This is a genomic window from Collinsella aerofaciens (assembly GCF_015548375.1).
Classification (GTDB): domain Bacteria; phylum Actinomycetota; class Coriobacteriia; order Coriobacteriales; family Coriobacteriaceae; genus Collinsella; species Collinsella aerofaciens_AB.
Genome location: NZ_JADMWW010000012.1, coordinates 1 through 57671 on the forward strand (window position 1 = coordinate 1; position 57671 = coordinate 57671).

The following is a 57671-nucleotide window of genomic DNA, read 5'->3' on the forward strand; positions in this document are numbered from 1 at the left end:
TCCCGGGGCCGGCCGGTCCGGCCCTCAGGGTATCGGGTTCCCACATTCATCCGCACATGTGCGGATGAATGTGGGAAATGTTCGGATGAAGTTGATAATCAAGGTTTGTTCGGTAAGCGGTTTTGATTGACAGAAGTTTTCATGTTGTGGTATATGACTCGGGTATCATGAGCACGTTATCAATGTATGTACGATGCGCCATGGGCGCGGGGAATAGTTGGGAAGCAGGTTAGCGTGGAAGGCATGGATCAGCAGACAAGGAATGGTCGTTCGGCGAGCGCGGCAGAGGTTGCGGCGCTCGCTGGCGTGAGCCGCCAGACTGTGTCTCGCGTGGTCAACGGTATGCCCAGCGTGACGGAAAAGACGCGCAAGCGTGTGCTGGCCGCCATGGAAGAGCTGGGCTTTCGTCCCAATTTTGCTGGAGCGGCGTTGCGCGGCGGGTCGTATCGTTCTATTGGCCTGTGCATGTACAACATCACACGTGTCGGTAACCTGGCGACGCTCGAGGGTATCATGCAAGCGGCGCGCGAGCACGATTTTGCCGTCACTATGATCGAGATGGGCGGCGACAAGCCCTATGCACTTGCCGATGCCTCGCGCCGCATGGTCGAGCGACCCGTCGACGGCATGATTCTCAACATGAACCGCATGGCTCCCGATTTTGAGGAGTTTGTTCCCCAGCCGGGAGTGCGAACGGTCATCCTGTCCATGTATGCGCATCCGCGCTGCACGACGATCGACTCCGACCAGTATGGTTCGTGCGAGCTGTTGACCAATTATCTGCTGGAACATGGTCACTCGAATATGCGGTTTGTGGCGGGTCCGGAAAACTCGATTTCCTCGCGTTTTCGTGAGGCCGGTTGGCGCGATACGCTGGGTCGTGCTCATGTCGATGCCGCTCCGATGCTGCGTGGCGATTGGAGTGCGGACAGTGGGTACGCCATGGGCGAGCGGATTGCGGCCGAGGTGCTTGCCGGCGGGTCGCAGGCGCCGACTGCCGTGCTTGCGGCAAATGACCAGATGGCGCTGGGCGTTATCGCCGCGCTCGAGAACGCGGGCCTGTCCGTGCCCGACGACGTGAGCGTGGTTGGTATCGACGACGCACTCGAGGGACTTGTTCCTCACAATCGGCTGACGACGCTGCGATTTGATTTGCGCGGTGTCGGTAAGCTTGCGTTTGAGGCGGCGATTGGAGAGAGCTCGTCTATCGAGGCGATTCATGTGCCGAGTACGCTGGTCGAACGCTCGACTGTTAGGGACATACGGGGTTAGGTCCTACTCCGTTTGTCTCGATTTGTAACAGGTAGACGGTCAAAAGCGGGCTACGTGTTACAGATTTAGATTCTTCGGAAAGAGCAATCCTGTTCGTCTCAATCTGTAACAGCTTGGACCCAAAAACTCGGCTAGATGTTACAGATTGAGACAAGCGGCCCCCGAACCGCCCAAAAAAGGCCGGGGGCGGCGCGCCGTGTGACGTGCCACCCCCGGCTGAGAAATGGGGGACAGGTTATGTGGGCGGTGCAACTCCGCCAACCGCTCGTCGCAAGCCGCTAGTCCAGACGACGGGTCTGCGCTACGTGCTTGTACCAGTAGGCGCTTGCCTTGGGCGTGCGCTTCTGGGTTTCAAAGTCAACGTAGAAGAAGCCGTAACGCTTGTTGTAGCCATTGGTCCAGGAGAACTGATCCTGCAGGCTCCACAGGAAGTAGCCGCCCACGTTGACGCCCACCTCCATGGCTTTGAGTAGCCAGCGCAGGTGCTGCTCGATGTAGTCGATGCGCGGCTGGTCGTCCACAAAACCGTCCTTGTAGGGGTCCTTGTAGCCCATGCCGTTCTCGGTGATGAAGATCTGCTTGTAGTTGGGGTAGCGCTGCTTAATGTAGACGAGCAGATCGAACAGGCCCTCGGGATAGATGATCCAGTCCCAGTCGGTGGTGGGGATGCCGGGCTTGTTCACATGCTCGCCAATGCCCTTGACGCGCCAGCGGCCGGTGCCTTTCTCGCCCGTACCGTTGTGGTGCAGGTCGTTCTCGCCGTCGTAGGCCTTCAAGAAGCGGCACTGATAGTTGTTAACGCCCAGGTAGTCGTTGTAGAGCGCTGCCTCGCGCATAATCTCGAGGTCCTCGTCCAAGATCTCGATGGTGCCGCCCGAGACGGCAGCCAGGCGGTTGGCGCACTCGAGGGTGTCGGGCGCGTAGTCGCCGCGGAAGGTGGCGTCGAGCAAGAACTGGTTTTGCAGCACGTGCTCGTTGTTGGCGGCTTTGATGTCGGCGGGGTCGTTCTCGTTGAGCGGATACTTAAACTCCAGCGACTGAATGACGCCGATCTTGCCCTTAAAACCGCCGTTGTGGAAGGCCAGCACTGCCTTGGCGTGGGCGAGCATCATGTTGTGCTCGCACTGGAAGGCCTCGGCAAGATGCGCCTTGACGCCACCGGGGAAGGTGCCCTCGATGTAGGTGTTGGAGGCATCGGCCCAGATCTCGTTAAAGGTGAACCAATAGGTCACCTGGTCGGCGTACTCCTTAAAGCAGAAGGTGGCAAAGTCCACAAAGGCGTCGATGGTCTCACGGTTGAGGAAGTCGCCCTTCTCAAAGAGGGGCAGCGGCGTGTCGAAGTGATGCAGCGTGACAAAGGGCTCAACGTGGTGCTTGTGGCACTCGGCGAAGAGATCGTGGTAGAACTGCACGCCTTGCGCGTTGATCTCGCCGATGCCGTTGGGGAAGATGCGGCTCCAAGCGATGGAGAGGCGAATGCCGTTGATACCGAACTCCTCGCACAGCTTCAAGTCGACGGGGTACTGGTTGTAGAAGTCCGAAGCGGGATCGGGGGAAAAGCGCCCCTGGGCCTCCAGGAAGTCGTCCCAGGCAACCTTGCCCTTACCGTGAGTGCGGGTCTCGCCCTCTACCTGGTAGGCAGCAGTGGCGCCGCCAAAGACAAAGTCCTCGGGAAACTGCGCGGGCGGGTTGGTGACGCTAGCAGGGTTAACGGACATGATGAAATATCCAATCGTCTAAATCGAAGGGCCAGCCGGCTGTTGATGGTCGGCTGGCCCTGAGCGTTACTTACTTCGAAAGCTGCTCGGAGACGAAGGCGAGAGATTTGTCGCCGTTCTGGGAGAGCTCGATGTACTGCTTGCCGCGGCAGGCGACGCACTTGTTGCCCACGCGTTCGCAGTCCTTCTGCAGGTCGGCCAGGTAGCTGGCGGCCTGCGGTGCCAGGACGACCAGGTCAAAGTCGGGGAGCATGTCGACATGGTTGCCATATGCCTCGGCAGCGGTCTCAAGATTGATGCCGCGCTCCTTGGCAGCCTTGGCCAGTGCGTTGGCGAGCAGGCCCGAGGTACCGCCGCCCTGGCAGAGCACGAGCACGCGCTTGCCGTTGAGGTCGCTGGCGGTCGTTGCCTCGGCAGCGGGTGCTGCGGAAGCGGCGGGGGCGGCGTCGGCCTTCACGGCCTCGGCAGCAGCGCCGGCGGCAACGCTCTTGGCATCAGCCTTGCCCTGGAAGGCATCGTTGAGCTTGGCGGCCTTCTCGGCGTTCTTGGCGGCGAGCTCCTCCTGGGAGATCTCGGCCTCCTCGGCGCACTTCTGGGCGTCATAGGCACGGAAGAACGGGTAGTACAGAACGAAGTCGACGACCAGGATAAGGGCGAGCATCACAAAGGCGAGCGGCTGGAAGCCCAGGCCCATGATGGTACCGATGGGGCCGGGGACGGTCCAAGGCAGGGTGTACATAAAGCCGTTCATGCCCAAGAAGTCGATAAAGATCTTGAGGATCCAGATGTTGGCGATCGGGGCAAAGACAAACGGGACAAAGAAGACGGGGTTGAGCACGATGGGCGCGGCGAACAGCAGCGGCTCGTTGACGGCAAAGCAGACCGGGACGATGGCGGCCTTACCGACGGCGCGCATCTCCTGAGACTTTGCCAGGAAGCAGAACATAAAGACCAGGACGAGCGTGGCGCCGGTGCCACCCATGCAGACGACGAAGTACTGGGCACCCTGGGTCAGGACAGCGGAAGCGTGCTGGCCGGCCTGGAACGCAGCCAGGTTGTCGGTCATGTTGGCAACGAGGGCGGCGGCGATGGCGGGCTCGACGATCGAGGGGCCGTGGACGCCGACGAACCAGAAGAGACTCATGGCGCCGTAGATCACAGCGAGGCCGATGTAGCCGTCGGCAGCGGTGAACAGGGGCTGGAACACCTGGATGACGCCCTGGGCAAAGCAGAAGCCAAAAGCAGCGCGGAAGACGATGTCAAAGACCCAAAAGACGGTAATGCAGACGGAGAAGGGGATGATGTCCTTAAAGGTCTGCGAGATGTTGGGCGGAACTTGCTCGGGCATCTTGACGGTGATGTTGCGCTTAATGAAGAACTTGTAGATGATGCCGGTCACAAACGCAGCGATAAAGGCGGTCAGCAGGCCCTTGGAACCAAGGTAGGTGGTGTTGAAGCCGCTGGCGGCGTCCGTGGCGATCGTGTCGCTCGAAAGGAGCAAGAAGCCGATGATGGCCGCGCACATGCACGAGATGAAGTTGATCTGGTTGTTCTTGGGCAGGTCGCGGTTCTGCGCGTCGGCGAAGTGCTTGGCCGTGGTGGCGGCGCAGGCGATAGCCAGGATGCCCATGGAGTAGTTGTAGCACTTCCACAGGGCGTTGTTGATGTCATCGGGCCAGTAGAAACCCCAGATGTTGGGGACCGAGGCTACCAGGCAGAAGATGGACGAGAAGATGATGATGGGGATGACGGAGATAAAGCCGTCGCGAATCGCCTTGAGGTACTTGTTGCGGGCGATCGCGTTGAAAAAGGGCTGGCCCTTTTCGATGATGGCGATAAGTTGCTCCATGCAATGCTCCTAAGAGTCGGTGGGTTAGCAACGATGGTAGCTTTTGGCGTTCGGTTGCCAAAATGTTGACGTTGCCATTTTGCGACACAAAAAAAGACGCGAACCGGTGGTTCCTGTGCCTGCGAACCGTCGATTCCTTATGCGTAAACGTTTGAGCCGCCCGGTGGCTCTGTGTTTGCGCAATGGCAACGTTAACATTTGGGAGCCAAAAGCCGTTTGGGGAAGCAAAAATGTCGGTGAACGGTAGGTTTTGGGTGGTGAGCGTATGGTGGGGGAGGCGTTGGATATACTTGAAGGCGTTAAAAATGACTGCGTAGGGTGCCACCAATGGCATCGTCGACATAGAAAGATCGACCTATGGCCGCTGTTAAAAAATCGGTTTCCGTTAAGGATGTGGCGCGTCTCGCGGGCGTCTCGGAGCAGACAGTCTCGCGTACGGTGCACGATTCGCCCAGCGTGCGCCCCGAGACCAAGGAGCGCGTGCGTGCCGCCATGCGCGAGCTGGGGTATCGCCCCAATTTTGCCGGTCGATCGCTGCGCCGCGGTAAGTTTAAGACCGTCGGCGTCGCCATGTTCAACATTACCGGCACCGGCAACCTCGACCGTATGGAGGGCTTTGCCGCCGCCGCCGACAAACACGGCTACGCCATCACCCTCACTAAAGTAGATGGACACCCCTATACCCTCGAGAGCGCATCGTCGCGTATGAGCGCACTGCCGGTGGACGGTATGGTCGTGATCATGAACCGCATGCCGGCGGACTTTGGCACCTTTGAGCCGCTGCCCGGTATGCAGACGGTGCTCGTTACCATGCTAGAGCACCCGCTGTGCTCGACGGTCGATAACGACCAGTTCGATTGTTCGCGCCAGGTGGTCGAGTACTTGCTGGAGCAGGGGCACAAGACCGTGCACTTTATCTCGTGTCCCGAGCGCTCGCTTTCGGGCATGCGGCGCGAGGAGGGCTGGCGTGAGACATTGCGTGCGCATGGTATTGAGCCGCCGCGACTCGTCCGTGGCGATTGGACGGCACAGAGCGGATATGCCGCCGGCCAGGTGCTTGCGGATGATCCGACCTGCACGGCCATTTATGCCTCCAACGATGCCATGGCCTACGGCTGCATTCGCGGACTCGAGTCGCGCGGAAAGCGCGTGCCCGAGGATGTAAGCGTGGTGGGTGTTGACGACAGCCTGGGCGATATCGTGCCCGATCGGCATCTGACCACGGTGCGCTTTGATAACAAGCGCGTTGGCATGTGGGCGGTCGACAAGATTGCCGGCGCCGAGGACGTCGCACCGGGCGTGGAGCACATGCTGATCCCCGGCGTGCTTGTCGAGGGCGATACGGTGCGCGATTTGCGCTAGGGTGCGGACCTGTTTGAGCTGCTGTCCATTGTGTTCAATATTGTTCGAACTAGTTTAAAAACCGTTCACGGGCGAAAAGCAACCGTTCATAGCTCGAAATTGCGTTTTGCGTTGTTCTCTTTTGTTTGAATGTTAATGTTTCTGTCATACACAACGCAGCGCGTATGCCCGGACGCGATGCTCTCCATTGGTTCATATGTGAAAGGAACGCAATATGGCAACCAAAGAAGAAATCTCGATGGTTGGATTCGAGATCGTCGCATACGCGGGTGACGCCCAGACCGATCTGCTTGCAGCGCTCGATGCTGCTCGCGAGGGTGATTTTGAGAAGGCCGAACAGCTGCACAAGGATGCGAGCGATGCACTCATTGGCGCCCACGACACGCAGACCAAGCTGCTTTCGCAGGAGGCCGGCGGCGGCGAGATGGAGATGACCTTCATCATGGCCCACGCTCAGGACACCCTCATGACCACCATGATCCTGGAGAAGCAGGCCCGCTTTACCATCGATGCCTACAAGCGCATTGCCGAGCTCGAGGCCAAGCTCGCCTAACGAACTCTCACAACCAAGTCCCCTTCCAAAAGCCCTGCCCCACGGCAGGGTTTTTTCTGTTCTCCTCCAAGTTGCGGTGAAATAGGGACTGAATAGGGGCTAGCAGGCATAAAACAGTCCCTATTTCACCGCAACTTATTGGGTGCTGTTGGACATTTTGCTTCGTGGGTATACTTCCATCCGCAATACAGGCCGGAATGAGGAGGTATCCAAATGCCGGACAACGGATCGATTCAAAAGAGAGACGCGGGCGAGATGACTCACGGGCGCCCCGTCCAAATTACCGAGCATACGACGGTGGCCGAACTGCAGCCCAGCCTGTCCGATGTCGTGTGCGCAAATAAAAAACTGCAGATTGGCTTCATCGTTGCGCTCGTGGTACTGGCGCTACTGTCGGGCTTTGTAGCTCGTCCGCATTTTGCCGATACCAAGACTTGGGACTCCACCATCGAGGTCATCGATCAAAAGAAGGGCAACGTGTTGGCGCTCACGACCTCGTGCGTCGCCCTATCTGCGGGCATCACTGCGCTGCCGGGCGATACGGGAACGCCGGTCGCCGAACAACTCGCACAGCTTTCGGGAAACTTGGGCATCGTACTTGCCGTGCTCTATCTCGAGAAATACCTGCTAACCATTTTGTGGTCGGTTGGTCTGGGTATCCTGATTCCGTTTGCGCTGGTGCTCTTTGCAGCGTCGCTTGGCATTCACGGGCGCTGGAGCACGAGCGCCGTCCTGCGCCGCGTGGCGACTCGCGTGCTGGTGGTCGCCATGATCGGCATGGCGTTGGTGCCCGCGAGCGTGTGGGTGTCGCAAAAGGTCGACGAGACGTACCAGGTGAGTATCGAGCAGGCCGAGCAAAAGGCGACAAGCGCGGCTGATGCGAGCTCGTCAAAGAGTGAAAAGAAATCCAAAGTCAAAACGGACAAAAACGTGCTTGAGCAGCTGACCGAAGGCGCCTCGAGTCTACTGACTTCGGTGACCGATAGCGCCAAGTCGATGACCGACGAGGTTGTGCAGCAGGTGACCGATCTGATCGAAGGCGTCATCGTGATGATTGTGACCTCGTGCGTGATTCCGCTGCTGGTGCTTGCTGCATTCCTGTGGCTTGGGCACGTACTGCTGGGGATCGATATCTCCGGCCCGACGAACTATCTGACGGGTCGCTTTTTGAGTGCTCCGTCCAAGCACGCCAAGAAGAGTGGACAGACTGAGTAGCCGCAGAGCTCTCGTGGCGCATATATAAGTCAGCTGAATAGGCGGTCGAGGCGCATCTCGGCCGCCTTTTGTGTGCTTGGTTCATGGCGATCCGAAACTAACTACGCCCAAACGGTTGACTATCATCCGCGAACGGTAATTGTTCAAAAAAGAACAAAGATAAACAAATAGTTGTTGCAGTTGCTGTTCGAATGTGTTCAAATAAACATGAACAGTGAAGAACCGCACATTCAGATGCCCGGACCTGAACGCGATTCAACACTTCCAAACAGAAACTACGCACCTGCGTATCTCTCAAGGAGGATGTCATGAGGGTTGTAATCGCTTCCGATGCCGACGGTATGTCGATGAAGGAGTCCATCAAGGAGATGCTCATCGCCGACGGTCACGAGGTCGTCGACTATTCCGAGACCCCTGCCGCGGACTTTGTCGATTCCGCGACCGCCGTTGCCAAGGACCTGCTGGAGCACAAGGATTCCCAGGGCTTCGCCTTCGATAAGTACGGCGTCGGCTCCTATATGGCTGCCGTCAAGATCAAGGGCATGGTCGTCGCTAACATTTCCGACGAGCGCTCCGCCTACATGACCCGCGAGCACAACGGCTCGCGCATGGTCACCATGGGCCCGGGCGTTGTGGGCACCGAGGTCGCCAAGAAGATCGCCCGCGAGTTCCTGCGTGCACAGTACGCCGGCGGCCGTCACCAGATCCGTGTCGACATGCTCAACAAGATGGCCTAACGAGAGCCACCGAGAACTCGAACTTCTACCTCAACTTGTGAATTCAGACGAAAGGACGTTCTGATGAAGAAGACCATCGCAATCGGTTGCGACCATATCGTTACGGACGAGAAGATCTATCTGGCCGACCGCCTGGAGCAGGCTGGCTACAAGGTGCTCGACTGCGGCACCTACAGTCACACCCGTACGCACTATCCCATCTACGGTAAGGCCGTGGGCGAGGCTGTTGCCAGCGGCAAGGCCGACTTTGGCGTGGCCCTGTGCGGTACCGGCATCGGCATCACCAACGCCGTCAACAAGGTTCCCGGCGCCCGCTGCGCCCTGGTCCGCGACATGACCTCTGCCCTGTATGCCCGTCGCGAGCTCAATGCCAACATCGTGGGCTTTGGCGGCAAGATCACCGGCGAGTTCCTGATGGCCGATATCATGCTTGCCTTCCTGGAGGAGCCCTACGAGAAGACCCCCGAGCACGATGCCCTGATCGCCAAGATCGATGCCTGCAATAAGGCCGACGCCGAGGCTCAGGCTGACCCGCACTTCTTTGACGAGTTCCTGGAGAAGTGGGACCGCGGCGAATACCACGACTAAGGAGGTTACGCGGTTTTACCAAACCGCGTAACGGGTCGACGCTGCGCGCCGCCCAGGCACCCCATCTCGCCGCTCAAACCGTCGCTCGCGTACATGAAGTACGCGTCGCTCCTCTTTCGCGGCGACCTGGGGCACCTGAGCGCCGCTCGCTGACGTTTGAGTGACCTGTGAGATCTCCCCTGTTGTTGCGAAGCTTTCTGGTTCAGTAAGCTGCTCCGATAACACGTTTGCCTGCTGAGCTTGTGTGCTTCGTTTTGGCGGTACCCGGCATTCTGCAGCTTTTCAATTGACGGCTCGCGTTTCTGTGAGGGGGCGCGAGCCGGTTTTCTATCAGCCCATTGACTCGGCGGGCTGGCATAAGAAAGGGAAGGCTCCTATGGAGTTTGTTCTTGATAACGGTTCTATCCGCGTGGCGCTGAGCACCGCGGGCGGATCGTTTACTTCTATTGCGGCTCATGGCCGTGAGTATCTATGGCAGGGCGACCCGGCGGTGTGGTCGGGTCAGGCGCCCATTTGCTTCCCTATCTGCGGAGGTCTTCGTGACGGTCGCGCAATGACCATGGGCGGCCGCGAGGTCAAGCTTGCCCGTCACGGCTTTGCTCGCAAACAGGAGTGGAAGCTCGAGGAGCGGGGCGACAACATGGTCGCGCTGAGCCTAAGCTCTGCCGACCATGCCGAGTTGCTCGAGCAGTACCCGTATCCGTTTAAGATCGTTGCTCGTTACACGATCGATGCGGAGAAGGTGGCCGTGTCGTACGAGGTGACCAATGAGGGCACCGAGGACATGCCGTTCTTTGTGGGCGGTCACCCTGGCTTTAAGTGCCCGCTTGACGAAGGCGAGTCCTATGACGACTACGAGCTCCGTTTTGAGCAGCGCGAGGCCGCCGAGCTCTGTACTGCCGTTCCCTCGACGGGCCTGATTGATGTTGAGCATCGCAGCAAGAACCCGATGGCTGGCCATGACCTGCCGCTGACCCACGAACTCTTCGACTTCGCGGAGACCATCTTTGATGTGCTCGAGAGCCACGTGGTTACGCTGACCAAGAAAACCGAGGACAAGGGCGTGCGCCTGACGTTCCCCGATATGCCGTACCTGATTGTGTGGAGCAAGCCCGAGGGCGACTTTGTGGCTGTTGAACCGTGGGGTGGTCTGTCCACCTGCTCCGACGAGGACGATATTCTGGAGCACAAGCGTGGCTGCCTGGTTGCCAAGCCGGGGGAGACCGTCACCCGCGGCTTTGAGATCGAGATCCTTTAACGAGCTATCGTATGTTTGGGGCCGCGCGTGTCGTGCCCCGGAAGCAGGAGTTCAATATGATTCTGACCGTTACCATGAACCCGTCGATTGATACGCGCTATCAGCTCGACAAGTTGATCATCGACGACGTGAACCGTGTGACGCCCGAAAAGACCGCTGGCGGCAAGGGCCTCAACGTGAGCCGTGTGCTGCTGCAGCTGGGCGACGACGTGCTCGCGACCGGTCTGCTCGGCGGCCACATGGGCGCCTATATGGCCGAGCTTATGGATGCTGATGGCGTCAAGAACGACTTTGTGCCCATTGCCGGCGAGACGCGCATCTGCCTGAATATTCTGCACGAGGGTAATCAGACCGAGCTGTTAGAGAGCGGCCCGCAGATTGCCCCGGCCGAGCTCGAGGCCTTTACGGCCAAGTTCGCCGAGCTTGCAGCGAAGGCGGACGTTGTGACGCTTTCGGGCTCGCTGCCGCGTGGCGTCGATGCCGGCTACTATGCCGAGCTCGTCAAGATCGCCGAGGAGGCGGGCGCCAAGGTGTTGCTCGACACCTCGGGTGCATCGCTGGAGGCCGCGCTGGAGTCCGACGCTAAGCCTGAGCTCGTAAAGCCCAACCTGACCGAGATTAACGGCCTGCTGGGTACGTCCTTTACGACCGATGATGTCGATGCCCTACGCGAGGCGCTTGCCGCCGATGGCCGCTTTGCCGGTATCCCCTGGGTTGTCGTTTCGATGGGCGCTGCCGGTTCGGTGGGCTTCCATGAGGGTCGCGCGTTCCGCGCCAAGACGCCCGCGATTGCGGCTGTGAACGCGACGGGTTCCGGCGACTCGACCATCGCCGGCTTTGCGCATGCTATTGCTGCCAGCGCCGACGATATCACCGTACTTAAGACTGCCAATACCTGCGGCAAGCTCAACGCCATGGATCCCAAGACCGGTCACCTGGTCATGGATCGCTGGGACGAGGTCTACAACAGTGTTGTCGTGACTGAACTGTAGGGTTACGCGGTTTTACCAAACCGCGTAACGGGCCGACGCTGCGCGGGCCGCATTTGGACAATCTGACGTTCAACTTCAAGGGCGCGACCGGAAGGTCAGCGCCCTTTCGTTTCACGTCACCTTGTCTCAAATGCGGCCCGCTCGCTGCCGTTGCCAAAACATCGGCGTTGCCTTGCTTCGGGAATGCGGCAGATAGAGACGTTCCTTTTTGCCGGCAGTTTGGGACACTCCTTACGGGGCACCCCCTCCACAGCGCCTATGCCAGCTTGTCGATTTGCCCAATCTCCCAGAGCGGAATATTGACGAGCGTGCCTTCGTCTCTATATGCCGCTAACGATGTTCTCACGCAGCGCTCGAGCTTGAACTTCTCGCAGGCAATCCTCAGGCTCTTTGCTTTGAGATTCTCTGCCGCCTTGACCTCGAGCGGAAGCACGGTCCCCGCATGGTCGACGGCAAAGTCAGTCTCTGCATTGCCGGAGGAGGATGACCAATACGCGGGAGTATTGCCTTGGAGCAAAAGCTCCTGTGCGACGTATTGCTCGGTCAGCGAGCCTTTGAACTCCGTAAAAACAGCGGGCCCGTTCAGAACAATGGCTGGCGTGAGGCCGGAGAGTGCTCCGAGGATGCCGGTGTCGATGCAGAACAGCTTGAAGCCCGAGAGATCCTCGTAGCTTGTGAGCGGTGCTCTTAGGGCGGAAACACGTGGTACCTTATGAACGATTCCATAGTCCATGAGCCACTGGAGGCTTTCCTCAAAATCGCGTGCGCGCGCCCCGGGACGAAGCGCGCCGTAGACGAACTTCTTGTTTTCCTTTGCGAGCTGGCCGGGAAGGGATTTCCAAACCAGCCTCATGCGCTCGACGATGCGGGCTGGCGCATGCTTGCCAAAATCGGATTCATGAGCTTCGATGATTTGCTGCTGAAGCCTGCGGGCCTCGATGAAATCGTGGGAGGCGGCGAAAGCGGAGACAACTTCTGGCATGCCTCCGACAACGAGGTATTCCTTGAGCAGGCGCTCGAGCTTTTCGGAAACGTTTGCCAGCAGGTCCATGTCTGCGGCAAGGATGGCATCTGCGAGCGGATCGCCATCGACGGCACGAACGAACTCGACAAACCCCATGGGGCGCATGGTGAGCTGGTCGATCTTGCCGACGGGGAACGACTCGTTTTCGCGTCGGAGCGCGAGCCCCATATAGGAGCCGGCTGCCACGATATGGTATTCCGGCGCCAGCTCGTTGAAGTATTTGAGCGAGGTGATGCCACGCGGTGCCTCTTGGATTTCGTCGAAGATGATGAGCGTGTCTGTCGGCGTTATGGTCTGGCCGCGCAGGAGCTCTATCTGGGAGATGATGCGTTTGGGGTCAAGGCTTCCGTCGAACAGCGAACGTGCGCCCGGTTCGAGCATAAAGTCAAAGCGGATGACGTTTTGATACTGCTGGCCTGCGAATTCGTTAAGAAGCCAGGTTTTTCCCGTCTGGCGGGCCCCCTTAAGCAGGAGGGGCTTGCGGTTTGCCCTAGATTTCCAAGCGATGAGTTCGTCCATTAGCTGTCGCTGCATACTGCCCCCTAACGATCATGGTTAGTATAAGACCGTCTTGGTCTTTCCATCGAAAAATGTGGGAGTAAACCACGTTTTTCCATCGAATAATGTGTGAGGCAACCACGTTTTTCCATCGAATAATGTGGGAGTTTAGGTCGGCACCTGGGGACGTTCCTTCTCTGCCGGCAGTTTGGAACACTCCTTGTTTTGGTGCAAATTAGCTACCCTTGCATCAGAAAACGGCGCCCGTCGGCGATGTTGCCGGCGGGCGCCGTGGTCGTGTAGGCGCTATTTGTTAAGTGCGTGCGTTCGAGCTCGCGTGCTACAGCGAGTCAATAAAGCGCTGCTGGGCGGCGCGTCCTGCCTCGTCCCATTTAAAGGCGCCGGCGTTGTCGAGCACGTGGCCAAACACCACGCCCACCTCCTCGTGCAGGATATCGATGGCGTTGTCGGTCGTAAGTTCATCGGCGCGGCGTGCAAAGACATCCTCGGCCCATGCGGCGTGGCTGCGGCAAAGGTCGTCGCCCTCGAGTGCGGCGCCAAGGTCGTAGCTGGCATCGACCTTGGCGGCCAGCAGGTGCTCGCGGACGGCGCCGAGCTCGGGAACCAGGCGTGGCGGCAAAATGGCCAGGCCCATGACCTCGATCAGGCCGATGTTCTCCTTCTTAATGTGGTGGTACTCGGCATGCGGGTGGAATACGCCCAGCGGATGCTCGTCAGTCGTGATGTTGCAGCGAAGCGCCAGGTAGGCCTCGTAGATTTCGCCGCCGGCATTGCCGCGGGAGTCGACGCGGCGGATGACGGGCGTCACGGTGTTGTGCGCCACGCCATCGGCTGTGTGCGCGACGACGCCAACCGACTCATCGGTCCACTCGCGCCAGGCAAGGATAATCTTCTCGGCAGCGTCGAGCAGCTGGGCGCGGTCATGCGAGCGCAGGCGCAGCACCGAGAGCGGCCACTGCAGCACGGTACCGCTGACCTGGTCAAAGCCGGGCACGCTAAACTGCGAGACCTCAGCGGCGTGCATCATGGGGAACTCGTGTGCGCCGCCCTGGAAGTGGTCGTGCGACAAGATCGAGCCGCCCACGATGGGCAGGTCGGCGTTGGAGCCAATAAAGTAGTGCGGGAACAGGTCGACAAAGTCGAGCAGGCAGGTCAGGCCCTTGCGGTCGACGTGCATCGGGCGATGCTTGGAGCTCATGGCAATGCAGTGCTCGTTAAAGTACGCGTACGGGCTGTACTGGAAGCCCCAGCGCTCGCCGTCGAGCTCAATGGGGATAACGCGCAGATTCTGGCGGGCGGGGTGAGCGCCGCCGTCGGCTGCGGCGGAGCGTCCGGGGTAGCCCTCGTTTTCGATGCAGAGCTGGCAGGCGGGATACTTCTCGCCCGTGTTCTTGGCTACACCTGCCGCGGCGATATCGCGCGGGTCCTTCTCAGGCTTGGACAGGTTGATAGTGATCTCAAGATCGCCCCAGTTGGTGGGGGTGCTCCATTTGATGTTGCGCGCGATGGCGGCACGGCGCACGTAGCCGGCGTCGCAGCACAGGCCGTAGAACCAGTCGGTTGCGGCGCGGGGCTCGTTGACGCCCATACGTCCGTTGAACTCTTCGTTTACAACCGAAGGCCTCGGCGTGAGCACGCCCATGATTCGCATGGCGATGCGGTCGCGGCCCGATGCTGTGTCCTCGGCGGCACCGTTGGCAACGGCGGTCTCGGAAAGCGCGGCAAGCGTGCCTTCAAGGTCAAAGTCGGGCAGGGTATCGGGGTGCAAGAGCGAGAGTTTCTCAACCTGGAGCGCCCAGGCCATATCGAGCGCGGGCCCCGTAGCGCTGATGCACTCCAAAATGGTGTTGTATGCCCAGATGCGGTCGTCCTGGCCGATCATCGATCGGTGGATGGCGTACTCGATCAGGTTCTGTGCGGCCTCGCGCACATCAGTCATTACAGCCATGCCGCGTAAGCCCCCTTGTCAGAGATGGCGTAGTGACGGGCAGAACCCTCGCCCAGCCAGCCGTTCATCTTGGCAATGAAGGTGTCGACCAGGTCGAGCGGCACGAAGGCCTGGATGGTGCCACCAAAGCCGCCACCGTGGATACGGACGGCGCCGCGGCCGTCGAGCACGTGCTCGGCCAGCGCCAGGGCATACATGGAAGGCTGCTCGGAACCCAGCTTGGCAACAACATTCTGCAGGTACATGGCAGAGCTGGCGCCGGACTCGCGCGTCAGGACCAGGAACTGGTCGATGTCGCCGGCGTTCAGAGCTGCCCAGCGCTTGTCGACCAGGCCGTTCTCGTACCAGTAGTGAACGGCGCGCAGGCAGGCACGGTCGCCCAGCTTGGCACGCAGCTCGGGGAGCTTGGCGTCAAAGTCGGCAACGTCGACCTCGCACAGGCGTGCCTTGCCAAACTCGGCGGCGACGTCCTGCATCTCGCGCGGAACGGCGGCGTAGTCGTCGGTGGCGGCCACGTGGTCGGTGCCCACTTTAACGAGCACAAGCGCATAACCGTGATCCTCAAAGTTGAGCTCGAGCTTCTGGGTCTTAGGCTGAGCCTGGTCCTCAAAGTCCATGTAGGCGAGGCCACCCAGGCACACGGCGGCCTGGTCCATCAGACCGCAGGGCTTGCCGTAGTAGTTGTTCTCGGTGCGCTGGCTCATCTGCGCGAGCGCGACGGGCTCAATGGCGGGCGCGCCCCAGAGCGTCTCCATGGCGCGGCCGTATGCGGCCTCGACGGCAGCGGAGCTGGAAAGGCCGCCGCCCGAGGGGACGGAGCAGGTGAAGGCGAAGTCGAAGCCGTGGGGCTCAACGCCAAGGGCTGCAATCTCGTGCGCCATGCCGCGGACGAGGCTTGCGGACGTGCCCTTCTCGGACTCCTGAACATCCAGCGTGTCGAGCGTGATCTCAAACGTAGGATAGCCCTCGTCGGCGACGCGAATCTTGTTGGAGTCGGTTGCCACGGCGATACCGTCGACAGCGACATCGAGCGAGCCGGCGATAACGTGACCGCCTTCGTGATCGGTGTGATTACCACTGATCTCGGAACGCCCGGGCGCGTGCACGTAGAGCACCTGGCGGTCGCCGATGGGGCCAAACTCCTCCTCAAATAGCTTGGTGAGCGTGGCGAATGTCTTTTCGTCGGGGGTGGTCATGGGAGTCCTTTCCTTGGCGCGCACGGGTGGGTTTTGCGTCGTTATGAGTACGTTAACAACTTGAAGCGGCATGAACCAAGTGTTCACGATACCGCACGTTACGGGCTATGTTAACGTACTCATAACACAACGCTTGTCACTTTTTGAGAATCTGGTAATCGGTAGAAATTCAGCCGTGAACGGTACTGCCGTATGGACTTATAGAGCAGAAGAGATGCAGATAGAAAAAGTAGAGTACGTTAACATGCGTCCGACGATAGCGGGCCTCGGCGCGGGATGTATTACTGCCCGGGCCGGCATTCACGCTATTCAGATCTCGCAAGGGTGAAGGTGATCCTGTGGCAAGGCGCCCGTCCAACGATACAGGTACGCGTCCGGTCTCCATGGCCGACGTCGCCCGCGCTGCTGGCGTTTCGCAGCAGACGGTTTCGCGCGTCGCCAACGGCTTGCCCAACGTTAACGAGCAGACGCGCCAGCGCGTGCAGGCCGCTATGCAAGAGCTCGGCTTTCGTCCGAGTTATGCTGGTCGCTCGCTGCGCGACGGCCGTTACCATTCGGTCGGCCTGTGCGTCAACGATGTCACCAAGTTTGGCAACCTCTCAATGATCGATGGCATCGCCAGCGCTGCTCGCGAGCATAATTGCGCCATCACGCTGGTCGAGATGTCCAAGACCGAGGAATTCTCGCTTGCCGAGGCCACGCGTCGTATGGCCGCATTGCCGGTGGACGGCATCATCATCGGTATGAGTCGCATGGCGCCCGATTTTGAGACGTTCGATCCACTGCCGGGCATTGGCACGGTCATCGTTACCATGTATGCGCACCCGCGGGTGACCACGGTCGATTCCGACCATTACGGCTGCTCGCTGTTGCTTATGGATCACCTGTTTGAGCTGGGGCACGAGCAGATTCGTTATATTGGCGGCCCGTCGTTCTCGGTCGACGAACAATTTCGCCGCGCCGGTTGGCAGGATGCGCTCGGGCGTAAACACATCGAGCCGGCAGAGCCGCTCGAGGGCGACTGGTCTGCCAACAGCGGCTACGAGGCCGGCAGGTACCTGGCCGAGCACGACCGCACCATGACGGCGATCTATGCGGCAAACGATCAGATGGCAAATGGCGCGATTGCCGCGCTGCGCGATAGCGGTCTGCGCGTGCCCGAGGACGTAAGCGTGGTGGGCGTCGACGATTCGCTCGATGATTTTGTCGCACACAACGAGCTCACGACCGTGCGATTCGATCTACATCAGCGCGGACGCGAGGTGTTTGAGCATGCGGTTCCCGAGGCGGGTACGGCGGGCAAAACCGTTGCCATTCGTATTCCCGGCCAACTCATCATTCGACATAGCACGGCGATACCGCGCGCATAGTTTGTGCAGGTAAACGGCGGTATATTCCGCCTCAAAAACAATCGGTAAGGATGCTGACAGATAGCCGTGGCTATGAAGGCGAGTGCTATGATAGACGGGTTCTTTTGTCTATCTAGGAGGCTTTGCCTGATGGAGATCACCAAGGATATCCGCTACATCGGTGTCGACGATCACGACATTGACCTGTTCGAGGGCCAGTACGACGTGTCCGAGAACGGCATGGCATACAACAGCTATGTTATCTTGGGCGATAAAATCGCTGTCGCCGATTCGGTTGACGCTGGCTTTGTCGACGAATGGCTCGGCAACCTCGAGGCCGCGCTCGATGGACGTACGCCCGACTACCTGGTTATCCATCACATGGAGCCCGATCACTCTGCTGGCATCGCCGCCTTTATGGAGCGCTACCCCCAGGCACAGATAGTGGCCAGCATGGGCGCCTTCCGCATGATGGTCAACTACTTTGGCACCGACTACCCCGAGCGCAAGATGGTCGTCAAAGAGGGCGATGTGCTCGACCTGGGCGGCCACAGCCTGACCTTTATCGGCGCCCCCAACGTTCACTGGCCCGAGGTGATCTTCTCCTACGAGTCCACCGACAAGGTGCTCTTTAGTGCCGACGGCTTTGGCAAGTTTGGCGCCAACGACATCGAGGATCCGGAAGGGTGGGCTTGTGAGGCTCGCCGCTACTACTTTGGCATCGTCGGTAAGTTCGGCAAGTTCGTGCAGGCCGTCCTCAAGAAGGCCGCCGATCTGGATATCCAGATCATCTGTCCGCTCCACGGCCCCGTACTGACCGAGAACCTGGGCTATTACCTCGACACCTATAACACCTGGTCGAGCTACCAGCCCGAGGACAAGGGCATCACGATTGCCTATGCGAGCGTGTACGGCCATCTGAAGGCTGCCGTCGAGGAGCTCGCCGCAGCGCTTGAGGCTCGCGGCCAGAAGGTCTCCGTCTTTGACTTGGCTCGCGACGACATGGCCGAGGCCGTTGAGGATGCGTTCCGCTACGACCGTCTGGTGCTCGCCTCCATCACCTATCAGGGCGAGATCTTCCCGTGCATGAGCACCTTCATCCATACGCTCGCCGAGCACGCCTACCAGAACCGTACGGTGGCGCTCGTCGAGGCCGGCTCTTGGGCGCCTGCAGCTGCCAAGGTTATGACCAAGGAGCTCGAGGGCATGAAGGACATCACCCTGACGCAGAACAAGGTGACTGTGCTGGGCTCGCTCAACGACGCCTCGCGCGCCCAAATCGAGGCCCTCGCCGACGAGCTGTCCAAGTAGCGATATATCGCTTTTAACGCTCAAACCACCACGAAGGGGACAGGCACCTTTGTGGTGGTTTTTGTTTAAGCGCCGGCGATGACGAGGGCTGGACGTGAGCTGTCAGTGGCCTCGGCGATCGAGGTGGCGACGGCATGGTCGGGGTCACGGTCCATCACGATGGAGTCGACATCGGCAAGCTCGGCAAAGCGGTACATGCCGCGTCCGTTAACCTTGCTGGCGTCCATGAGGGCGACGCTTTGATGGGCCGCGGCGATCATAGCCGTTTTGGTCTCGGCCATCTGGGGAAAGTCGGTCGTAAAGCCGCAGCTGGGGACAAAGGCGCCGGGGCACATGACGGCCAGATCGGCATGGACCATTTGGAGTGCCTGCATAGTGAGCGGTCCGTACAAATAACGATGGCCTTTGCGCAGCGCCCCGCCCAGCATGACGACATCGACCGAGGGCATGCTCTCGTCGATGTAATCGGCAATGGTAATGTCGGCCGTGATGACGGTGATGCCGTTGCGCTGGTCGAGGAGCCGGACAAACTCGAGTGCCGTGGTGCCCGAGTCGACGAGCAGCGTGTCGCCGTCATTGACGAGCTCGATGGCGCTTTGCGCGATGGCTTGCTTGGCGGCGACGTTGACATTGATGCGGCGATCCTGCGTGGAGACGGTCAGGCGTTTGTGGAGTGAGACGGCACCGCCGTGCGTGCGGCGCAGCTTGCCTGCTTCGGCGAGCGCGTCCAGGTCGGCGCGGGCGGTGACGGAGGACACGCCAAAGGTCTGGGCGATTTCTGCTACCTGCACCGAGGCATTATGATCGAGCATTTCCATAATGGCGGTACGGCGTTCGTCGGCAAAAGCGCGGTTGGTGGCTTGGGCCATGCTTGCTCCATTCTCGGCTAAATTTGCAGGAATTGTGTTGACTCTATTTTCGTTCATTTTCTTTTTGGGTAAGAAAACACCTTTCGATTACTTATCTTTTCTATAAAAGAAAGACGCTGAACGCCCAAAATTCAATATCGAACATGTTCACTCGGCTCAAATTTCTTCCGTTTGCTTTTCAAAAATGACTGTATTGACCTGCATGGGCTCAATATCTCGCACGTGCAAAGCTGCTGAATTTCATACAATGAGCGCAGCAAAACGCAAGGTAAAACGCCTTGTGAACAACTACGCCCGATGTCCAGATGCGGGCGAGGGAGAGGAGCAAACGCTCATGGCACTTGTTACCACCGAAAAGATGCTCAAGGACGCTCAGGCCGGCCACTACGCTGTTGGCGCTTTCAACGTCGAGAACCTCGAGTTTGTTATGGCCGTTCTGGCCGCTGCCGAGGAGACCAAGTCCCCCGTCATCATGCAGACCACCCCGGGCACCATCAAGACCGCTGGTCTGGACTACTTCTACGGCATGGTCAAGGCTGCCGCCGAGCGCGCTTCCGTGCCCGTCGCCCTGCACCTCGATCACGGCGATGGCTATGACCGCTGCATGCAGGCTTTCCGCACGGGCTACACCTCTGTCATGATCGACGGCTCGCACGAGTCCTTCGAGGACAACATCGCCCTGACCAAGTCCGTCGCCGATGCTGGCCGCGCCATGGGCGTGCCCGTCGAGGCCGAGCTCGGCAAGGTTGGCGGCAAGGAGGACGACGGTCCCGCGGTTGAGGGCGAGAGCCCCTACACCGATCCTGCCGAGGCCAAGGAGTTCGTCGAGCGCACTGGCTGCACCTCGCTGGCCATTGGCGTTGGCACCAGCCACGGTGTGTATACGAGCGATCCGCACATTGAGCAGTCCGTGGTTAAGGCCATCCGCGACGCCGTCGACGTGCCGCTGGTTCTGCACGGCACCTCCGGTGTGCCCGATGAGCAGGTCGCCGAGGCTGTGAAGAACGGCATCTGCAAGGTCAACTACGCCACCGAGCTGCGTCAGGCCTACACCAAGGGCTTCATGGCCTACATGGCCGAGAACCCCGCCTGCTTCGACCCCAAGAAGCCGGCCAAGGAGGGCATGCGTGAGATCACCGAGCTGGTTAAGATCCGCATGACCAACCTCAACTCTGTGGGCAAAGCAGAGTAACAGCAAGGGTACTCTGATCCCACCGGGCCGTCCGGAAACGGAAAAGGGCCTATCTCTCAGAACGTCCTCGGACATGTCGGAAGCCCCGCCGCGCGCTACGCGCTGCGGGGCTTCCTCCGTGTGGAATGTTCTGAGAGATAGGCCCTTTTCCGTTTCCGGACGGCCCTGCTCAATCGCCCTTGTGGCGTTAGGGCGGAAAATTTGGGTTGCGCGGGTTATTTGGTAGTTAGGGTTAATAGGTCGTTGGGGGTTTTGAGGTTGTAGGTGGCGTTTGGGATATCTTGGTGTGATCCCCATGCTGCTCGGGCAAAACTGACCCCTGCCGAAGTTGCGCATTGTTCGTCGTAGACGGTGTCGCCAACGTAGACGACGTTGCCAGGATTCGCGCCCGTACGCCGGAGATATTCGAGCATGGGAGCGGGTGCGGGTTTATGTTCGGTTGTGTCTTCGACAAGGATGATGTGCTCAAAATACTTATCGAAGCCAAGGGGTGCAATTTCTTCTGCGTATTCGTCGCGCGCACGTGAGGAGACGATGCCAAGTTTGCAGCCGCTATCGGCGAGTGTTGTGATGACTTCAAGCAAACCTGGAAACACGCTGATGGTGCTTTTAAAGCTGGCGGCAACTTGGCACCAGCGATCCAACGTTGCCTGCGAGTAGATTCCAAGTTTCTCAAGGGCATCCTTGCCGGGTATGCCGAGGGCAAATTCAAGCTCGTGTCGGGGGAGCGTTTTGCCGGTCTCTTCTTGGACAATCTGGACAAGCGATGATAGAACGCTTTCTTCTGTATCTGCCAATGTCCCATCAACGTCAAATACGATATGTTCAAAGTGCTTCATATGATTGCTCCTCTCTGTTGTTTGCCTGCAAGTTTGATGCGGTGACAGAAGAAAGGCTAGCGGGATTTCTGCCTGGTGCTATCGAGATTCTGCCTCGCTGCTCGATAGCTCGAAGGAGTGCACCCCATTTGTTCTTTAAATACCTGGCCAAGATGGCTTGCTGTTATAAATCCGCATTGGCGCGCGACTGTCTGTACCGTTCGCGTGGTGTGTGCCAAAAGTTCGCAAGCACGGTTTATGCGGTATGCGCGTAGATATGCCGCCGGGGTCGTTCCTGCACAAGTTTCGATAATGCGGTAACACTCTCTTTCGCTTACGCCGGCTGCAGATGCCATCTGGGGCACATCTATAGCGGCTGCATAGTTTGCGCGGATAAAGTCCAGGATTGCCTTGAACTGTACGTCGCGGCTGGTCATCCAAGAGGCGCCGTCGGAGGAAAAGAGCGGTTCGGCCTTGGCGTAAATCTGAATCCAGAGCTCTGACAAGTTATTCCGAAGCGCCATCTCGTTCTGCGGCCGTTGAAGGTCGTGGTTAAAGGAACTCTTTAGCAAATCGATAAAGGGCATATCGTCGGGGTTGGTGAGCGACCATTTGAGCACATCGACGCCTCGACATTGCAGCAAAGGATTGATATAGCGCTTTTGGAGACGTCCCGCGGGATCGCCGAGCATCGACGGCTGAAAGATATGCAGCATTTGAATGGCTGGCGCCGAATTGGGTGATTGCAGCGTGCTGTGCAAAACGCCGCCGTTGATAAAGCCGGCGGATCCTTCCTCAAAGCGTACGTGCTCATGAGCCGCGCGCGTTCGATAGTCAATCGCTCCCTGCTCCATGTAGAAAAGCTCAACTTCGGAATGCCAGTGCCAGGGGACGGAATTGCCCGGATAGCGAGCGAATTCTGCGCGTTCGGCAATATAGGGCCAGTCTTCGGCGGTCTCGGGAAACGCTTCCTCGCGTCCTCCGCGGTGCAATTCTATGTGATCCATGTTTCGCATGGCATCAGTATAAAGCGCGATGGGCTTAGATTGCTCTTGCCTGTTCGGGGAACGCCTTGTCTAGGGATGCTTGGAGCTTATCGAAGGATGCTCGCAAGTTGTGGCTCTGATCGGTTGAGCGTTTGGGTTTTTGGGTTGGGGAGTCGAGGAGGCTGTTTCTCTGTGTCGGGGGGAAGGAGAAAAGGTTTGCATGATTTAGGGATAGCTGCTGTGTTGCGTCATTGGAAGAATGCATGCTTATGCGGCCTCCTCGATGTCCACCAAAAGGTTGCGCACGGGGTGTGCTGCTAGGTCCCGTGCGTTGGCAGTATTATGCCGCGGCTGCTGCAAAGAAGCGCTAAAGAAAGGCTTAACCTGGTTTGGTGTTACGATGAAACCGCAGGTCAAGGCTATTGAGTAACACTCTTGAAAGGTTTTGAGCTTAAGGGCTTTCTAAGGTTTGTGACGTGGATGTGGCGTGGACGTGCGGAGCGTGTGAATGCTCGCTGTTAGCGCTGCGGCTCTGCGGCGCGCACCTGCTCGATGACCTTTTCCATCGTGGCGTCGATGCAGTCTTTTTTGAGCTCGCATTCCCAGATGGTTATGGGCGTCCAGCCCATTTCGGTAAGCGCTGCCACGGCGGCGCGGTCGCGCTCGACGTTGCGGCGGAACTTCGCCTCCCAAAACTCAACGTTGCGCTTGGGCTGACTGGGATTGCATTTGGGGCAACGGTGCCAAAAGCAGCCGTTGACGAAGATGGCGATCTTGCGTCCGGGGAAGGCGATGTCGGGCTTGCCGGGGACTTTCCATTCTAGGCGATAGCCCGTAAGGCCAGCGGCGCGCAGGCGCTGGCGAACGAGCAGCTCGGGCTTGGTGTTGGTACGCTTGTTGCCCTTCATGGACTTTTTGATGGCGGCACGACGGCGCACTAGCTCGCGCTCGTCAGCGGAGAGGTCCGAGGTGTCGATGCCGTCGAGCAGGCCGGGCTTGGGGCGCTTTCTGCTGCGGCGCTTAGGTGCGCGCTTGGGTTTTGCGGCGGGTTCGTCGGCTATGTTGGGCGCGGCGTCATCGGCGGCGCTTGCCTCAAGCCGGTCTTCCTTTAGCTCAATCAGCGCATCGATTAGCCCCTTGTCGGCGGGCATCCACTCAACGGTGGCGAGAGACGTGCGTGGAATCCAGCGGATATCAAGCTGGCGGTCGTGTTTCTGGGGCTCGCCGGATTCATCGGCCAGCGAGCAATAATAGCACTCCATGGAGAGATGGAAATCGGGGTAGTCATACTCAACGGTATAGAAATCGCGCAGGTTGGTGACTTTTACCTGCAGTTCTTCCATGAGCTCGCGGCGCACGGCGTCTTCGGGTGTCTCGCCGCGCATGAGCTTGCCGCCCGGAAACTCCCAAAGTCCCTGCATGTCGCCATAGCCGCGCTGCACGGCAAGCAGCTCGTCAGATCCTTCCTTGCGAATGATCCCAGCGGCAACATGAACGGTCTTCAACAGGAGTCCTCTCTCAACATCAACACGTGGCAGGGTAGCTAATTTGGGACGGGGCTATTTTGACTACCCCCATACGGCAGCTGATATTTGTCCCAACCCCAAATTAGTCGCTGGCAGTCAAAGGGTAGTCAAAATAGCCCCGTCCCAAATTAGCTATGGCAGGCTAGCTACCCCTACCTTACACAACGGTAAGGCAAGCGTAAGCCATATCGATGGTAGCCGACTCGTCTTCTTGCGACTATAGATGCCGTAGACTAATTGCAAGAAAGGACTCGGTATGCAAACCACGCACATGGCGACCCCGGTACTGGAGGTCGCTCATCTCGAAAAGGTATACGGAGCGCTGGGCAACGTGACCCGCGCGCTCAACGACGTCAGCTTTACCGTCAACCGCGGCGAATTCGTCGGCATCATGGGCGCTTCGGGCTCGGGCAAGTCGACGTTGCTCAACTGCGTGTCGACCATCGATAGCGCCACGAGCGGCACGATCCGCATCAACGGGCAGGACGTAACACGCATGAAGCAGGCTAAGCTTTCGCAGTTCCGCCGCGAGGAGCTCGGCTTTATCTTCCAGGACTCCAACCTGCTCGATACGCTCACGGCACGCGAGAACATCGCCCTGCCGCTCACCATCGCCCGCACAAACTCGGCAGAGATCTCGACCCGCGTGCAGGATGTGGCAGCGCGCCTTTCCATCAGTCAGGTGCTCGACAAGTATCCCTACCAAATGTCCGGCGGCCAGCAGCAGCGCGTCGCCGCGGCTCGCGCGCTCGTCACCGACCCCACCATGATTATGGCCGACGAGCCCACCGGCGCCCTCGATTCCAAGAGCGCTCGCCTGCTGCTCGAGAGCCTAGAGGCCCTTAACCGCCGCCTACGTGCCACCGTGCTCATGGTCACGCACGACAGCTTTGCCGCCAGTTACACGAGCCGTGTGCTGTTTATTCGCGACGGCAAGATCTTCACCGAGCTGCGCCGCGGCGACACCGACCGCCGAGAGTTCTTCGACCGCATTATGGAGGTCGTTGCCATGATGGGCGGTGAGGGCTCCGATGCTCTGTAAACTCGCTTGGGGTAACGTCCGCCGCGCCGGCCGCGACTACCTCGTCTACCTTTTGACGCTCACCCTGGGTGTCACGGTCTTCTATGCCTTTAACACCATCTCGATGCAGGTCGACATCGCCGGAATCGATGAAAAGGGCTTGGCGCAGGTAATGGGCAGCATGCTCGGCGACCTGACGTACTTTTTGGCCGGTGTCATGGCCTTTTTGATGGTGTATGCCAATAACTTCATCATGAAACGCCGCAAGAAGGAGTTTGGCCTGTACCAGGTGCTCGGCATGGGGCGCGGGCGCGTCGCCACGATTATGGCGCTCGAGACGGTGATCGTTTCGGTCGTGGCCTTTGTCGCCGGCATTGTGCTGGGTGTGGGGCTCTCCCAGCTCATGACGTTCTTTACGGCCTCGCTCTTTAAGACACAGATCGCCAATTTCCACTTCTTTTTCTCGGTGCATGCGTTCAACCTGACCCTTGCTTGCATGCTCGTAATGTTTGTGCTCACGCTACTGCTGAACCTTCGCGCCGTGCGTCGTACCAAACTCATCGAGCTTATGGGTGTCGAGCGTCGCAACGAGAGCATCAAGACGCGCAACCCCTGGATTGCGATTGCCATCTTTGCCGTGGGCGTGGTGCTTGTGGGCGTGGCCTATTACCGTCTGCTACGTGATGGGTTCCCGCTAACCGCGACGGACAGCAAGCTGCAAGAGGCCATGAACCAGTTTGGCATTACGACCGCTATGGTTACCGTGGGCACCTTTGCCCTGTTCTGGGGACTCTCGGGCATGCTCATCAAGCTGCTGCAGAGCCTGCGCGGCGTGTATTGGCGCGGCCTCAACATGTTTACCGTGCGCCAGCTTGCGGCCAAGGTCAACACGGTGTGCTTTTCGATGGGCGTCATCGCGATGCTCCTGTTTTTGGCCATCACCTCGGTGACGTGCGGTATGTCGATTGCCAATGTGATGAACGAAAACCTGGAGCGCTATAACCCTGTTGACGTGTCTCAGACGTATGTCTATTACACGCCCGATACGCTCGACTACTACAAAGAATATGTCAATCCGTCTGAAGCCGACCGCATGGTGCTAGCCGATACAACGGTCGATTTGTACTCCGCATGGCACGGCAAGGGCAAGTCGGCGGACAACAACGACGAGACCGGCAAGAAGGTCAATATCGCCGATGTTGCCGGTGAGCATGTTCAGATCGATTCGTATCTGAGTTACCCGTTTGGCGGTTCGAATCCTTCGGTGTCTGCGGGTGAGATGTGCAAGACCATGGGCGAAAAGCTCCCCAAGGCGCTCGGGGGTAGCAATGCCGATACGATGGGTCTGTTTGTGACGCCGGCGAGCCAGTACAACAAACTGCGCCAGATGATGGGCGAGGAGCCGGTGAGCATTGGCCGCGACCAGTACCTGCTTACGTGTGATATGGGCGGTGAGCTGGGCGACCTGTACACCAAGTACATGGCCGGCGGCCATACCCTCACCTTGGGCGGGCATGAGCTCAAGCCCGCAACCGATAAGTCGGACAAGGACACGGCGGCCATCGCCAACTCGGCGATGGGCAGTAATCCGGGTACCGTCGTCGTTGCCGACGAGCTGTTGTCCCAACTTAATCTGCAGCCGTATTCCAGTAGCCTGCTCGTTAATTACAAACAGGGGATGGATACGACCGAGGCAGACGAGAGCATTAAATACACTTTGCTCGACAATCTGCTCGTTGACGGCAAGGAGCCGGGGTCATGGGGAATCTTCATCACACGCTCCGAGATGTACGCGCAAGCAGCGCAAACGAACGGCATGATTAGCTATCTGGCCATCTACATTGGCTTTGTACTGGTCGTTGCGTGCGCGGCGATACTGTCGATCCAGCAGCTCTCCAATGTGGCCGACGGCAGCCGCAGCTATCGTGTGCTGGCACAGATCGGCTGTGACGACCGCCAGATTCGCCATTCGGTGATGGCGCAGCAAGCGGTATTCTTCTTGTTCCCGCTGGCAGTGGGCCTGGCGCACTCCTTTGTGGCGCTCAAGGTGATTATCGAGCTGGTGAGCATATTCGGACATATGAGCATCGGCGGCACCGTGGGCCTCACCTGTGCAATCTTCCTGGCAGCATACGGTGGCTACTTCCTGGTGACCTACCTCATGAGCGCCGGCATGGTACAAGCTGCCATCGCTACCCGCTACAGCGAATAACAAGCGGGCAAAACCGTCGCAAAATCAGAGCGAATAACCGCCGCGAAGGGAGTCCAGCTCCCTTCGCGGCGGTATTTTGCGTATCTAGAGCATCTCAGATGCAAGTGAGTAGGCTTTTTTGGATCTGCCGAGCACATCGCGGCAAGTGCTCAATAAAATCGCAGGTCAGGGCTGTGGCGTTTTGAGGTGTGCTCGGCATCCCGCCAAAAGCCTACTCACTTGGTTTTACTGCTAGAAAACCGCCGCGAGGGAAAGTAGCTCCCTCGCGGCGGTTTTTGGCGTTTGCCCAGATAAAACCTGCCAAAATAAACCTGTCCCTTTTTGGCAGGTTATCGCTTCCAAAAGTGGAGGATGAGCGTCGTGCGGTTTTGCTGTTCGGTTTTGACCAGGATGTTGTGGATGTGGGTCTTGACGGTGCCCACGGCAAGGAATAGCTCGTCAGCGATCTCTTGGTTCGATTTGCCCAGTACGACCAGACGCATAACTTCGGTCTCACGGTTGGAGAGCTTGTAGACGTTGCGATAGAAGGGCATCTGCTCTTCGATGTGTCGATCAAGATCGCTGACGTTCTTTTCCTCGGGCGCCTCCTGCATGCGGATTGAAAGCACGTGGTAGGAGTAGATGATCAGCAGAATCGCAAAGTAGCAGGCAAAGACGTTTTCGCTAAAGTTGCGCTCGGACAGATATAGTTGCAGCCAAGAGGACGCCAGACTCATGGGGACAATCAGAATGTTGTAGAAATCCTCGGCAACGATGCAACCGACCAGAATAGCGCCGATAATCAGGTGCTTTCGTTGGTTGTTAACGCGTGCCTTCAGCTCGACTTGCGTGCTCTTGCGTGCCGTCCAAAAGATATATAGCCCCACGAAAACAAGGAATACCTGACGCATCGTGTAGTAGAGCCATTGATGAATGGGGCCGTAGGGGACAGCGACGATAATCAGCAGCTCGCTCAGCAAGAACGTTGCGACGGGAATGACAAACTGCTTTTTTGAATGCTTGTCGAGCAAATCCATGGCAATGAGCCAAATAAAAGCCAGCGAAGCGGTCGCCACAAAGGTCCGCAACACAGGCATGGTAATTGAGTAATAGTCGCTGGCTGGAAAACTCTGGTTTTGCAGCGTGTATTCAAAAAAGAAAATCTCGGTCATCTCGATGGCATAGCAGATAAATACGCCGCTGCCATAGATAAAGAAGCGTCGACGAGACGAGGCATAGGCGGCAAGCGAGAGTACCGCCGTCACAATACAGATCACGAGTATCGCTAGGGTATAGAAGAACATCAGGGTGTTCATCTGTCACCGTCCCATCTCATTTATTCTATGGCCGAGCTCTGTATACCTTGTGGGATATAGACGTCTCAACCCTTCGTTTCATTGCGGATTAGGCGCCGAGATACAGCATAGCCGTATACCGTTCGCGGTTCTAGGGTTCGCGGTTCTAGATGGTAAACCCCCTGTAAACTTGACCTGCGGGTTTATATTGGTTTAGAGGGGGTGTAACTCCGTGAACGGTCTTTAATCCCGAATAAACTAGGTAAAAATTGCATACGGGTGAATGATGGTCTTGTCAACACGAGGCGTGATGTTCGAGCGCCTCATAGTAATAGCCGGCAAGACCGGCGGAAAGGAAATCGACATGGCACTGCCTAAGGATTTCATCGACACCAACGACTTCACCAAAGAGCAGATCCTGGCTATCGAGGATCTTGGTCTGGCAATGAAGAAGGCCATCAAGGTTGACGGTTATTATCCGCACCTGCTCCGCAACAAGAGCCTTGGCATGATCTTCCAGCAGGTCTCCACCCGCACTCGTCTTTCCTTCGAGACCGCTATGACCGACCTCGGCGGCCATGCTCAGTTCTATGGCCCTGGCACCATCCAGCTCGGCGGTCACGAGTCCCTGGGCGACACCGCTCGCGTTATGGGCTCGCTGCTCGACATCATGATGGCTCGCGTTGACCGTCACAAGGACGTCGTCGGCCTCGCCGAGGGCTCCGCTGTGCCCGTCATCAACGGCATGTCCGAGTTCAACCATCCCACGCAGGAGATGGGCGACCTCATGACCATGCTCGAGAACCTCCCCGAGGGCAAGAAGATCGAGGACTGCACCCTGGCCTTCATCGGCGACGCCACCCAGGTCTGCGTCTCCCTCATGTTCATCGCCTCCAAGGTCGGCATGAAGTTTGTCCAGTTTGGACCTAAGGGCCACCAGATCCCCGACGGCGGCCTGCACGTTGGCACCGTCGAGGAGCGCGCCGAGTTCGGCAAGCAGATGATGGCCATCGCCGAGGAGAACTGCAAGGTCTCCGGCGGCTCTGTCGTCATCTCCGACGACATCGAGTGCATCAAGGGCGCCGACTTCATCTACACCGACGTGTGGTATGGCCTGTACGACGAGGAGGTCTCGGGCGAGAACTACATGGACGTGTTCTATCCCAAGTATCAGGTCACCATGGACATGATGAACTTTGCCGGCCCCAACTCCAAGTTCATGCACTGCCTGCCGGCCACCCGCAACGAGGAGGTCGTCGACGAAGTCATGGACGATCCCGAGCGCTCCCTGTGCTGGGTCGAGGCCGAGAACCGCAAGCACTCCATCCGTGCTCTCCTTGCCGCCCTGGGCAAGCGCACCCCGCTCAACGACGAGGGTGTCGAGTACTCCGCCAAGGCTGAGCTCCACGCCGCTCTCGAGGCTCTCGAGCAGCTCTAAGCCTCAAGGCTTCTAAAAGCACGTTTGCGGGCGGCGGATGCTCGTCTCCTGTCGCCCGCTCACCGAGGCCCAAGCAATTGCCTTAATACCTTAGGGCCTCGGATCTGTCCAAGACTGAGCGAAGGAGCTCATCATGAGCGACGGAAAGAAAAAGCTTTCCTTCTTGACGGTCATTTCGACCATCATCTGCGTCGTCTTCGTTTGCGAGGCCGCCGCTCCTGCTGCTGCCATTGGCAACCAGCAGTTCTTCTGGTGGATCTTCCTGATCCTGACCTTCCTGCTTCCCTACGGCATGGTTGTCGCCGAGCTCGGTACCACCTATGACGGCGAGGGCGGCATTTACGACTGGGTACGCGATGGCCTGGGCGACAAATGGGGCGCCCGCATCTCGTACTACTACTGGGTCAACTACCCGCTGTGGATCGCCTCGCTGGCTACCATGTTCCCCGACATTTTGGGCATGGTCTTTGGCGTCGAGTTCAACTTGATCGCCAAGATGGGTATCGATCTTGCCTTTGTGTGGATCGTCTACCTCATGGGCCGCTCCAAGGCGGCCGACTCCGAGTGGGTCCTTAACGGTGGCGCCATCATCAAGGTCGCCGTTGCCGTTATCGTTGGCGCTTTGGGCATTTGGTATGCCATGGAGAACGGTTTTGCGAACGACATGTCCGCTGCCACCTTCCTGCCCGAGCTCACCAACACCAACGCTCTCGGCTACCTGTCGATCATCATCTTTAACTTCATGGGCTTCGAGGTCATCTGCACCATGACCGACGACATGGCCGATCCCGCTCGCGATATCCCCAAGGCTATCATCGTCGGTGGCCTGTCCATCGCCGTGATCTACCTGTTCGCTGGCTTTGGCATCGGCGCCGCCGTGCCGGCCGACTCCATCGATCCCGACTACGGCATGATCGTTGCAGTCCAGACCATGGTGGGCGACTCCATGATCTTTAAGGTCATCTGCATCGCCTTCCTGATCACCCTGTTCGCCAACATGGCCGCTTGGTCCTTCGGCGTTAACTCCGTTGCTCGCTACGCTGCCGAGCACGGCAACATGCCCAAGGTCTTCGCCTCGATGATCTCGGATGACGACATGCCCAACGGCGCCAACCTGGTCAACGCTGTCGTTGCCTCCCTGGTGCTGTGCCTGCAGCTCGTTCCCATCGACGCCATCTCCAACGGTGTCTTCTGGATGCTCTTTGGCACCTCTGTCGTCTTCCTGCTGTTGACCTACATCCCGATGTTCCCGGCGTTCCTCAACCTTCGTAAGAACGACCCCAACCGTGAGCGCATCTTCACGTTCCCGTTTAAGGGCGCCATGATGAAGGTCATGCTAGCCATCCCCTGCATCGAGCTGGTTCTTGCCATCGTTGCCACGCTGATCCCGTTCTCCGCTGCTGAAATTGGCGACAAGGTCCCGATGATCGTTATCTTCATCGTGCTCGTGCTCATCGGCGAGGTCGTCCGCGTCGTCAGCGCTAAGGGCCGCGAGACCGAGTACAAGGGTCTGACCCCTGAGCTCGCAGCCCAGCGTCTCGCTGAGGAGGCCGCCGAGGCCGAGGAGAACTAGAGCACCCGGTTCTGGGGCTCCAACCCTCCTCGTGTACCAACGCGCGCTTCGTCGGGCTTGTCGCTCCCGACTCCGGGCACTCTAGCCTCTTCGGAGGCGTGTCCAAGCGACAGGTTTGCTAACCATTCCCCCGGGGTGGGTGTGAGCGATAGCTCCGGTAACCACCGCCCACCCCAATCTCTCTTCCGTATCCTTCGTGCGTTTTGTCTCCGCGCACTTGGTTACGTCGTCGCTTGCTGGTGCGATTCCGTGAAAACCGGCACCGGGCGCCCCGACCTTTGCCGGGGAACGGGCGCCTACCATCTCTTGGTTTTAGGCTGCGGGTAACCCGCCCGCAGCAAGCGATCGTTCGATTTGGAGGAAATCTTATGCGTACGATCACCGAGTCCGAGTCCACCCCCAAGGCCGACGGCTTCTTCATGCCCGCCGAGTTCGCCCCGCAGGATCGCGTGTGGATGGGCTGGCCCCACCGCACCGACACCTGGGCCCACGGCGCCAAGCCGGCCCAGAAGCAGTATGCCGCCATCGCCCGCGCCATCTCCGAGTTCACCCCGGTCTATATGTGCGCCAACCAGGTCGACTACGCCAACTGCAAGGCCGTCTTCGAGAACGACGAGAACGTCACCGTCATCGAGATGACCACCGACGACGCCTGGTTCCGCGACACTGCCGCCACCTACGTCATCAACGGCAAGGGCGAGAAGCGCGCCAACCACTGGCACTTCAACGCCTACGGCGGCCTCGTCGACGGCCTGTACTTCCCGTGGGACAAGGACGAGCAGATCGCCCTCAAGATGGCTGAGCTCTCCGGCTGCCGCCGCTATCGTCCCGACGACATGATCCTCGAGGGCGGCTCCATCACCGTCGACGGCGAGGGCACCCTTGTCGTGACCGACCAGTGCCTGCTTTCCCCGGGCCGCACCTGCTCTGCGGTTCTGGAGGAGGAAGAGGATCCCGAGTCCATCTGGCCCAAGTACCGCAAGAAGTTTGAGCCCTGGAGCGAGGAGCTTCGCGCCTACATGGACGAGCACCTCAAGGATTACCTGGGTGTCGAGAAGGTCATCTGGGTCAAGGAGGGCATCGACCCCGAGGAGACCAACGGCCACATCGACGACGTCGCCACGTTCATCGCGCCGGGCGTCATGGCCTGCATTTGGACCGACGATCCCGAGTATCCGTTCTACGAGCAGTGCCACGCTGCCTACGAGACCCTCTCCAACGCCGTCGACGCCAAGGGCCGCAAGATGAAGGTCTACAAGCTCTGCATGCCCGTGAACCCGCTGTTCATGGACCAGGCTTCCTGCGACACCATCGACGCCGACGAGAACGCCGAGCCGCGCGTTGCCGACGAGCCGCTGATCGCCTCCTACATGAACTACCTCGTGACCAACCACGGCGTTATCGTCCCGCAGTACGGCGACGAGAACGACCAGCTGGCCGTCGACACGCTCCAGAAGATCTACGACGAGGTCTGGGGCGAGGGCGTCTACAAGTGCGTCGGCGTTCAGTCCGAGCAGGTCGTCTTCGGTGGCGGCAACATCCACTGCATTACTCAGCAGGAGCCGTCCGCGTAATTGTCTGTCTTCCCGAGGCACGGCACCTTGCCCTTCAATCGTCGGGCATGACCCTTAAGGTCTATGCCCTCCTCTTTCAGGGCAATCTGCCGCACCTCAGAAACCCAGCCGATCAATCGGACAGTCGGTGAATCGCACCGTGACCATCTCGGGGCATTGATGGTCGGTTTATTCGATGTCTTGGTCGGCTGGGTTTTTCTTTGGGCACTCCGTTGCCTCCACTTCGGAGTGCCCGCCTCTTTGATTGAGTACGCGTCTGATCTGGGATTTATTGCGGGTTAGGCCAATTGTTCGCTTGAATATCCCAGGTCAGACGCGTCTTCAATTGCCAAAAGATTCCGGTCGCAATCGCGGCCGTTTTGATCGGAGTATCTATGTACCAGTGTATCGTTATCTACACGCGCCTGTTCCGCGAGCGTTGGTCCAACAATTGCATCCTCTCTTCTCTTTGGGATGGCACCTGCACCGGTGACGCGGCCTGCAACCCTACCTTGGGCTGCGCCTTCGGTACAGATGCCATCCTTTTTGCTGTAGGGGAAGCGTGCCATGGCAGGTAAAAAGTTCTCCCTGTTCGAGGTCATCCTCTCGGTTATCTGCGTTGTCTTTACCATCGAGGCGGCTGCTCCGACATCTGCCATGGGTAACGTGCAGTTCTTCTGGTGGATCTTCCTTATCATTACGTTTTTGCTTCCCTATGGCCTGGTGGTGGCCGAGCTCGGTACGGCGTTCGATTCCGAGGGCGGCCTGTACGACTGGGTTCGCCTGGGCTTGGGAGACCGTTGGGGTGCACGCTGCTCCTGGTGCTATTGGGTCAACTTTCCACTGTGGGTGGCAAGTATCGCCTGCATGTTCCCCAGTGTCATCAATGCGGTATGGGGCATCGAATTTTCGCTTGGGGTCCGAATTGCCATCGAGCTTGCCTTTGTGTGGGGCGTCACGGTCATGGCAATGCAGCCGGTGGCCGAGGCCGATTGGGTCATGGATGGCGGCGCCGTCATCAAGGTGCTCATTACCGCCGTGGTGGGAATCATCGGCATCTGGTTTGCCTGCAACAACGGCTTTGCCAACGATATGTCGTTTAAGACATTTGTCCCCGATCTGGGAGACACTAACTCACTGACGTATCTTTCAATCATCCTATTCAACTTTATGGGCTTTGAGGTGGTCGCGACCTTTGCCAGCACGATGAAGAACCCATCGCGCGATATCCCCAAGGCGGTTATCGCCGGTGGCGTTGCCATCGCGGCGATCTACATTATCTGTGGCATCGGTATTGGAGCCGCGGTTCCCACCGAGCAGCTTTCACTCGATTCGGGCATTGTGGACGCGGTTGCCGCCATGGTGGGGCGCGCTCACCCGCTGACGATGGTCGTGGGCGTGGCCTTTCTGGTAACGCTGTTTGCCAACATGATCTGTTGGAGCTTTGGCGTCAACAACGTGGCGAGCTATGCCGCGCGCCATGGCAACATGCCGCGTCCCTTTGCGCTGGTGTCCAAGAAGACCGGCATGCCCAACGGCTCGGCACTCATTAACGGTTGTTTTGCCAGCTTGGTGCTGCTACTTCAGATTCCGCTGGGTGAAGGTTCCGACGTCTTTTGGGTCTTCTTCTCGATGAACGTCGTCTTTCTGCTCATGAGCTATATCCCGATGTTCCCGGCGTTTTGGCGCCTGCGTAAATACGACGACCGCCCGCGTGTGTTTCGCGCGCCCTTCGAGGGCAAGGTGCTTGCGGTAGCGCTTGCGGTGCCGGTGGTAGAACTCGTGCTTTCGATTGTTGCGACAATCGTGCCGCTTAACAGCTCGCCCGCCGAGATGTCAAAGTTGCCGATCCTCATGGGTGTGGTGATCGGCGTGTTGCTGGGCGAGGTTTCGCGCCTCATATCGCGCCGCGGCCGCAGCATCGACAATCCCGGCGTTGGCGCAAGGGGGACAGGTCGCTTTGCACCAAAACAGTAGCGCCGCGAGTTGTGCGGTGCTAGATGCATCTTGGATTACTGCTCACGCTGCTCGGGATCAGATGCGAGCTTGGGTGCAAAGTAGGGGACGTGGCCCAGGTAGGGGCAGCTGTCCGAACGCGCCTCAACGGCGCAGGGGACATTGTCGTAGGTCATGGAAGAACCGAGTCGGGTGATGGCCTTGGCGGCGGGCGCGACGAGCATCTTGAGCGGAGCGATCGGTGTCATGGCATCTCCTTTCATCGGTGAGACACAGCTTGTTTATCTAAACGATACAGTACGTTTAATCGGTGAGTCTAATCTTGCGGCAAAGAATCTGTCAACATCCTCACAGCATCTAGACAGGGGAGGCGGGCATGAGTTTCGCGTTCTATATCTACACCACGATTATCATGGGTGTGGCTCTGGTGACCAGTACCGTGGCATTGGTGGTTTGGCTCATGACGCGCCGTCGCGACAGCCTCGTGGCCGCGGCGGGTTTTTTGCTCTATATGCTCGATATGTCGGTCATCTTTTTTGACGAGTACAATCGGCTCAAATACGACTACGCCGTTAGCTTTAGCGAGCCGCTGCAGCACCCCTTGCTGCGCTGCGTGCTTGGTATTGCCATCTATGCCTGCGTGGTGCTATGGATGTTTGCGCGCTTGCGCAAAAGACCGACGTCGCGCATGCTCGGACTCGCTATCGTGCCGTTTTCAATCTTGCAATTGCTGCTGGTGCCTCGCAGCGGCGCTGCCGGAGAGGTGCAGCAGTATCTCTTTTGGCTCACGCGTGACCTGGGTAATGTAGGATGTCTTGCCTATGCCGCCTGGCATTACCGGTACAGAGCAACGCGTGTTGAGAAACTCGACCTCGACCGCTCAAAGCTCTTTTGGAAGGTGGCCTTCGTTCTTGTGTTTTGCGTGATCGCCGAGGACACCTACATGATCTTGTTCTGCCGCCCCGACTCCCAAAACCCCGTCATCGGCCTCTTTTTGTGGTATCTGTCCGAGCGCAATATCTCCGAAAACGTACTGCTCGTGGTATGCGCGGCTCAGCTTTTTTGCCAGTTTAGCCATATCCTGCGTGTGTATGCCCGTCATCCGCGTGCCGATGAGGACGTGGCAGCCGAGAGCGCAAGCTCTGAGGACGATCTCGCATCGCGTGTGGTGATTTATGCCGACGCCCATAAGCTGTCACGGCGCGAGCAGGAGGTGCTCACGCTGGTGCTGAAGGGCAACGACGCCCAAAACATCGCCAGCGAGTTGGTCATCAGCCCTGGCACGGTCAAGGCACACTTGCATCGCATCTACGTTAAAAGCGGCGTCTCCAACCGAGATGACCTTATAGATACCTTTTGGCGTTCCTAGCCTCATTCTTCCTCGCATGCGGGTCTTGCTGTGTGGGCGGCCACACCGTTGGGCGTAATGAAGCGGTAATAATCTCAGACAATAAACCTGCAGGTAAAGCGTGTAAACCTGCTTAAACTGACCGTTTGCGGTCCCTGGCCTTGGCACGGATTTGCCCCTGTGTATCAATGGGTGTAGCGCGAAGCCGCGGACGTGGGACAGACGTCCGAGCACGGCTTGTAGGCACGCGCCGATGCGGGAGCGCTACGCTCCCAACCGAGTGCCCACGCGGGCGGTGCGTCCGCGTTACAACCAAAGATGCCTGAGGAGGCTCGCATGGACAAGGCTGATGTAGTTATCAAGAGCGACGCCGTCTTTACCGGCGATGGGCTCGAGCCGTTTAAGGGCGGCGTTGCCGTGCGGGGCGATAAAATCGTTGCCTGCGGTGACGATGCTCACCTGGCACCGTTTATCGGTCCCGATACCGAGGTGCGCGACTTTGGCGACCAGCTCGTCATGCCCGGCCTGATCGACTCGCACACGCATTTTGCCCAGGGCGCGTTTATGACCGACCCCGATTTTGCCGTCAACCTCATCGACTGCACCAGTTTTGAGATGGCGATGGAACGTGTCGTGGCGTTTGCGGCCGACCATCCCGATAACGAGTGGATTCTGGGCTGCCAGATTATCCAGTTCCAGTGGGATGTCCCCGAGATGCCCACGGCCGCGATGATCGATGAGTACATCTCCGACCGCCCGGTATTTCTGCAGCAGGTTGACTTGCATACCTTTAGTGCCAATACCTGCGCCATCAACAAGGTGGGAGTAACTTCGCAGACGCCCGATCCCGCAGGCGGCAAGATCCTTAAGGATGCCGACGGCAATCTGACGGGCGTGTTTTCCAACAACGCCGGCGCCTTCTTTATGGACGAGGTCTACGACCCAGCGCCCGAGGTTGTTGACGCGTCGTTTGCAAAAACCGCCCGGCGCGCCAATGCCCTGGGAATCACTACGGTCGGCATGGTCAATCCTACGTTTGTGAGCATGGAAAACCCGTATGCGGTGTTGGCAGGTCTTAATGCCAAGGGCGACTTGCCGCTGCGCGTGTTCCTGTACACCGACCTGTTCGAAAACGAGTCCTTGACGCTCGAGCAGATCAAGGAGAAATACGCCTTCCCGGGTACGCAGGTGGAGTGGCACGGCTTTAAGCAGTTCCTTGATGGTGTGTGCTCCGACCATACCGCCTGGATGCTTGAACCCTATAGCAACGCACCCGACACCTGTGGTGAGCCCGCGGAGGAGCCGGAGCGCATCCGTGCTGCCATCCTGAGGGCGCAGGAATGGGGCGTTGACACGCGCATCCATGCAATCGGCGATCGCTCGGTGCGTTTTGTGCTCGATTGCTTTGAGGAGGGCGAGCGCTTGCATGGCAAGCGGGATTGTCGCCACTCCATGGAGCACAACGAGACGGTTCAACCCGAGGATATGCCGCGTTATGCCGAGCTCGGCGTCTGCCCCGGCATGCAGCCGTGGCACATGCTGCTCGATATGGCTGACCTTGCCAAGGACGAAGCCGTGGGTCCCGAGCGTGCCGCGCTTTCGTGGCCCCTGCATAGCCTGCTTGCCAGCGGAGCCGTGGTGCACCTGGGCAGTGACTTCCCCGTTGTGGGCTTGGAGCCCATGGAGGAGGTGTACGGCGCGGTCTTCCGCATGCTCGAGGACGGTTCCAACCCTGAGGGCTGGTTCCCCCAGGAGCGCATTACCATGGCCGAGGCTCTGCGCGCCTACACCTATGGCAGCGCCTACGCCATGCATGCCGAGGACCGCATCGGCACGCTCGCGTGCGGCAAACAGGCAGATATCTGCGTGCTCGACCGCAATCTCTTTGATTGCGAGCCGGCCGAGGTGCTCGAGGCTACCGCAGCCCTCACGATGATCGCCGGCAAGGTGGTCTTTGAGGCATAGCGCCATCGTTTGATTGGGCGGCTTGGTGCCAGTTGTCAGCCGCCTGACATCCATTCAGCACTACTCTCTCAAGGAAAGGGGAGAACAATGGCAGAAGAAGTAACCGCTGCCGTGGAGGAGGAGCGCGAGCTCGCCTCCCAACCGATTCCCGGTCTGGTGCGTAAGTACACCATCGTCACCGGCCAGGGCATGCTCGCCCAGATCATCATGGTGGTCCTTGAGGGCCTCGTGATGGGTTGGGGCCTAGGTGCCCACGGCCTGGCATGTGTCTCGATCATTATGTCGGTCGAGTACATCAACCTGGCCTTTGGCAACCTGTTTGGCACCGGCGTGCCCGCCGTGGTGGGCAACCTTTTGGGTGCCGGCGACATCAAGGGCGCAAGCAAGGCTTTTAGCCAGGGCTTTTGGCTCACCACGATCGTGAGTGTGCTGCTTGCTGTGGTGATGGCAGTGTTTACCGAGCCCATCTGCACATTCTTTGGCGCCACGCCCGACATCATGGCCGATACCGTTGCCGGCGTGCGCACCTTCGCCGTGCTGCTGCCGCTCACGGTCATTGGCCAGATGATCACCGCTGTGATGCGTGTGGACGAGAAGGTTCAGATCCAGGCCAACCTCATGACCGTTTCGGCCATCGTCGCCATCTGTTGGCTCGCGCTTTCCACGTTTGTGCTCAAGTTTGGCGTTATGGGCGCCGGCGTGTACTACGGGCTTTCCATCGGTATCTGGGCCATCGGTATCTTCTGGTTCATCGGGGGCAAAAAGTCCCAGCTCCAGATTAGCCTGGCCGACCTTAAGCTCGACCTCGCCATCTGCGGCCAGATCTTCAAGATCGGCTTCCCGTTCTTCCTGGTCCAGGGTGCGACCTTTATCTTTAATACCGTTGCCAACTCGCTTTTGGGTTCGCTCGGCGGCGACATGGGCTCGCTCTACATCGCAGCCTTTGGCGTGATCAACGGCTACATCCTCTACATTACCATGATGGTTGCCCAGTGCTTCTCCTACGGTCTGCAGCCCATCGCTGCCTTCAACGCCGGCGCAAAGGCTTGGGCACGCCTTAAGGAGACGCTCTCCTGCACGCTTAAGTACCAGGTTGTGACGCTGGCGCTGGTCACCGTCGCGCTCTGGCTTGCCGCCACCCCGGTGTGCGCCTTCTTTGCCGGCAGCGATCCTGCGCTCGTTGAGGTTGCCGCCAACGCCACGCGTACTGTCATCCTGGCTGTTGCCCTGGGCTATCTTGCCATGACCATGTCGATGTATTTCCAGGCGGTCGAGAAGGTGGGTGTCGCCACGTTTACGGGCCTGCTTCGCTATGTGATCTGCTCGGTGCCGCTTATGTACCTCCTCGGCAACATGATGGGTGTCGAGGGCGTGTGGATCGCCCTGGTGGTGGCCGATGCCATTACTGGCATCATCTCCATTGCGCTCGCCGCGCACGAGTCCAAGCGCCTTGCCACGCTCTAGGCTCGGACATGGCTGGCGTACGATAGTCGAACAAGTTAACTCGCCTGCAAGCCACCACAATGGGGACAGCCCCCATTGTGGTGGCTTTTGTTATTTAGGGTCTGAGATTTCGGCTCTATAAATAATGCTTTTGAACTGGGTTACTATAAGATTATGGTAAACGCTACTATAAGATTATGGAGAATGAAACTATTCGATTATGGTAACAGCGTAATAAGGGGCGTTGATATGGCTGAGTTCATTAACAGGGATTTGCATGAGTTGCTCATTCGCATGGCAGGCTGGTTTCCTGTTGTGTCGTTGACAGGGCCTAGGCAGAGTGGTAAGTCTACGCTGGTTCGGCATGCCTTTCCCGACTATTCCTACGTCACGCTTGAGGACCCTCAAACGAGGCGCGCGGCCTTGGAGGATCCGGTGAGTTTTATCCGCAACCGAAAGGGCGGACTCATCATCGATGAGGCGCAATACGCCCCGGATTTGTTTTCAATGATCCAGGTTGTTTCGGATGAGCGGGGAGACGCCGGTCAATACATCCTTACAGGCTCGCAAAACTTTTTGATGATGAAAAGCATCGGGCAGTCTCTTGCCGGGCGAGTCGGGATCTTAAAATTGCTGCCATTATCGTTTCGAGAAGCGGAGAGGGGCCAGCAGGGGCAGCTGGAAGTGGATTTGTTCGCGCTCGAAGGGGGATACCCTCGCCTGCGTTCCGCCGGAATGCCGTCCTCGGTTTATTTTCCCAGCTATATCGATACCTATGTTGAGCGCGATGTTGTGGGCTTGCTTGATGTGCGCAATAAGGCGGAGTTTCATAAGTTTCTGTCCATAATTGCTCAGAGCGTCGGTCCCCTCATCAATATATCCTCACTTTCTCGAGATACGGGCGTGAGCGTATCGACCATTAAAAGCTGGTTGTCCATTCTGGAGCAGAGCTACCTGACGTTTTCGCTGCAGCCCTATTATGCAAATGCCAAGAAGCGTCTAACTAAAACGCCCAAGCTCTATTTTTACGACACGGGGCTGCTCTGCTACTTGCTCAAAATTGGATCACTGGAGCAACTATTGGAGAGCCCTTATCTGGGGGCCGTTTTCGAAAACCTCATCGTTTCCGAAACGGCGAAGAGCCATCTCAACGTGGGCGAGAATCCCGAGCTGTATTTCTATAGGGACGACAGCAAGCGTGAAATCGATTTGCTCGACTGTACAAACTCAGGGAGTCCCAAGGCTATCGAAATAAAATCATCCAGAACGTATCACGATAAGTACGCCCGCCATCTACAGACTGTATGCGATGAGATCGACATTGCAAAAGATGCGCGCTATGTTGTGGCCCGCGTGGACTCAACGTATGAGTCGAAAGACTGTAGTGTGGTTTCGGCGCGTGATTGGCTTTTACGATAACAAGCTCGGCGTATTAACGGCTGCCGCGAAGGGAACCGGCCCCCTTTTTGCGGCGGTTTTTGCCTATCTGGTGCGTCTTAGATGCAAGTGAGTAGACTTATTTGGATATGCCGAGCACATCGCAACAAATACTCAATAAAACCGCAGGTCAGAGCTGTGGCGTTTTGGGGCGTGCTTGACCTCCTGCAAAAAGCCTACTCACTTGGTTTTTCTGCTAGAAGACCGCCGCGAGGGAAGGCAGCTCCCTCGCGGCGGCTGACATTTGCCCAGATAAAACCTGCCAAAATAAACCTGTCTACTCTTTGAGCCAGAGCCGACACTAATTCAAATGGCGAAATCAAAGGGCGTTCTCTGCATGGAGGGCGCCCTTTTTTATCGCGGGATGTTTTGCGTGGCAGTCATGAGGCCCAGGCGGTTGCTGACGCCGAGCTTGCGATAGATGGCGTTGACATGCTTCTTGACGGTTGACTCGCTTATGAATAGCTCGTTTGCCATCTGTTTGTTCGTTTTGCCGTCGAGCATGAGCCGCATGACTTCGGCTTCGCGCGGTTGGATATTGTGTTCTGTAATGAAAGCATTTAGCTGGTTTGTGTCTTCTGTCTGGGTGAGTTTAATGCCCCGAGGATAGAGGTTGGCGAGCGCGAGGCTCGCGTGCCGAGCGACTTCGAGCAGGATTGCGAGCTCGGTGTCGGTGAAGTCTCCGGCCGTGCGTTCACGAAACAGGGTGATGCTTCCTAGCGGGCTGTCGTTGTGCGCGAGCGTGGCCGTACAGCCAAAGTAGACGCCCTGCGGTTCCATCCATTTGCGATAGATGGGCGTGGCATCGCGTCGCTCGACGTCGACGAGGTCGAGGTCGCGGTAGACGCCGACCTTATGTAAGTCAAAGCTCCATGTTGTATAGTCCATCGCGGCGTAGCGGTTGTAGTAGTCGCTCAGTGCGCGGTCGTCCATTCCGCTGCTTGCGGGGTGGACGTAGCGTGGGGCATCACTGCCCGCTGCCTCGATCAGGTCGAACATGGCGATCCGATGGGGCACGAGCCCTGTCGTTCCCTCGAGGGTCTCCTTTTGCAGCTTATCGACACCGTGTGATGCGTGGATTGCAAGCGCGAGCTCGTTGAGAGCAGTCCAGGTCGTACTGTCCAACTCAATAGTCTGCTGATTATTGCATGGGGGCATAGGGCATCCTTTCCATTGTGGAACCCAGTATGTCATGTTCTCGGCCTGAATAGAACTTTAGGTCAGCGAATGGTATACCGTCGGTCGCTGAAAGGGGCTCGAGGGACCATTGAGAACATCTCGGTGCGGCCGCATCATGGTCTCGTCAAGCAAAAGCACCGAGATTTAGGAGCTTGAAATGAAGACCATTTACGAGAGCGAGTCTACGCCAAAGAAGGACGGATTCTACATGCCCGGCGAGTACGAAGAGCAGGAGCGCACCTGGATTTTGTGGCCGCATCGCTCGGATGTGTGGCGCTGTGGTGCCAAGCCGGCGCAAAAGGTCTTTACCGAGATTATTAAGACCGTTGCACGTTTTCAGCCCATCACTGTGGGCGTCAACACTGAAGACTTCCCCGCGGTGTGTGAGATCTTCGACGGCGTTGAGAACGTGCGCGTTATCCACATGGAGTACAACGACAGCTGGATTCGCGACCCCGGCCCGGCGTTTCTTGTCAACGACAAGGGGGACGTGGCACTCTCGCACTTCCACTTTAATGCTTACGGCGGTTTCATTGACGGCCTGTATTTCCCGTGGGACAAGGACGCTTCCATTGGACTGCAGGTGGCACAGCTCGAGCAGGTTAACCGCTATCGTCCCGAGGATTATATCCTCGAGGGTGGCTCGTTTAACTGCGACGGCCAGGGCACCGTGGTGACCACCGAGATGTGCCTGCTCAATGAGGACCGCAACCCCCAGTACACCAAGGAGCAGATCGAGGAGAAGCTTGCCGAGTACCTGGGCATCGAGAAGGTCATTTGGATCAAGGATGGCATCGACCCGTTTGAGACCAACGGGCACGTGGACGACGTCGCATGCTTTAGTGCGCCCGGCGAGGTCTGCTGCATGTGGACCGATGATCCCAACCATAAGTTCTACAAGGAGTGCCAAGAGGCGTATAAGACGCTTTCCGAGACGACGGATGCCCGTGGCCGCAAGCTCAAGATCCACAAGGTGATTATGCCTGCGACCTCGGTATATATGACCGAGGAGGAGGCCAGCACGATTGACCCCGTCGAGGGCGTGCTGCCGCGTACCCCCGAGGATGCTTTCGAGCCGAGCTACCTCAACTTCCTGCCCATCAACGGCGCAGTGCTTGTACCGCAGTTCGGCGATCCCAATGACGCCCAGGCGCTCAAGGATATCCAGGCTGCTTATCCGGACCGTGAAGTCATCGGTATCATGACTCGCGAGGTTATCTACGGCGGCGGCAACATCCACTGCATCACCCAGCAGCAGCCCAAGGCGCGCTGTAAATAGCAGTTCCATGGTGAACAGTGCTTGATTGTCCGCACGCGAAAGTCCGCCGACTTCAATGGTCGGCGGACTTTTTGTGTGGTGGTTTCAGCTGAACGGCGGGCCGTGCGGCTTGGGTGTGCGGGCACACAATCTGGGGAAACCAAACAGATTGGGGCCTTATATGATCGACTCGAAGGGAAACGTGCGACCCGAGGGCATGTTTAACAGGGCGTACCTGGCCCCCGAAGCCCAGCGCGCATACGATACGCTGCTCGAGTGCGTGCTCAACGGGCAGAAGGGTTGCGAGGCTTCGGCGCATGCGGGCATGGATACCATCAAGGCGCTCGTATAGCTTTACGCTTTCGGATGTGACACATAGGACTGCGTGCGCCGCTCCCGGCTATATTGCCCCCGAGGTGCTTCAACTCATGGAGATAGCCGGCATCAGCGATTTCGAGAGCTTGGCAGCGTCCACGAATGCCCCCGTGTTTACGCCACAGACGGATGACTTTGGACTCGCGGTCCATATCTTTAAGATGCTTAACCGCGGAATACACCCATACGCTTCTGGTGAGCTGGACTTGGACATATTTGACCTGGACGACGATGACATTCCGCCTGCACCATTGATAAACAGCTGCGTGTGTAATGGGCACAGCCCGTTTGTGGGGACGTTGGTCGGATACGTTGTCCCAAAGTACGCTCTTGAGCTCGATGATTTTAGCGGCATTATGGGCGAGGCACTCCGTCGATCGCTGTATGGCAGGGCGGAGGAGCGTCTTGACGCACGCACATGGGCGCGCCTGCTCGACCGCTATCTATCCGAGACAGTTGTGTGCAAGCGTGGCCATCTCCACCACTCGTTACAGCACGAATGCCCTTGCTGCCGAGGAGAGCGCGCCTTGTTGACTCGTCTTGGTTGATGGTTTGGGCCGTCTTGTAGAAAGCCCGTGAGGCGACATGCAAGTTAATCCTGCGTGTCGCCTCCGTACATATAGACGATAAATCCGTCGCCGTTGTCCTGGCTGTGATCCTCCAAGATGCGCTTCATGTTGAGGTGCTCGTAGAACTGCCAGTCGGAGTTGCAGTCGCTCATCAGGAAGAATTTGGTGCACCCGGCTTTGGCGAGTTCGGCGCGCGCAAGGTCGATGAGCGCACGGCCGAGCCCCTTGCCCTGCCATTCGGGCACGATGATGATCAGGTTGAGCTGGCCCTGGGCATATTCGTTGCCCGTGGCGGCAAAGCGGTCGGCTGTTGCCTTCTCGCGGCTATCGCCAAAGAGCGAGCCTTCGAGCTTGGCATCGGCGGTCTTTGCCATCTCGGTTGCCTGGACGAACATCTCGTTGTAGCAGGGCTCCCACGTGGGATTGGTGCGTGGTTTGCCGTCTTCGAAGATACCGATGCAGCAAGCGGCGATGATGCGGCCTTCAGCTTCGGCAACGAGCGCGATGGGGGAGCGCTGCAGCTGCATGGCGATGTTAAAGCGCGCACAGAAATCGGCGGCTTCGACGTCGCCTCGGTTGCGCAGCGTGTTGCACCACAGCTGGTTGTAGATGGCGGCGATGCCGGCCAGGTCATCGAGCGTGGCGGCACGCAGAGTTACGTTGTCAAGGCTCATGGGGGCTCCTTCCAAGTTGGGTCAGGCCACCCCTGAGTGTGACATGGACGCAGGACGGCCGCATCGACCATTCGGCAGGCGAGCCTCGAATCCTCGGGGACGGAGGGTCCTAAGAAGGAATGAGGGCGGATTTTCGGACACTTGCTCGATGAGAGTGGATAATCTCCCACTTTTAGCGCTGGTATAGGCCAAAAACGGGAGATTATCCACTCTCATTCTGGGTAGTCGTTGGGGACGTTCTTAAACGACCAGTCATTAAAGAACGTCCCCAATGACTACCCCAAGGAACATCCCAAACCGCCGGCAGAAAAGGAACGTCCCTAACTGCCGCATCCGGGGCAAGATAACGCCGCAGGTAGAGGACGGACAGCGAGCGGGTCGCATTTGAGACAAGGTGACGTGAAACGAAAGGGCGCTGACCTTCTGGTCGCGCCCTTGAAGTTGAACGTCAGATTGTCTCAAATGCGACCCGCGCAGCGTCGAGCCGTTACGGCGTCTGGTAAAACGCCGTAACCTACACCCGTTCCGCGATCTCGCGGATGAGGTAGTCGGTCTTTTCCCAGCCCAGGCACGGGTCGGTGATCGACTTGCCAAAGACGCCGCCGTCGACCGGCTGGTTGCCGTCTTCTAGGTAGGACTCGATCATAAAGCCCTTGACCAGCTTGGAGATGGACTCGTTGCGGCGGCAGCTGTCGAGCACCTCCTTGCAAATGCGATACTGCTCCAGCGGACGCTTGCCCGAGTTGTCGTGGTTGCAGTCGATGACCGCTGCCGGATTGGCATAGCCGGCATGCTCGGTATAGCGTTCGGCCAGGCGTTCCAGGTGTTCGTAGTGGTAGTTGGGGTAGGTGCGCCCATCGAGACCGATGTAGCCACGCATAACGGCGTGTGCGAGCGGGTTGCCGTCGCACTCGACCTCCCAGTTGCGGAAGATGAAGCTCTGGTGCGCCTGGGCGGCGTAAATTGAGTTGAGCATAACGGTGGTAGAGCCGGCAGTGGGATTCTTCATGCCGACGGGTACCGAAATGCCGCTCGACACCAGACGGTGCTCCTGGTTCTCTACCGAGCGTGCGCCCACGGCGACATAGCTCAGCAGGTCAACGAGGTATTGGTAGTTGGACGGATAGAGCATCTCGTCGGCGGTGAAGAAACCCGTTTCCTCAATAACGCGCAGGTGCATATGGCGGATGGCCTTGACGCCCTCGAGCAGGTCGTCGGGAGCCTCGGGGTTGGGGTTGTGCAGAAGGCCCTTGTAGCCGGTGCCCTTGGTGCGCGGCTTATTGGTGTAGACGCGCGGAATGATGATGAGCTTGTCCTTGACCTCCTCGGCGGTCTTGGCCAGTCGGTTCATGTATTCAAGTACCGAATCCTCGCGGTCGGCAGAGCACGGGCCGATGATGAGCACCTTGCGTGCGTCCTTGCCGGTAAAGACTTTGGCGACCTCGGCGTCAAATGCCTGCTTTTTGGCGGTAAGCTCGGCAGAAAGCGGCATTTCCTCGCGGATCTCCATGGGGATTGGCAACTTGCGTTTGAATTCCATGGCCATAGGGGCCTCCTCAATCTATAGAAAGAGCAATAAGCGTATTGTCGAGTGTCCGGAATTATCCGCTGTCGCACGCTAAAGTGCAAGCCCTTGTCACCCCGAAACCTGCCAAAAAGGGACAGGTTTATTTTGGCAGGCTTTATCTGGGGAGACGTCGGCGGATGCCGGGAGCGAGTGGCGCCGCGTGGGGCCCTAAGGCTGTTGTCGGTTCCCCGGGAAACACCCTGTGGGCAAAAAATGCCAAATATGAGTACTGTTGCTAACCTAGTAACATATCCGTCTAGCGAGATAATAGACAAAGTGATAAATATGCTCATCAACGCTGGCAGGCAGAAGCCTGCTAACGGGCGTTTTGATTAATTTGAAGGCGAATAGAGGCCGCAAAGAGGTCGTTTGAGGCGGTTTTGGCTGTTACTAAAAAGGTAACAGTACTCATATTTGCTCTTTTTTGCCCACGGGGTCTGGAAAACGCCGTCAATGAGGTCTCAGGGAAGGCGCTTCGAGGGCTGCAAAACAAAAACGGGGGCGCAGGTTGCCCTGCGCCCCCGTTCTCGGGCGTTATTCGTTCCCTGCGGCAGAATTTACGCCGCCTCGTCGAACTGCGAGTTGTACAGGTCGGCGTAGAAGCCACCCTGGGCGAGCAACTCGTCGTGTGTGCCCTTCTCGACGATGTCGCCGTCGCGGATCACCAAGATCACGTCGGCGTTGCGAATCGTGGACAGGCGATGTGCGATAACAAAGCTGGTGCGGCCTTGCATCAGCGTATCCATGGCACGCTGAATAAGCTCCTCGGTACGAGTGTCAACGTTGGAGGTCGCCTCGTCCAGAATCAGCGCCGGGCGGTCGGCCAAAATGGCACGGGCGATGGTCACGAGTTGGCGCTGGCCCTGTGAGAGGTTGGTGCCCTCCTCATTGATCATAAAGTCGTAGCCGCCGGCGAGCGTATGGATAAAGTGGTCGCAGCGTGCGGCGCGCGCGGCGGCCTCGACCTCGGCGTCAGTCGCATCGGGACGTCCGTAGCGGATGTTCTCGCGGATGGTGCCGTTAAACAGCCAGGTATCCTGCAGCACCATGGCAAACTCGCCGCGCAGTGCCGCGCGGTCCCAGTCGCGCACGTCGACGCCCTCGACGCGCAGCGAACCGCCATCCACGTCGTAGAAACGCTGCAGCAGCTTAATGAGCGTGGTCTTGCCGGCGCCGGTGGGGCCGACGATGGCGATGGTCTGACCGGGCTGCGCCTCGCAGCTAAAGTCGTGGATGATGGTCTTGTCGGGCGTGTAGCCAAACTTGACGTGGTCGAACTCAACGTGGCCGGGGCGCTTCTCGGGAATCTGCGCGTCGGCTTTCTGTTCCTCCTCGGGCGCGGCCAGGAACTCAAAGACGCGCTCGGTGGCGGCGGCCATCGACTGCATCGTGTTGCTCACGTTGCCCAGCTGCTGCACCGGCTGCGTAAAGTTGCGCACGTACTGGATAAAGCTCTGGATGTCGCCGGGCGTGGCATTGCCGGTCAGCGCGAGCTGTGCGCCCACCACGACAACGCCCACGTAGCCCATGTTGCCCACCAAGCTCATAAGCGGCATCATCAGGCCCGACAGGAACTGCGAGCGCCAACCGCTCACAAACAGTCGGTCGTTTTGACGGTCGAACTCCTCGATCGAGGCCTCGGCGCGGTCGAACACCTGAATAACGTTCTGGCCGGCAAAGTCCTCCTCGATAATGCCGTTGACGGCGCCCAGGACTTGCTGTTGCTCGCGGAAGTACGGCTGCGAGAAGTGAATCATCACGGTCAGGATAATCGCGGCTGCCGGCAGCGTGAGCACGGTGACGCCGGTGAGCGGCAGGCTGATCGACAGCATCATGACGAGCACGCCGGTAATCTGCGTCACCGATGTGATGAGTTGTGTCACGCTCTGGTTGAGTGACTGACCCAGCGTGTCGACATCGTTGGTGATGCGGCTGAGCACGTCGCCCTTGCTGTGGCCGTTGAAGTAGCTCATCGGCACGACGGCAATCTTGGCGGCGATCTCCTTGCGCATGCGGTAGCAAATCTTTTGCGTGACGCCGGTCATGAGCCAGCCCTGGATGAGGCTGCAGACAGAGCTTGCCAGATACAGGCAGAGCAAAAAGCCGAGCGTCTTGGCGATCCAGGCAAAGTCAACGTCGCCGGTACCGTTGACCTTGGCAACCAGACCCTCGAACAGCTTGGTCGTAACCTGGCCGAGCACCTTGGGCCCCACAATGTTAAAGATGACCGAGCATACGGCAAAGGCGACGGCGGCAAACACGGCAATCTTGTGTTGGCCGATATAGCCGAGCAGCTGCCTCATGGTGCCCTTAAAGTCCTTGGCCTTTTCGCCGCGACGCATGCCGCCCATGCGGCCCATGGGACCACGCTGGCGGGTGGGCTTTGGAATCTGAGTCTTGGTCTCGTCTGCCATTAGCGCTCGCCTCCTTCCATGACGGCTGTAATTTCTTCTTGGGTAAGCCCCAACTCCTCGGCGGAAAGCTGCGACTGTGCGATCTCCAGGTACGCCGGGCAGCTGCGCAGCAGCTCCTCGTGCGTGCCGGTGCCCACTACGTGGCCGTCGTCAAGCACGATGATCTGGTCCGCGTGCATGATGGTCGCGATGCGCTGGGCCACGACCACGAGCGCGGCGTCGGTAACGTTTTTGGCCAGCTCCTCGCGTAGGCGCGCGTCGGTCTTGTAGTCGAGGGCACTAAACGAGTCATCGAACACCACGATCTCGGGCTTTTTGGCCAACGCGCGGGCGATGGCCAGACGCTGGCGCTGACCACCCGAAACATTGGAGCCGCCCTGGCTGATAGGGGAGTCGTACCCGTCCTCGCGCTCGGCGATAAAGTCCTCCGCCTGGGCGACGCGTGCTGCCTGGCGCATATCCTCGTCACTCACCATGTCGCCGGCAAACTTGAGGTTGCTCTCGACGGTGCCCGAGAACAGGCGACCCTGCTGCGGAATATAACCGATACGGCGGCGCAGCTCAGAGAGGGTCATGTCACGCACGTCGACGCCGTCAAGCGAAATGCTGCCGCCCGTGACGTCGTACAGGCGCGGAATCAACTGCACGAGCGTGGACTTGCCCGAGCCCGTGGAGCCAATGATGCCGAGCATCTGACCGGCATGCGTGGTGAAGTTCACGCCGCTGATGACATCGGCGCGGGCATCGGGATACTGGAAGCTCACGTCGCGGAAGGTGAGCTCACCGCGCGGCGCGCTGGCCACGGGCAGTTTGGGCGAGACAGGGTCGTTGATGCTCGTGGGGCAAGTGATGACCTCTTCCACACGCTCGGCCGCGACCTCGGCACGGGGCAGGATGACCGAAACCATGGTGAGGATCATAAACGCCATGACGATCTGCATGGTGTAGGAGATAAACGCCATCATGTTGCCGACCTGCATCACGCCGTCGGACACGCCCTGCGCGCCAAACCAGACGATAAGTACGGTGATGCAGTTCATGACGAGCATCATGAGCGGCATCATAAAGCTCATGGCGCGGTTGGTGTAGAGCTGCGTGGTCATCAGGTCGAGTGATGCCTTGTCAAAACGTTCGAGCTCATGCTCCTCGCGGTTGAACGAGCGGATGGGCATAAGGCCGTCGAGCAGCTCACGGGCGGTAAGGTTCACGCGGTCAACAAAGCTCTGCATCTTTTTGAACTTGGGCATGGTGAGGCCCATGAGCACGCCGACGACAGCCGAAACCGCGATGATGGCCACAGCGATGGTCCACTCCAGGCCGGTATGGTTGGCCAGGACGCGCATGACGGCGACGATGCCCATGACGGGGGCCATCAGACACATGCGGATAAACAGGGTTGCGGCCATCTGGATCTGCTGAATGTCGTTGGTGCAGCGGGTAATGAGCGAGGCCTGGCTAAATTTGCCCACCTCGGCCGGCGAGAAGTGCATAACCTTATTGAAGGTCTCGCGGCGCAGGTCGCGGGCGATGGAGCAGGCGGTACGCGAAGCCACGGCACCGGTCAGGATGGTGGCGACGAGCGACACCAGGCACAGCCCAAACATCGTGGTCGCCATGCGGCCCAGGTAGGCGTTTTGCACGTCGGCGGGGTCGATGCCCTGTGCCTTGTACTCGTCCTGTACATAGCTCACGGCGCGCTGGGTGACGATGGAGCCTGACATGGAGCCCATTTTGTCTGCCATATCGTTGGCGCCCTCGACGAGCTTGCCCTGGTCGATTAGGCCGCCTTCAACGCCCAGACGCAGGCTCTTCATGGTGATCTTACCGCCGTCGGCGTCGATCTGCTTTTGCATGTTCTGCGCCGCTGCGGCCTTCTGCTGCATCTCGGCGAGCTGCTCGGGCGTCATGGCAGCCATCTGCTCGGGGGTGGGCATGGTCTGAGCGGCGCCGCCATCGCTTGCCTCGGTGGATGCGCCGGTCATGTCGCCCATGGAGTCGGCGTCGATGCCCTGGTTGAAGGCGAGCACGACGGTCTCAGGCAGGCTCATAATGTCGGCAATCTTGCTGCCGTCGGCACGCTCTTCCTCGGTGCCCTTGTACGTTCGAATGCCGTTCTTGTCTGCCTTGCCAAACACGGCCTCCACAGCTTTGGCGTCCTTGGCGCGCATAAAGAGTTCGAGGTCGTCGAGCGATTCGGCGCGAATGGTGTCGGGCACGGGCGAGGCAATGCCGCCTTGCTGCACGCCCACGTCGACGATGTCGCTCATATAGGTAGGCAGCGCCAGGTCGGCGTTGCAGCTGATTACGATAAGTACGATAGCTGCGAACAGTGCCAGGACATGCTTTTTAAAGAGCTTGAGAATCCTCACTCGGCATCTCTCCTTTCTTGATTGCGGTCGATAATTTCGTTGGCACGTCTTAGAAGGCGCACCATCTCTTGGGTATCTGTTTCGCCGAGCTGCTCGAGGAAAGCCGCGGTGCGCTCCTCGAATTCCCGGCGTTTGATTTCGAGATCCTGGAATCCCTTGTCGGTCACTATGACGTGTACGCGACGACGGTCGGTCTTTGAATGCTCGCGCTCAATCCAACCCTTGGCCTCGAGGGCGCGCAAGATATTGGCGATGCGGGCGCTCGAGACCCAGGCACGATCAGCGAGTTCGCTCGGCGTGAGCGAACCGCCAGCGAGCATGAGGGCGCGCATGACGGCCATCTCGCCGCTGAGAACTTTGTCCACAAAGCGCGAAACGCGCTGGTGAATGCCGCCAAACTCAGTAAGGAGCTGACGTCCAAGCTCATGGAAATCGGTATCTTCCACCGAAAACCCCTAACACTAGAAACTATTTTCGGTGAAAGATGATACCCTTGCACGCGCACCCTATACGGTAGATTTTGGGTCATGCCTAGAAAACAACCTTTAGGCGACCTCCGTACACCGTCGGTATCAGCAAAGTAAGGGGTAGATCGTAAGGCATGTCCCAAAGCCTACTCAGAGGCACTTTACTCTGCTAAAGCTGGCATAACAGCTAGAGCGAACGTCGTACAAAGGCAAGGAAAAATACCAAACAAATCGGTGAACGGTAGTTGCTCGCGCTCGCATTTCCTGCGGATTTGTTAAAAACGCCCTAATGGTATAAAAAAAGAAACATATAACAGCCCTGATGAAGGGGGTGGCTATGTTATCCTTCTCAAACGGGTGAAATCTTGGGTTTTGGGTTGCAGTTCCAAGGTGGACAAACGTTTTTCCCTGTACCAACGTGTGGTGAAGAACGGAAGAAGCCGGTAGTGCAAGCCGATAATTCAAGAATTCAATAAGCAGCGGTGTGAGAGAGCGCCGCATTACACGTAACTAGGAGCGTGGTTACACAATGCAGGAGGCATGGGAAGGCTTCAAGGAAGGCATCTGGACGGGAGAAGTTGACGTCCGAGACTTCATCCAGAAGAACTACACCCCCTATGAGGGCGACGAGTCGTTCCTCGCCGGTCCGACTGAGCGTACCAAGGAGCTGTGGGGCGAGGTTCTCGACCTGCTGCTCAAGGAGCGCGAGCAGGGCGGTGTCCTCGATATGGACACCAAGACTGTCACGGGTATCGTGAGCCACCCCGCTGGCTACATCGATAACGCCCACCGCGAGAAGGAGACCATCGTCGGCCTCCAGACCGACAAGCCGCTCAAGCGCGCGCTGCACGTCAACGGTGGTATCCGCATCGCTTGCCAGGCTGCCAGCCAGCACGGCTACAAGGTCGACGAGAGCGTTGTCGAGCGCTACACCTTCGAGCGCAAGACCCACAACGCTGGCGTCTTCGATGTCTACACCCCCGAAATGCGTGCTTGCCGCTCGGCTCACATCATCACCGGTCTGCCCGATGGCTATGGCCGCGGCCGCATCATCGGCGACTACCGTCGTGTTGCCCTGTACGGCGTCGACTACCTGATCAAGGACAAGGAGGCCCAGAAGGCTTCCACCCCGACGGTCATGACCGCCGACAACATCCGCGATCGTGAGGAGCTGCAGGAGCAGATTCGTGCCCTCGGCGAGCTCAAGATGATGGCCGAGACCTATGGTTTCGATATTTCCAACCCTGCTACCAACACGCAGGAGGCCATCCAGTGGATGTACTTCGCCTACCTCGCTGCCGTCAAGGAGCAGAACGGCGCCGCTATGTCCATCGGCCGTACCTCCACGTTCATCGACATCTACGCTGAGCGCGACCTTGCCAACGGTACCTTCACCGAGGAGCAGATCCAGGAGTTCGTGGATCACTTCATCATGAAGCTCCGCATGGTCAAGTTTGCCCGTACCCCCGAGTACCAGGCCCTGTTCACCGGTGATCCGCAGTGGGTCACCGAGTCCATCGGCGGCATGGGTGTTGACGGCCGTACGCTCGTTACCAAGATGAGCTACCGCTACCTGCACACGCTCGAGAACATGGGCACCAGCCCCGAGCCCAACATGACCGTTCTGTGGTCGACCCGTCTGCCCGAGAACTTCAAGAAGTTCTGCGCCAAGACTTCTGTCGCCAGCTCCTCGATCCAGTACGAGAACGACGACCTCATGCGCGTTTACCACGGCGACGACTACGGCATCGCCTGCTGCGTGTCCTCCATGCGCATCGGCAAGGAGATGCAGTTCTTCGGCGCCCGTGCCAACCTGGCCAAGTGCCTGCTCTACGCGCTCAACGGCGGTGTTGACGAGGTCTCCAAGAAGCAGGTCGGCCCCAAGTATCGCGCCGTCGAGGGCGATACGCTCGATTACGACGACGTTGTGGCCAAGTACAACGACATGATGAAGTGGCTCGCTGGCGTGTACGTCAACTCGCTGAACATCATTCACTACATGCACGACAAGTACTGCTACGAGCGCATCCAGATGGCTCTGCACGACAAGCACGTGCACCGCTGGTTCGCTACGGGCATCGCTGGCCTTTCCGTCGTGGCTGACTCCCTGTCCGCCATCAAGTACGCCAAGGTCCACCCCGTCCGTGACGAGAACGGCATCATCGTCGACTTCGAGACCGAGGGCGAGTTCCCCAAGTACGGTAACGACGATGACCGCGTCGACCAGATCGCTCACGACGTTGTGCATCAGTTCATGGAGTACATCCGCATGAACGACACCTACCGCAACTCCGTGCCCACGACCTCGGTTCTGACCATCACCTCCAACGTCGTGTACGGTAAGAAGACCGGCTCCACGCCCGACGGCCGCAAGGCTGGCCAGCCGTTCGCCCCGGGTGCTAACCCCATGCACAAGCGCGATAGCCACGGCGCCATCGCTTCGCTGTCTTCGGTTTCTAAGCTCCCGTTCCGTGATGCTCAGGACGGCATCTCCAACACCTTCTCCATTATCCCGAGTGCGCTCGGCAAGGAGGATCAGGTGTTCTTTGGCGATATCGACCTTGATCAGCTGGGCGAGTAACTATTGTTAGTGCTATACTAACAATAACGATTACTGATTAGCGCGCCGGTTTCGGCCGGCGCCTATTAATCGAAGGAGACACATTATGAAGGTTTCTGAAGTTTCCGAGACCCAGGCCGATAACCTGGTCCACATGCTCGACGCTTACGCCGAGAAGGGTGGCCACCACCTGAACATCAACGTCTTCAACCGTGAGACGCTGCTCGACGCTCAGGCTCACCCCGAGAAGTATCCGCAGCTGACCATCCGCGTTTCCGGCTATGCCGTGAACTTCCACACGCTCACCAAGGAACAGCAGGACGAGGTCATTGCGCGTACCTTCCACGACAAGTTCTAAAGGGTTCAACTCCTGTAGGATTACTGGGGCCGGTTTTGGGTTATTTCCCAAAACGTCCTCGGACATGCAAAGAGGCTCCGCTGCGCGCGTTGCGCGGCGGAGCCTCTTTGCGTCCTGCGGGATGTTTTGGGAAATAACCCAAAACCGGCCATGTGGGGTCCTTTGGAGTCACCCTTTAGGCGGAACTCTCCTAATTATTTGGATGAGTCGTTTACTTACTTGTGCTGTTACCGTCTTCCCGCTGTTGTTGGGGTATGCTTTGTTCGTATGTAAACGTTTGACATGTTGATGGGGGAGGGTGCTATGGCTCGCGAGGGCGCTCGTTCTAAGGATTCTGCTAAGCCTGGCATCAAGGAAGTTGCAGCGGTGGCGGGGGTTTCGCCTACTACGGTATCTCGCGTGCTTAATAATCGCGGCTATATTAGCCAAGAGACCCGCGATAAGGTCCATGCCGCGATGGAGCGCATCAACTATACGCCCAACGATATCGCCCGTGCCATGCTCAACGGTCGCCTGAATCTTATCGGTATGATCGTTCCCTTTGTGAGCAGCCCGTTCCATGCTCAGGTTGTGCAGGCGGTCGAGCGCACGTTAGCGGAAAACGGCTTTAAGATGTTGCTGTGCAACAGCGCCAATCGACCCGATCTTGAGCGTTCCTATATTGACATGCTCCGCCGCAATATGGTCGACGGCGTCATCGTCAACTCCCTCAATATCGGTGCCGAGGCATATGCCGAGATGGGCTTGAGCCTGGTTGGCATCGACTGCGATCTTGGCGAGGGCTCTGTCCAGATTGCAAGTGACAGCTATGGCATTGGCGAGCTCGCCACGCGCCGTCTGATTGATGACGGCTGCAGGCGTATCCTGTGCCTGCGCAGCAATAGCCGCATGCGCATGCCTGCCAATAAGCGTACCGATGCCTACCTCGATGTTGTTGAGCAGGCCGGTTTGTCCGCGCTTGTCCGTGAGGTTGAGTTCGTTAAGCCCGACGACGAAAAGGGCGCGGTCGTTGCGAAGATCCTCGATGAGAACCCCGATATTGACGGCATCTTTGCGGGAGACGATACGATGGCGGCCATCTGTCTCAACGTGATGAAGCAACGCGGCTTGAGCGCTCCAGACGATATTAAGGTCGTGGGCGCGGATGGTGCCCGCCGAACTATGACGTTTATGCCTGACTTAACAACCGTACGTCAAGATATCGATCGCATCGGAGAGCTCGCGGCGCAATCCATCATCGCTCTTATTAACGGCGATAATCCCGAATCGAATATCAAGCTCCCCGTTGAACTCATTGAGGGCAAAACCGCATAGTTCATCCCGTGCCAAAAGAATTCCTCAAACGCCTCTGATGACCGTTCACCGGCATATGTCAACCGTTTGCCGACGACTGGAACTGCGAAAAGACGTATTGGTGTGAAAACGTTTGACATATGAAAACGATTGACATATCTTGCCATTGTACCGAGTTAGTATGTCGTGGAAAGGAAGTCTCGGATGCACAAGGTGTATTACCAGCCTGAGGGAATTTGGGTAGGCGACATCATGCCGTACGGCGAGGACGGCACGTTCTATCTCTATCATCAGCGTGACACGCGTAACCCCGAACCTTTCGGAGAGCCGTTTGGCTGGGCACTCGCTACGACCAAGGATTTCGTCAACTACAAGGACTTTGGCGAGAGCCTTGAGCGCGGCGGCGACGAGGAAGTCGACCAGTACATTTATGCCGGCACGGTGTTTAAGGTGGGCGACAAGTACCATGCGCTCTACACTGGTTGCAATCGCGATAAGGTCCGCGCACGTTTGATGAAGCAGGTTCTTCTTCATGCAACGAGCGACGACGCCGTCAAGTGGGAGAAGAACATCGCCGAGACGCTGCTTCCGCCCCAGGAGGGTTACGATGACCGCAACTGGCGCGATCCCTTTGTGCTTTGGGATGAGGAGAACGAAGAGTACATGCTCATCCTCGGCACGCGTGTGGGCGAGGACAAGCGTCTGATGACCGGCCGCCTGGTCAAGTTCACCTCCAAGGATCTGACCAACTGGGAGTTCCAGGGCGACTGGTGGAACCCGGGCCTGTACACCATGTTTGAGATGCCTGATCTCTTTAAGATGGGCGACTGGTGGTACCTCGTCTTTTCCGAGTACAGCGACGGCAACAAGACCCGTTACCGCATGTCCAAGTCCATCAACGGTCCTTGGATTACCCCCGCTGACGACTCCTTCGACGGCCGCGCGTACTACGCCGCTCGCACCGCATTCGATGGCGAGCGTCGCGTTCTCTTTGGTTGGGTTCCTACGCGTGACGAGGGCGGCGACCCCAGCTCTTACCTATGGGGTGGCACCTTTATGCCCCTCGAGATCGTTCAGCGTGCCGAC

45 protein-coding genes (1 of these 45 running past the window's edge) are annotated in these 57671 nt (G+C 58.4%); 27 read left to right on the forward strand and 18 right to left on the reverse strand.

Annotated features, from left to right (window positions below; translation table 11 throughout):
• The first annotated feature begins 243 nt into the window (after positions 1–243).
• Complete coding sequence (locus I1969_RS06215) at positions 244–1272, forward strand: LacI family DNA-binding transcriptional regulator (RefSeq protein WP_229028304.1); 1029 nt, start codon at positions 244–246, stop codon at positions 1270–1272.
• A gap of 278 nt (positions 1273–1550) precedes the next feature.
• Here the strand turns inward: I1969_RS06215 and lacG are convergent, their stop codons facing one another.
• Together lacG and I1969_RS06225 are read right to left on the reverse strand one after the other, a co-directional pair.
• A complete protein-coding gene (lacG, locus tag I1969_RS06220; RefSeq protein WP_195233913.1) occupies positions 1551–2990 on the reverse strand; it encodes a 6-phospho-beta-galactosidase in 1440 nt (479 codons plus the stop codon).
• A 70-nt stretch (positions 2991–3060) separates the two neighbouring features.
• Entirely contained in the window at positions 3061–4839 is a 1779-nt protein-coding gene (locus I1969_RS06225; RefSeq protein WP_195233915.1) for a lactose/cellobiose PTS transporter subunit IIB, read from the reverse strand.
• A gap of 357 nt (positions 4840–5196) precedes the next feature.
• Here I1969_RS06225 and I1969_RS06230 point away from each other — a divergent pair, with 357 nt between their 5' ends.
• The 7 genes from I1969_RS06230 (at position 5197) to I1969_RS06260 (ending at position 11544) form a co-directional block, all read left to right on the forward strand.
• Positions 5197–6201, forward strand: coding sequence for a LacI family DNA-binding transcriptional regulator (locus I1969_RS06230; protein ID WP_195233917.1), 1005 nt, complete (start codon positions 5197–5199; stop codon positions 6199–6201).
• Between the two features lie 214 nt (positions 6202–6415).
• Positions 6416–6754, forward strand: a complete 339-nt coding sequence (locus tag I1969_RS06235; RefSeq protein WP_055252615.1) for a PTS lactose/cellobiose transporter subunit IIA — start codon at positions 6416–6418, stop codon at positions 6752–6754.
• Between the two features lie 213 nt (positions 6755–6967).
• On the forward strand, positions 6968–7969 hold the full coding sequence (locus tag I1969_RS06240) for a hypothetical protein (protein WP_195233919.1): 1002 nt from the start codon (positions 6968–6970) through the stop codon (positions 7967–7969).
• 308 nt (positions 7970–8277) lie between these two features.
• On the forward strand, positions 8278–8706 hold the full coding sequence (gene lacA, locus I1969_RS06245) for a galactose-6-phosphate isomerase subunit LacA (RefSeq protein ID WP_006234830.1): 429 nt from the start codon (positions 8278–8280) through the stop codon (positions 8704–8706).
• Positions 8707–8769: 63 nt separating this feature from the next.
• On the forward strand, positions 8770–9294 hold the full coding sequence (gene lacB, locus I1969_RS06250; RefSeq protein WP_006234831.1) for a galactose-6-phosphate isomerase subunit LacB: 525 nt from the start codon (positions 8770–8772) through the stop codon (positions 9292–9294).
• 376 nt (positions 9295–9670) lie between these two features.
• Positions 9671–10552: an aldose 1-epimerase family protein gene (locus I1969_RS06255; protein ID WP_195233921.1), complete on the forward strand. Its 882-nt coding sequence runs from the start codon at positions 9671–9673 to the stop codon at positions 10550–10552.
• 56 nt (positions 10553–10608) lie between these two features.
• The gene (locus tag I1969_RS06260; RefSeq protein ID WP_195233923.1) at positions 10609–11544 is read left to right on the forward strand and encodes a hexose kinase; all 936 of its coding nucleotides are present in this window, start codon (positions 10609–10611) and stop codon (positions 11542–11544) included.
• 256 nt (positions 11545–11800) lie between these two features.
• On the opposite strand, the gene I1969_RS06265 is transcribed toward I1969_RS06260, so the two are convergent.
• The 3 genes from I1969_RS06265 to I1969_RS06275 form a co-directional block, all read right to left on the reverse strand.
• Positions 11801–13102, reverse strand: coding sequence for an ATP-binding protein (locus tag I1969_RS06265; protein ID WP_195233925.1), 1302 nt, complete (start codon positions 13100–13102; stop codon positions 11801–11803).
• A gap of 304 nt (positions 13103–13406) precedes the next feature.
• Entirely contained in the window at positions 13407–15035 is a 1629-nt protein-coding gene (locus I1969_RS06270; protein WP_195233927.1) for a UDP-glucose--hexose-1-phosphate uridylyltransferase, read from the reverse strand.
• Positions 15026–16231 (reverse strand): galactokinase, encoded by a 1206-nt coding sequence (locus I1969_RS06275; RefSeq protein ID WP_195233929.1) that lies wholly within the window; start codon positions 16229–16231, stop codon positions 15026–15028. Before I1969_RS06275 ends, I1969_RS06270 begins: the two co-directional genes overlap by 10 nt.
• Before the next feature lie 383 nt (positions 16232–16614).
• On the opposite strand from I1969_RS06275, the gene I1969_RS06280 reads away from it, so the two are divergent.
• Positions 16615–17601, forward strand: coding sequence for a LacI family DNA-binding transcriptional regulator (locus I1969_RS06280; RefSeq protein ID WP_195233988.1), 987 nt, complete (start codon positions 16615–16617; stop codon positions 17599–17601).
• Positions 17602–17730: 129 nt separating this feature from the next.
• Positions 17731–18891, forward strand: coding sequence for an FprA family A-type flavoprotein (locus I1969_RS06285; protein ID WP_195233931.1), 1161 nt, complete (start codon positions 17731–17733; stop codon positions 18889–18891).
• A 65-nt stretch (positions 18892–18956) separates the two neighbouring features.
• On the opposite strand, the gene I1969_RS06290 is transcribed toward I1969_RS06285, so the two are convergent.
• On the reverse strand, positions 18957–19760 hold the full coding sequence (locus I1969_RS06290; RefSeq protein ID WP_195233933.1) for a DeoR/GlpR family DNA-binding transcription regulator: 804 nt from the start codon (positions 19758–19760) through the stop codon (positions 18957–18959).
• 334 nt (positions 19761–20094) lie between these two features.
• Between I1969_RS06290 and I1969_RS06295 the strand changes: the two genes are divergently transcribed.
• Positions 20095–20952 (forward strand): class II fructose-bisphosphate aldolase, encoded by an 858-nt coding sequence (locus I1969_RS06295; RefSeq protein WP_022095149.1) that lies wholly within the window; start codon positions 20095–20097, stop codon positions 20950–20952.
• Positions 20953–21167: 215 nt separating this feature from the next.
• On the opposite strand, the gene I1969_RS06300 is transcribed toward I1969_RS06295, so the two are convergent.
• The 3 genes from I1969_RS06300 to vsr form a co-directional block, all read right to left on the reverse strand.
• Positions 21168–21791 carry an HAD family hydrolase gene (locus I1969_RS06300; RefSeq protein ID WP_195233935.1) on the reverse strand — a complete coding sequence of 208 codons (624 nt, stop codon included), beginning with the start codon at positions 21789–21791 and terminating at the stop codon, positions 21168–21170.
• 56 nt (positions 21792–21847) lie between these two features.
• Positions 21848–22777: an AraC family transcriptional regulator gene (locus I1969_RS06305; RefSeq protein WP_195233937.1), complete on the reverse strand. Its 930-nt coding sequence runs from the start codon at positions 22775–22777 to the stop codon at positions 21848–21850.
• A 497-nt stretch (positions 22778–23274) separates the two neighbouring features.
• On the reverse strand, positions 23275–24261 hold the full coding sequence (gene vsr / locus I1969_RS11055) for a DNA mismatch endonuclease Vsr (protein ID WP_229028300.1): 987 nt from the start codon (positions 24259–24261) through the stop codon (positions 23275–23277).
• A 277-nt stretch (positions 24262–24538) separates the two neighbouring features.
• Between vsr and I1969_RS06320 the strand changes: the two genes are divergently transcribed.
• On the forward strand, positions 24539–25324 hold the full coding sequence (locus I1969_RS06320) for an ABC transporter ATP-binding protein (protein WP_006234847.1): 786 nt from the start codon (positions 24539–24541) through the stop codon (positions 25322–25324).
• On the forward strand, positions 25314–27515 hold the full coding sequence (locus I1969_RS06325) for an FtsX-like permease family protein (protein WP_195233939.1): 2202 nt from the start codon (positions 25314–25316) through the stop codon (positions 27513–27515). The genes I1969_RS06320 and I1969_RS06325 overlap by 11 nt, the downstream gene beginning before the upstream one ends.
• 329 nt (positions 27516–27844) lie before the next feature.
• Here I1969_RS06325 and I1969_RS06330 read toward each other — a convergent pair whose 3' ends face one another.
• The gene (locus tag I1969_RS06330; RefSeq protein ID WP_195233941.1) at positions 27845–28810 is read right to left on the reverse strand and encodes a response regulator transcription factor; all 966 of its coding nucleotides are present in this window, start codon (positions 28808–28810) and stop codon (positions 27845–27847) included.
• Positions 28811–29153: 343 nt separating this feature from the next.
• Between I1969_RS06330 and ptcA the strand changes: the two genes are divergently transcribed.
• From ptcA to I1969_RS06345, 3 genes are all read left to right on the forward strand, one after another.
• A complete protein-coding gene (ptcA, locus tag I1969_RS06335) occupies positions 29154–30227 on the forward strand; it encodes a putrescine carbamoyltransferase (protein WP_117583532.1) in 1074 nt (357 codons plus the stop codon).
• Positions 30228–30360: 133 nt separating this feature from the next.
• Positions 30361–31800 (forward strand): APC family permease, encoded by a 1440-nt coding sequence (locus tag I1969_RS06340; protein ID WP_022093785.1) that lies wholly within the window; start codon positions 30361–30363, stop codon positions 31798–31800.
• Between the two features lie 368 nt (positions 31801–32168).
• Positions 32169–33374: an agmatine deiminase family protein gene (locus I1969_RS06345; protein ID WP_195233943.1), complete on the forward strand. Its 1206-nt coding sequence runs from the start codon at positions 32169–32171 to the stop codon at positions 33372–33374.
• Positions 33375–33652: 278 nt separating this feature from the next.
• On the opposite strand, the gene I1969_RS11060 is transcribed toward I1969_RS06345, so the two are convergent.
• On the reverse strand, positions 33653–33922 hold the full coding sequence (locus I1969_RS11060) for a hypothetical protein (protein WP_147325424.1): 270 nt from the start codon (positions 33920–33922) through the stop codon (positions 33653–33655).
• On the opposite strand from I1969_RS11060, the gene I1969_RS06350 reads away from it, so the two are divergent.
• Positions 33921–35330 carry an APC family permease gene (locus I1969_RS06350; RefSeq protein ID WP_195233945.1) on the forward strand — a complete coding sequence of 470 codons (1410 nt, stop codon included), beginning with the start codon at positions 33921–33923 and terminating at the stop codon, positions 35328–35330. The two genes, I1969_RS11060 and I1969_RS06350, sit on opposite strands and share 2 nt — an antisense overlap.
• 35 nt (positions 35331–35365) lie before the next feature.
• Here I1969_RS06350 and I1969_RS06355 read toward each other — a convergent pair whose 3' ends face one another.
• Entirely contained in the window at positions 35366–35557 is a 192-nt protein-coding gene (locus I1969_RS06355) for a hypothetical protein (RefSeq protein ID WP_117746649.1), read from the reverse strand.
• Positions 35558–35685: 128 nt separating this feature from the next.
• Between I1969_RS06355 and I1969_RS06360 the strand changes: the two genes are divergently transcribed.
• From I1969_RS06360 to I1969_RS06375, 4 genes are all read left to right on the forward strand, one after another.
• On the forward strand, positions 35686–36678 hold the full coding sequence (locus tag I1969_RS06360) for a helix-turn-helix domain-containing protein (RefSeq protein WP_195233953.1): 993 nt from the start codon (positions 35686–35688) through the stop codon (positions 36676–36678).
• Positions 36679–36993: 315 nt separating this feature from the next.
• Entirely contained in the window at positions 36994–38622 is a 1629-nt protein-coding gene (locus tag I1969_RS06365; protein ID WP_158554608.1) for an amidohydrolase, read from the forward strand.
• Positions 38623–38709: 87 nt separating this feature from the next.
• Complete coding sequence (locus I1969_RS06370; protein WP_117746646.1) at positions 38710–40086, forward strand: MATE family efflux transporter; 1377 nt, start codon at positions 38710–38712, stop codon at positions 40084–40086.
• 228 nt (positions 40087–40314) lie between these two features.
• A complete protein-coding gene (locus I1969_RS06375; RefSeq protein WP_229028301.1) occupies positions 40315–41484 on the forward strand; it encodes an ATP-binding protein in 1170 nt (389 codons plus the stop codon).
• A gap of 372 nt (positions 41485–41856) precedes the next feature.
• On the opposite strand, the gene I1969_RS11255 is transcribed toward I1969_RS06375, so the two are convergent.
• Positions 41857–42660: a LuxR C-terminal-related transcriptional regulator gene (locus I1969_RS11255; protein WP_271736885.1), complete on the reverse strand. Its 804-nt coding sequence runs from the start codon at positions 42658–42660 to the stop codon at positions 41857–41859.
• A gap of 178 nt (positions 42661–42838) precedes the next feature.
• Between I1969_RS11255 and aguA the strand changes: the two genes are divergently transcribed.
• Entirely contained in the window at positions 42839–43960 is a 1122-nt protein-coding gene (gene aguA / locus I1969_RS06385; RefSeq protein WP_161155974.1) for an agmatine deiminase, read from the forward strand.
• Between the two features lie 160 nt (positions 43961–44120).
• Positions 44121–44291, forward strand: a complete 171-nt coding sequence (locus I1969_RS06390) for a hypothetical protein (protein ID WP_158554607.1) — start codon at positions 44121–44123, stop codon at positions 44289–44291.
• A gap of 615 nt (positions 44292–44906) precedes the next feature.
• Here the strand turns inward: I1969_RS06390 and I1969_RS06395 are convergent.
• The 5 genes from I1969_RS06395 to I1969_RS06415 form a co-directional block, all read right to left on the reverse strand.
• Positions 44907–45557 (reverse strand): GNAT family N-acetyltransferase, encoded by a 651-nt coding sequence (locus I1969_RS06395; protein WP_195233955.1) that lies wholly within the window; start codon positions 45555–45557, stop codon positions 44907–44909.
• A 514-nt stretch (positions 45558–46071) separates the two neighbouring features.
• The gene (locus tag I1969_RS06400; protein WP_195233958.1) at positions 46072–47103 is read right to left on the reverse strand and encodes a 3-deoxy-7-phosphoheptulonate synthase; all 1032 of its coding nucleotides are present in this window, start codon (positions 47101–47103) and stop codon (positions 46072–46074) included.
• Positions 47104–47681: 578 nt separating this feature from the next.
• The gene (locus I1969_RS06405) at positions 47682–49538 is read right to left on the reverse strand and encodes an ABC transporter ATP-binding protein (protein ID WP_195233960.1); all 1857 of its coding nucleotides are present in this window, start codon (positions 49536–49538) and stop codon (positions 47682–47684) included.
• On the reverse strand, positions 49538–51907 hold the full coding sequence (locus tag I1969_RS06410) for an ABC transporter ATP-binding protein (RefSeq protein ID WP_195233962.1): 2370 nt from the start codon (positions 51905–51907) through the stop codon (positions 49538–49540). The genes I1969_RS06405 and I1969_RS06410 overlap by 1 nt, the downstream gene beginning before the upstream one ends.
• Entirely contained in the window at positions 51904–52353 is a 450-nt protein-coding gene (locus I1969_RS06415) for a MarR family winged helix-turn-helix transcriptional regulator (protein ID WP_117821380.1), read from the reverse strand. The genes I1969_RS06410 and I1969_RS06415 overlap by 4 nt, the downstream gene beginning before the upstream one ends.
• A gap of 550 nt (positions 52354–52903) precedes the next feature.
• Here I1969_RS06415 and pflB point away from each other — a divergent pair.
• The 4 genes from pflB to I1969_RS06435 all read left to right on the forward strand — a co-directional run.
• The gene (gene pflB, locus I1969_RS06420) at positions 52904–54955 is read left to right on the forward strand and encodes a formate C-acetyltransferase (protein WP_195233964.1); all 2052 of its coding nucleotides are present in this window, start codon (positions 52904–52906) and stop codon (positions 54953–54955) included.
• A gap of 85 nt (positions 54956–55040) precedes the next feature.
• Entirely contained in the window at positions 55041–55292 is a 252-nt protein-coding gene (gene grcA3, locus I1969_RS06425) for an autonomous glycyl radical cofactor GrcA3 (protein WP_006234861.1), read from the forward strand.
• A gap of 303 nt (positions 55293–55595) precedes the next feature.
• The gene (locus I1969_RS06430; RefSeq protein ID WP_022094949.1) at positions 55596–56606 is read left to right on the forward strand and encodes a LacI family DNA-binding transcriptional regulator; all 1011 of its coding nucleotides are present in this window, start codon (positions 55596–55598) and stop codon (positions 56604–56606) included.
• Positions 56607–56789: 183 nt separating this feature from the next.
• Positions 56790–57671: the 5' portion of a family 43 glycosylhydrolase gene (locus I1969_RS06435; RefSeq protein ID WP_035137642.1), read on the forward strand. It continues 501 nt past the right edge of the window; only the first 882 of its 1383 coding nucleotides appear in the window; its start codon is at positions 56790–56792; its stop codon lies off the right edge, out of view.

Excerpts from the sequence above, each read along its gene's own strand:
- I1969_RS06225 (WP_195233915.1), bottom strand. The coding sequence starts at position 4,839 with ATGGAGCAACTTATCGCCATCATCGAAAAGGGCCAGCCCTTTTTCAAC.
- I1969_RS06285 (WP_195233931.1), top strand. The coding sequence starts at position 17,731 with ATGGAGATCACCAAGGATATCCGCTACATCGGTGTCGACGATCACGAC.
- I1969_RS11060 (WP_147325424.1), bottom strand. The coding sequence starts at position 33,922 with ATGGCACGCTTCCCCTACAGCAAAAAGGATGGCATCTGTACCGAAGGC.
- I1969_RS06355 (WP_117746649.1), bottom strand. The coding sequence starts at position 35,557 with ATGACACCGATCGCTCCGCTCAAGATGCTCGTCGCGCCCGCCGCCAAG.
- I1969_RS06330 (WP_195233941.1), bottom strand. The coding sequence starts at position 28,810 with ATGAACACCCTGATGTTCTTCTATACCCTAGCGATACTCGTGATCTGT.
- I1969_RS06235 (WP_055252615.1), top strand. The coding sequence starts at position 6,416 with ATGGCAACCAAAGAAGAAATCTCGATGGTTGGATTCGAGATCGTCGCA.
- I1969_RS06280 (WP_195233988.1), top strand. The coding sequence starts at position 16,615 with ATGGCCGACGTCGCCCGCGCTGCTGGCGTTTCGCAGCAGACGGTTTCG.
- I1969_RS06340 (WP_022093785.1), top strand. The coding sequence starts at position 30,361 with ATGAGCGACGGAAAGAAAAAGCTTTCCTTCTTGACGGTCATTTCGACC.
- pflB (WP_195233964.1), top strand. The coding sequence starts at position 52,904 with ATGCAGGAGGCATGGGAAGGCTTCAAGGAAGGCATCTGGACGGGAGAA.
- I1969_RS06365 (WP_158554608.1), top strand. The coding sequence starts at position 36,994 with ATGGACAAGGCTGATGTAGTTATCAAGAGCGACGCCGTCTTTACCGGC.
- I1969_RS06320 (WP_006234847.1), top strand. The coding sequence starts at position 24,539 with ATGCAAACCACGCACATGGCGACCCCGGTACTGGAGGTCGCTCATCTC.
- I1969_RS06270 (WP_195233927.1), bottom strand. The coding sequence starts at position 15,035 with ATGGCTGTAATGACTGATGTGCGCGAGGCCGCACAGAACCTGATCGAG.
- I1969_RS06255 (WP_195233921.1), top strand. The coding sequence starts at position 9,671 with ATGGAGTTTGTTCTTGATAACGGTTCTATCCGCGTGGCGCTGAGCACC.
- grcA3 (WP_006234861.1), top strand. The coding sequence starts at position 55,041 with ATGAAGGTTTCTGAAGTTTCCGAGACCCAGGCCGATAACCTGGTCCAC.
- I1969_RS06215 (WP_229028304.1), top strand. The coding sequence starts at position 244 with ATGGATCAGCAGACAAGGAATGGTCGTTCGGCGAGCGCGGCAGAGGTT.
- I1969_RS06405 (WP_195233960.1), bottom strand. The coding sequence starts at position 49,538 with ATGGCAGACGAGACCAAGACTCAGATTCCAAAGCCCACCCGCCAGCGT.
- I1969_RS11255 (WP_271736885.1), bottom strand. The coding sequence starts at position 42,660 with ATGCCCCCATGCAATAATCAGCAGACTATTGAGTTGGACAGTACGACC.
- I1969_RS06370 (WP_117746646.1), top strand. The coding sequence starts at position 38,710 with ATGGCAGAAGAAGTAACCGCTGCCGTGGAGGAGGAGCGCGAGCTCGCC.
- aguA (WP_161155974.1), top strand. The coding sequence starts at position 42,839 with ATGAAGACCATTTACGAGAGCGAGTCTACGCCAAAGAAGGACGGATTC.
- I1969_RS06345 (WP_195233943.1), top strand. The coding sequence starts at position 32,169 with ATGCGTACGATCACCGAGTCCGAGTCCACCCCCAAGGCCGACGGCTTC.
- I1969_RS06300 (WP_195233935.1), bottom strand. The coding sequence starts at position 21,791 with ATGAAGCACTTTGAACATATCGTATTTGACGTTGATGGGACATTGGCA.
- I1969_RS06390 (WP_158554607.1), top strand. The coding sequence starts at position 44,121 with ATGATCGACTCGAAGGGAAACGTGCGACCCGAGGGCATGTTTAACAGG.
- I1969_RS06275 (WP_195233929.1), bottom strand. The coding sequence starts at position 16,231 with ATGACCACCCCCGACGAAAAGACATTCGCCACGCTCACCAAGCTATTT.
- I1969_RS06240 (WP_195233919.1), top strand. The coding sequence starts at position 6,968 with ATGCCGGACAACGGATCGATTCAAAAGAGAGACGCGGGCGAGATGACT.
- I1969_RS06260 (WP_195233923.1), top strand. The coding sequence starts at position 10,609 with ATGATTCTGACCGTTACCATGAACCCGTCGATTGATACGCGCTATCAG.
- I1969_RS06325 (WP_195233939.1), top strand. The coding sequence starts at position 25,314 with ATGCTCTGTAAACTCGCTTGGGGTAACGTCCGCCGCGCCGGCCGCGAC.
- I1969_RS06265 (WP_195233925.1), bottom strand. The coding sequence starts at position 13,102 with ATGCAGCGACAGCTAATGGACGAACTCATCGCTTGGAAATCTAGGGCA.
- I1969_RS06360 (WP_195233953.1), top strand. The coding sequence starts at position 35,686 with ATGAGTTTCGCGTTCTATATCTACACCACGATTATCATGGGTGTGGCT.
- lacB (WP_006234831.1), top strand. The coding sequence starts at position 8,770 with ATGAAGAAGACCATCGCAATCGGTTGCGACCATATCGTTACGGACGAG.
- I1969_RS06305 (WP_195233937.1), bottom strand. The coding sequence starts at position 22,777 with ATGGATCACATAGAATTGCACCGCGGAGGACGCGAGGAAGCGTTTCCC.
- lacA (WP_006234830.1), top strand. The coding sequence starts at position 8,278 with ATGAGGGTTGTAATCGCTTCCGATGCCGACGGTATGTCGATGAAGGAG.
- lacG (WP_195233913.1), bottom strand. The coding sequence starts at position 2,990 with ATGTCCGTTAACCCTGCTAGCGTCACCAACCCGCCCGCGCAGTTTCCC.
- I1969_RS06350 (WP_195233945.1), top strand. The coding sequence starts at position 33,921 with ATGGCAGGTAAAAAGTTCTCCCTGTTCGAGGTCATCCTCTCGGTTATC.
- I1969_RS06395 (WP_195233955.1), bottom strand. The coding sequence starts at position 45,557 with ATGAGCCTTGACAACGTAACTCTGCGTGCCGCCACGCTCGATGACCTG.
- I1969_RS06230 (WP_195233917.1), top strand. The coding sequence starts at position 5,197 with ATGGCCGCTGTTAAAAAATCGGTTTCCGTTAAGGATGTGGCGCGTCTC.
- I1969_RS06375 (WP_229028301.1), top strand. The coding sequence starts at position 40,315 with ATGGCTGAGTTCATTAACAGGGATTTGCATGAGTTGCTCATTCGCATG.
- I1969_RS06430 (WP_022094949.1), top strand. The coding sequence starts at position 55,596 with ATGGCTCGCGAGGGCGCTCGTTCTAAGGATTCTGCTAAGCCTGGCATC.
- I1969_RS06400 (WP_195233958.1), bottom strand. The coding sequence starts at position 47,103 with ATGGCCATGGAATTCAAACGCAAGTTGCCAATCCCCATGGAGATCCGC.
- ptcA (WP_117583532.1), top strand. The coding sequence starts at position 29,154 with ATGGCACTGCCTAAGGATTTCATCGACACCAACGACTTCACCAAAGAG.
- I1969_RS06295 (WP_022095149.1), top strand. The coding sequence starts at position 20,095 with ATGGCACTTGTTACCACCGAAAAGATGCTCAAGGACGCTCAGGCCGGC.
- I1969_RS06290 (WP_195233933.1), bottom strand. The coding sequence starts at position 19,760 with ATGGCCCAAGCCACCAACCGCGCTTTTGCCGACGAACGCCGTACCGCC.